Genomic DNA, 56,585 nt, shown 5'->3' with positions numbered 1-56,585 from the left:
TAGTCGCAGGGATTACAGCCAACAATGCGGAATCGAAGCGGCGGACGTACCGTGGAACCATCGGCAGGCGATGATGCTCTGCTTATGCGATGGCCAGGCCGGTAATGGCGCCGAGGCCATACATGACGGAGGCATCCGCTCGAACGATAAGGAGCATCACCATGAAGCGCGTACTGGCACATCGTATAACCGTATTGGCATTGACCGCCGCCATGCTATGCTTCTCCGCCGCATGCGACGGACCGTCTTCGGACACCATCGCCCAGCCGGAAGGCGAGCCCACGTTTTCGGGCCCTTGGGCCGAGGATTTCAGCCGGAGCTACAATCAGGCCCGCGAATCCGGCAATACGTTCGCGCAGGACGTGCTGCGCGACGAGCGGATCACCGAGGCGGAGGCCACGGAGACGGCGAACCGATTCCGATCATGCATGGCGGATGCCGGATTCGTATACGACTATGTGAACCCGGATGGCTCCGCCCAAATGCAGGTCGGCGACATGGGCGACGACGATCAACGGCGGCTCCATGAGCGCAGCGTCGTCTGCGGCAGACAGTCGGGCCAGGATTTCATCACACCCCTGTATAACGCGTTGGTCCAGGATCCGGACGGCGAACTGCGCAACCGTACACCGGAGGAGATACGACGTGATCTGGCGGCGTGCCTCGTGCGCAAGGGCGCGGTCGGCCCGGAGTTCACCGCGGACGACGTCCCGATCGTCGACGAGGACGGCGAGGAGTACCGTCTGCTGGGCGAACAGTTCACCAATCCCGGCGGCAGATACTACAGCGAGCGGAACTCCGAGATCTGGATCCAATGCAACGACGATCCACGCAGGTAGGCCGGCGCGATTGCGGCTGGAACGCCGACATCGCGCTCGTTCATCGCGGTTCCTTCGCCGGCTGTCCGGAGGCTTGGATGCCGGCTAACGGTTCCAGCCATCGGTAGTCGGATTCGGTGCGGCATTGGTCGATGACGGCCGATCGCCGCAGGCCGTCCATCGAACCCCGGACCGGTACGACGCTCTCGCCGATGGGTTCGCCGTCGTCGTCCGTGATCGTCTTGGCCTGCATCCCATAGACGGACAGGCACGCGTTGTAGGCCTTGCGCACTTCGGCGAGTTCGTCCGGCGTCACCACGCCGTCTTCGAGTATGCTTCGCCCGAGTTCGGTGTGCAGGTTGTTCCATGCGTCGAGCGCCTCGTACTTGTGTGGACCGGTGAATTCGGGGTGGTCGCTGCCCGTGGCCAACGTGCGGCTGGTTCCGTCGCGCGCGTCGGCCGCCACGCCGCTCCACGGCTGCGGAAGCGATGCGGCCAGCGGCACGGCTATGGCGATGCATGCGACGAGGAACGTGACGGCCGTCAGCATGCGACGATGCGGACGATCGAGGCCGGCGACGAGGCTGTGAAGCCGTGTCCGATGGGCGCGCCTGCGTGGTCGGTCGTCGCCGTGGGGCCCGGTCATGATGCACGCTCCTGGTGGCGTGCCGGACCTGGGCGCATGGGGATGCGGGCGTACAGTATCCAGTCGCCGTCTTCGGCCGTGGTGTTGAGTTCGCCTCCCATCCCCCGGATGATGCGCCGGTGCAGGGCAAGTCCGCTGCCATGCGGTCTGGGCGCGGCCGGCATGCCGTCACCGGCGCGTCGCGCGGCATCGCCGTGCGAGGCGATCGGATTGGTCTCCATGATCTCGACGGCGTTTCCGCCGAAGGTGATGACGCAGCGGTATTCGCCCGCATCCGGACTCATGTGCCGGGTGATGTTCGCCGCGATCTCGCCGATGAGGTCGGCCGCGGCCGTCAGCGACTCCGCGGAGCAATCGTCGTCCGTTTCGCCGCGCAGGTCGAACCGGCCATGGAAGCCGAGACGCGCGAGTCTGGCTTCGGCCGCCTGCGCGGCGGTCGATACGTCCTCCCGCCGGCGGGAGACGGCGCGAGGCGCCGGAGGGATCCCGCCGTCCGGCGAAGCGTGACGTTCCGGCGCCTCCGATGCCGCCGGAACCTGCCGCCCATCGCCATCGGAGGATGACGGCCGCTCGAGCAGATCGATCACATGGTGAATCTCGTCGAGCACGGACAGCGCCTGGTCGTTGACGAACCGCCAGTCGGCGCGTTCGCCCGCATGCTCCCCGTCATCGCCGATGCGCCGCAGCTCGCGTTGCGCGGTCAACGCGATGTAGGAGAGCCCGCCGGACGCCGAATCGTGGATGCGCGAGGCGAGCCGCGTGTTGCGCTGCAACGTGTCGAGCTCCCATTGCCGGCGTTCCAGGGCCACGGCCCGTTCGCGCATCTCGTCGCGCTGCCGGCGCCATCGGAACGACATGCCGCCCATCGCGGCGAGCGTGAACATGCCGATGTAGTTGACCATGCCGATCCATGTGGCGGACAGCGCGTTGAACGTGTTCAAGGCGACCGGCACGCATTCGGCGATGGTCACCGTGAGCAGCGCGCCGACGGCCACGGGGATGGCGCTGTCGTATCCGATGACCGCGAGCGCCAGATACGCGGCCCACAGCGGGTTCGGCCCGGACAGGTCGAGGACGAACAGCCGCGCCACCACGGTCGCGATGATGAGCCAACCCGAGATCCGCGGGAGGAACGGCGAGAGCACGATGGCGACGACGGAGATCCCGGAGAACAGGAAGTTCAACGGGTAGACCGGCGGGATCGCCGCCCATTCGATCAGCGTGGCGGCGAGGGTGAACGCGGCGATGGCGATGCGGAACCAATGCGCGCGCAGCCAATGGAACGGACGGGACGGCACGCCGCCGGGGTCCGCGTCCCTCTCCGGCACGGCGTTCATCGTTCGTCTTCCGCCGAGCCGGTCCACAGGGCGACGGCCTGGCCGCGTGTGGAGACGCCGAGCTTGTGGATGGCGCGCGTCAGGTAGGTTTTGGCGGTGGAGACGCCCACCTGCATGTCGGCGGCGATCCGGATCGTGTCGAGGCCGCGCGAGCACAGGTTCATGGCTTCGGCCTCCCGGTCCGACAGGAGGAAGCGGCGTGGCATGCGGCTTCCGGCGAGGCGAGCGTGCGCGGCGGCGGCCGTCTCGAACGTGGCGTCCGTCGCGCCGGACGGCCATGTGCCGCCGGCGGCGAGCGTGCGGATCGCCTCGACGATCGGCGTTTCGACGGCTTTGGGCACGATGCCCTGCGCGCCGGCTTCGGCGGCTTTGGACGCGTAGACGGCGAGCGAGAACGAGGTGACGGCGAGGATGGCGACGCGCGCGGTCTTCACGCGGATGGCGCGGCAGACGGCGGGACCGGACAGTTCGTCCATGCTCATGTCCGTCAGGAGCACGTTCGGCGCGGTGTCCGGGGCGAGGCATCGGGCGAGCGCGTCGCGTCCGGATGTGGTCTTCCAGATGACGCGCGCCTCGCCCATGAGTTCGGTGATCGTGCGTTCAAGGAAGGCGAGCGCGAACGGGTCGTTGTCGAGCAGTCCGATGGTGACGATGGGACGCGCGTCGTGCGCGGGTGCGGCTGTCGCCCGGTCGTCGGCGTTCATGGTGCTTCCCTCCCCGGGCTTCTTCCGGTCGCGCGTCGGTGCGCGACGTTCCGGCCCTTGTTTTCACGGTAGCACCGGACGCGCCGCGGCGACGGCATTGTCGTCGTCCGTCGGATGACGGCTGGTCGTGTTTCGTCCTGTCGCGGCCCGACCTCTGCGATGCTTCACCGGCGGCGATGCCTCACCGGCCGTAGACTGGAGGGCATGGGTTCCGTTTCGTTCAATGAGCGCGTGTACGCGGTGGTGCGCCGCATCCCGCGCGGCATGGTCGCCACGTATGGGCAGGTGGCGGCGTTGGCGGGCGCGCCGCGCAACGCGCGCATGGTCGGCTACGCGCTGCACGCCAATCCTGAGCCGGGCGTGATTCCCTGCCATCGCGTCGTGTTCCGCGATGGTTCGCTCGCGCCCGGGTTCGCGTTCGGCGGTCCGGACGAGCAGCGCGCCCTGCTCGAGGATGAGGGCGTCGTGTTCGTCCCGCCGGCGGCGAAGCCGGCGGGAGATCCCGGATGGAGGGTCGATCTCGACCGATGCCAGTGGCGGGAGTAGCCGTCAGGCCGCCGTTCCTCGGACCAGTCGCACCTCCCCCTGTTCGCGGCGGATGAGGCCGAGCGCCTCCAGTTCGCCCAGGTCGGCGAGCAGCCGCGGCATGCCGGCGTCCGGATCATCCTCACGAAGCCGTTCCAGCAGTGCGTCCGGTGTGACGGGCACGTGCCGTCGCCTGCATGAGCGGATGGCCGTCAGTACGGCCTGTTGCGATGCGGCGAGCGCATCCTCCCGTTCCGCGGCCGTGTCGCCGTCGGCTGCGGTTTCCTCTCCCGCATCGCCCGCGGGTCCGGGCGTCCTGTCGTCGTTCCCGTCTCCGTCCGTGCCGTCGTCCCCTGTCGTTCCCGATATCCGCCACGGCTCCTCCCCCAGCTCGGGCTTGTGCGCCGGGTGGACGAGCTCGTCGATCTCCTCGACGGAGGCGAGCAGCATGGCCTGATGGTCGGCGATGATACGGTTGCATCCGGCGTTGTGCGGCATGGTGATGGGGCCGGGCACGGCGATCACCTCCCGGTTGAGGTCGTTCGCCCAGTTGGCGGTGCTGAGCGCCCCCGACCTCAGTCTCGCCTGTGCGACGACGACGGTGGAGGCGAGCGCCGCGATGATCCGGTTGCGCAGCAGGAACCGTCGCGCCTCGGGGATGGTGCCCGGGCAGAGTTCGCTGATGAGCGCACCGCCCTGTCCGACCATCCGTTCGAACAGCGGCAGGTTCGTGGAGGGGCCAATGTGGTTGAGCCCGCCCGCGAACACGGCGACGGTGCGTCCGACGCCGCTCGCGTCGCCGACGCCGTCCATGGCGGCGAGCGCGCCCCAATGGGCGGCCGCGTCGGTGCCGAGCGCCCCGCCGGAGACGATGAGATGGCCGGCCGCCGCGACGCGTGTCGCGGTCTCGCGCGCCACGGTGCGCCCGTAGTCGGTGGCGCCGCGCGAACCGACCACGGCGACCGGTTTCGCGCAGCTGGTGAGCGCGCGCACGTCGCCGACGCCCCACAGGCAGAGGGGCGACGCCCAGTCGCGGCGTGTGGACAGATCCTGCAGCTGGTGCGGCCAGTATGGGCTGGCCGGGCCGATGATCCATTGCGCGCCGTCCATCGTGAACCAACCGGCGAGATGCTCCCAGTCGAGGGTGGGCAGGGTGTCGAGGCGCGCATGCCATCCGGCGAGCGCCTTGTGGAACGCGCGCATGCCCTGCGGCGTGACCCTACCGCCCCATCTGGCCAGGCCGACGGCGAACACGTGGTCGAGTCCGCTCCTCGCCGCCCCCGCCGCCGCGCCGGCGTTGCCGGGTCTCGACCCGATGATGAGCCTCAGCGCCTCCGTCCCGCTGCCCGCCCCTTTGATGGTGGCGTACATGATCGCGTCCGCCCCGTCGAGGCAGTAGGTGAGCGTGGCACGTGCCAGCGTCTCCCGGTCGGGCGGCGGGTAGCGCCGCGTCGTCAAGGAATATGGTGTCTCCATGGCCGTGTCCTTCCATTGATCCCATGGTTTCCATGGAATCCGTGTAATACGTGTGATTCGTCGGTTGTGTTGCGATGCCGTCCATTGCCGGCTCCTTTCCGTAGGCGCCCCGCGCGGGAACGCTCATATCAGCCGCGTGCGCAGCGCGATGCCCTGCAGGGTCTCCTCGCGGCCGGGGGACGTCCGTCCGGCCAGGTCGGCGAGCGTCCAGGCGAGGCGCAGCGCCCGGTCCGCGCCCCTCAGACTCAGCCGTTGCGTCTCCAGCGCGCGGTTGACCGGTTCGAGCGCCTGCGGGGAGACGTGCTCGCGCATCCACGTGCCGGACGCCTGCGCGTTGCAGGTCCACCCGTGGGCCCGGTAGCGTTCGGCGGCGACGCGACGCGCCTGGACGACGCGACGCCGTATCCGCGCGCTGGTCGGCCCGGTCTCGTAGCGTTCCCCGCCGATGATGCGCGGCACGGGCGGCACCTCCACCTGGATGTCGATGCGGTCGAGGATCGGCCCGGAGAGCCTGCCGAAGTAGCGTTGCCGTTCCTTGTGCGTGCACACGCAGCGCTCCCCCGTGCCGTAGCTCATGCCGCACGGGCAGCCGTTCGCCGCCATGACGAGCTGGAACGCGGCGGGATAGTAGGCGGTGCCTTTGGAACGGGACAACGCCACGTACCCGGATTCCAACGGCTCCCTCAACGTCTGCAACGCACGCGCCGAGAATTCGGGCGCCTCGTCCATGAACAGGACGCCGCGGTGGGCGCGCGTGATCGCCCCGGGTTCGGCCAATCCACTGCCGCCGCCCACCAGCGCCGCCGTGGAGGACGTATGGTGCGGAGCCTCGAACGGCGGCACGTCGCTGATGCCATAGGCGTTGAGCGTGCCGCACAGGGAGCGGATGGACGCCACCTCCAACTGTTCGGCGTCGGTCAGCGGGCACATGATGCCGGGCATGCGCGAGGCGAGCATCGTCTTGCCCGACCCGGGCGGCCCGACCATGATCATGTGGTGTCCGCCGGCTGCCGCCACCTCCAACGCCCATTTCGCCTGCTCCTGCCCGACCACGTCGGCCATGTCGCCGATCCTCGCCCACGCCGGCTCGCCGTCCTGCGACGAGCCCGTCTCCCCGGTCCCGCCGCCGACCGCGGTCTCGTCCGGCAGCCGGTAGCGCGCGGTGCCGCCCATGAGTTCGATGAGCTCGCCCACGTGACGCACGCCGAGCACGTCCACCCCGTCGATCAGATGAGCCTCCTCGAGGTTGCCGACAGGCAGGATCACCTGCCTGACGCCGCGCTCGCGCGCGTGCAGGAGGATCGGCAGCACGCCGTTGATCGGCAGCACCGTGCCGTCGAGGTTCACCTCGCCCATGACGACCGAGTCGATGAGGCATTCGTGCGGGATCGCGCCGGCGGCGCCGAGCACGGCGGCCGCGATGGCCAGATCGTGCGACGAGCCGCGTTTCGGCATGCTCGCCGGGCTCAGGTTCACGGTCACGCGCGTCTCCGGCCAATGGAATCCGGTCGCCTGGCAGGCGGATTTGACGCGTTCCCGCGCTTCGGACAGCGATGCGTCCGGTAGTCCGATGATCGAGAAGTACGGCAGGCCCGGGCTGATGAACGCCTGCATGGTGATGATGAACGCCTTCAATCCGATCAGCCCGACCGACAGCGCGTTGCCGATCGCCATCAGAACGCCCCCGGAATATGGTGGACGAGCGGACGGCCGCCGCGCACGACCACGGTGACCACGTCGAAGCGCACGCCCGTGTGACCGATCCGATGCTCCGGCTCGAGCAGCCACTGCACGCCCGCCCGGCGCAGGTTCGCCTGCTTCGTATAGGTGACCGCCTCCTGCGGCAACCCATGCTTCATGTTGCGCCGCGTCTTCACCTCGACGAACACGATCCGCCGTTCCGGCGACAGGGCGACGATGTCGAGCTCGCCGTAACGGCATCGCCAGTTGCGGTCGACGACCGTCCATCCGCGTTCCGCGAGCCATGCCGCGGCGTAGTCCTCGCCGAGCGCGCCCAACGCGCGCGTGGCGAGTGTGCCGTCCTTGAGCCGTTCGGCGATCCGGTCAAGCGGTTCGAGGACGGGAATACCGGACGTCAGGGCCTCCGGCGGCGCCATCTGCAATGCTGTGGTATCCATGCGTCCACTGTGCCCGTCCATGCGGTTCCGCGGCCGTCCCGCCGGGAATTGTGGAAAGAGCCCCCACCACCGGGCGTGTTGTGGACGGCGTGTGGATGGCGGACGGGTTATCCACCATTCGGCAGGAGCCTTGACAAAAAAGGCCGTCTAAGTCCGCCCTTATGGAACAATGGTGTGATATGAGTCCGAAGCAGTTGGAAGAAATGTACGATGCGGTGATCGTCGGCGCGGGCGCGGCCGGCCTGTCCGCCGCGTTGGGAGCGCTCCGCTCCCCCGAGATCGCGCGGATGAGGGAGGACGGCGTCGACCCGAAGATCCTGGTGGTCTCGAAGCTTCAGCCGTTGCGCTCGCACACCGGATCCGCCGAAGGCGGCATCGCCGCCTCGCTCGGCAACATCGAGGCCGACGACTGGCATTGGCACTACTACGACACCATCAAGGGCGGCGACTGGCTGGTCGACCAGGACGCGGCGCGCCTGCTCGCCGAATACGCGCCCGAGACGGTCATCAACCTGGAACGCGGCGGCGTCGCCTTCTCCCGCACCGAAGACGGCCACATCGCGCAGCGCCGCTTCGGCGGGCACACGCGCGAATTCGGCGGCGCCCCGGTCAAGCGCGCCGCCTACGCGGCCGACCGCATCGGCCACCAGATCCTGCACGCCTTGTGGCAGCAGTGCGTGGCCGCCGGCGTCACGTTCGCCGAGGAATGGTACGTGACCGACCTCGTGCTGGCCGATGACGGCGCGAAGGCGGCCGGCGTCGTCGCCCTCGACACGCATACGGGCAAAATCCACGCGGTCAAGGCGCACAACGTGCTGTTCGCGACCGGCGGCGCGGGACGCCTGTTCCACACCACGTCGAACTCATGGGACCTGACCGGCGACGGCATGGCGCTGGCGCTCGCCGCCGGCCTGCAGCTGGAGGACGTCGAGTTCGTGCAGTTCCATCCGACCGGCCTCGCGCATACGGGCATCCTCCTGTCCGAGGCGGCGCGCGCCGAAGGCGGCGTGCTGCGCAACGCGGACGGCGAGGCGTTCATGGAACGCTATGCGCCCGGCCACGCCGATCTGGCCGCGCGCGACGTGGTCTCCCGTTCCATCATGGCGGAGATCGACGCGGGCCGCGGCGTCGCCGACCCGAAGGATCCGGACGGTCCGAAGGACTGCGTCTGGCTGGACATGACGGGCATCGACCCGGAGCATATGCGCGCCGTGCTGCCGCAGGTGGTCGAGACCATCGAGAAGTACGCGGACATCGACCCGTCGAAGTCGTTCGTGCCGATCAAGCCGACCGCCCACTACACGATGGGCGGCATCCCGATCACCGTGGACGGCGAAGTGTATCGCTGGAACGCGGGCGACGCCGACGGCTCTGACGGCACGGACGGCGCGCGCGCCGTGGTCGACGGCCTGTTCGCGGCCGGCGAATGCTCGTGCGTGTCCGTGCACGGCGCGAACCGTCTCGGCGGCAACTCGCTGCTCGACGCCTGCCTGTTCGGCACGCGCGCCGGCCGCACGCTGGCCGCGCGCATCGCCGAACATCCGGTCGACGATCCGATGGCCGCGGACGACCCGGACGTGCAGGAGACGGACGACACGATCGCCGCCGCCGTGGACGCCGCCTCGGCCGCGCGCGAAGGCGAGCTGAAGGACCTGCTCACGCCGCGCACGGACGAAGCCGGCACCGGAGACGGCACGGACGCCTCGGGCGACGCCGACGACAACCCGTACCGTCTCATGGCCGACCTCGGCCAGGTGATGGAACGCGCCGCCGCCGTGCGCTGCGACGCCGCGGGTCTCGAAGCCGCGCTGCGCGCGATCGACGGCGAGCTCGCCCCGCGCGCCGGGGCGCTCGCCGCGCACGACAAGACGGCCGCGTTCAACCAGGAGGTCACCGCCATCTGGGAGGTGCGTCATCTCATCGGACTGGCGCGCGTCGTGCTCGCCGCATCCGACGCCCGCCACGAGTCGCGTGGCTCGCTCAAGCGCAATGATTTCCCCGAACGCGACGACGAACGCTTCCTCGCCCATTCGATGACCGACGTCTCGGGCCGTGTCTCATGGCAGCCGGTGCACATCGTCGACGTGCCGCCGAAGAAACGTGAATACTGAGTCACGGCCTGTCCGGCCACGGCTTATGTCACAATGGAGAGTTGTTTTGAGACCGATTGAGGAGGCGCGCGCATGACGAATTCGAACGTGACGACGGTGACGTTGAAGGTGAACCGTTTCACGCCGCGCCCCGAACGCGAACGCGACCGTGCGCGCGGCGGCAGCCCGTTCGCGCGCACGCGCAAGAGCTCGCCGTTCGGCGGCGGGTCGGCGGCCCCGGCACGGCGTCGCCCCCGTGGCCGCCAGTGGGTGCAGGAGTACACGATCCCCGCCCGCCCCGAGGACACGGTGCTCGACTGCCTGCTGGCCATCAAACGCACCGTCGACCCGACGCTCGCCTTCCGCTACTCGTGCGGCCACGGCATGTGCGGTTCGGACGCGGTGGCGATCAACGGCACGCCGAACCTGCTGTGCACGGCCACGCTCAAGGATTGGGTGAGGCCGGCGAACGGCGTGGCCGTGACGGACGACGATGGATTTCGCCGCACCGGCGACGACGCGGCGGGCACCGGGACGGCGGAAGCTCTTCCCGAATCCGGCAGCCTCGGCGTCATCGAGCTCGGCCCGCTGCCCGGTTTCCCTGTTGAGCGCGACCTCATCGCCGACATCGATCCGATGCTCGACCAAATCAGGAAGCTCAAGCCGTATCTCGAGGCGGACGGCGTGCTCGCCACCACGCATGAGGGCAAGGTGGACGTGTTCGAATACCTGCAGCACCCGGACGAGCTCGCGAAGTACGAGCAGCTGAGCAACTGCATCGCCTGCGGCGTGTGCGAGGGCTCCTGCCCCGTGTTCGCCGGCGGCGACGCGTTCATCGGCCCGGCGGCGCTCATCTGGGCGAGTCGTTTCGTCAACGATTCGCGCGACACGATCACGATGGATCGTCTCGACGCGATCGACACGGCGGACGGCGTGGCCGCGTGCCAGTCGGTGCGCGCCTGCACGCGCCAATGCCCGCGCGGCATCGACGTCGGCGAGGAGATGTGGCAGATCGTCGCCAAGGTGCGCGAGCGCTGACCCCGAGCGGTACGGCCCCGTGGAAGGCGGCCGCCGGCCGGCCCGTCATGGTCCATGATGGTTCATGACGGCGATTCCACACGATGACTTCAGAGGACGATAAAGGACAGGTTCATGGATAGGACGCAGTACACGAATCTCGCGCAGGCGTGGGGGTTCGTGGAGGATCACGCGCTTTCCCGACAGACGCCGGCGATGGCCCAGATCCGGGCCGCCACCGAGAAGGCGGGCATGCCGCAGGGCTCGGCCGCCCAGTCGGAGGCCCTGTCCATGCTGGCCCATCTGACCGGCGCGAAATCCGTGATCGTGGTGGGCACCGGTTCGGTGATGGAGACGTTGGAGCTGGTGCGCGGCCTCGACGGCACGGGCCAGCTCACCGCCGTCGATTCCTCGGCGAAGGGCATCGGCGTGATCCGCAAGGCGTTCGACGTGGTGCAGGATTCCACGGCGACGAAGCTGCGCGCGGTGAACGCGCAGGCGGGCGTGTTCCTGCCCCGTCTCAACGCGGGCGACTACGACATGATCGTCGTGGCCGGCGACGCCGTCAACTACGCGGCGTCGTTCGAGCAGGCGCCGCGACTGCTGCGCGCCCACGGCGTCATCGTGTTCACCGACATGCTCGCCTTCTACGACGGCATGAACTCGGGCGGCGTGCTCGACCCTGCCGATCGCAGCGAGAAGGCGACGGCGATGCGCGCCATGCTCGACACGGTCGAATCCGACGAACGCTTCCGCACCGTCCTCACCCCCACCGGCACCGGCCTGCTCATCGCCTCGAAGCTGTGACGCGGCACGTCCCATGACAGACGGATACGATCATTGGCCCGTGGACTCGGCCGAACGGCTCGACGTCCGCTGGTACAGGATCCGCATGCATGGCAGGGACTGGCTGATGGATTATTCGGATCCGCGTAATCTGCGCCTGTATATGCCGGACCTGTTCCCCGATGCGGCCAACCGGCATCGAATCTGGGATTGGGAGAACCTGCCGGAGAGCATCCGGACGAGGCATGGCGAGCCGGTCGGATCGTCGCCCACATCGATCGGTCTGTCGGCCGGTGTCGTCAGATGGCTGACGATGCTGCTGCTCTTGTACCTATGGTCGGCACCGGCACGCTTCAACCTCGCGTATCTGACCGCGCTCCCGTGGATCGGCGAACACTGGTACATCGTCATCCCCGTGACCATATCGTGTTTCGCGGCCGGCATCCTGATCTTCTCGGCCTGCTGCCGAAGCGGCATCGACCCCGGCCGGCCCGCCGACATCGTCATGACGAGAATCGACGAATCGACCGGGGCGTCATCCGCGCGTCTCGCCTGTGGCCGGCTGATACGGCTTCTCGTCTTCCCCGCCGTGATGGTCCTCGTCGGCGTGTTCGGCGTTCTGGTGCATGGTCCGAACCTGCTGTCGTTCGTCCTCTTCCTCGTCCTGCCGTTGCTGACGCTCGTATCGGACCGTTTCATCGTGTTCTCACCGCTCCTGCTCGGCTGGACGTATCGGATCGGAAGCGACCCGCGCGACGACGTCCGATTCCGCGGATAGCCGGTCGACGGCCTTATCCTCGGATTGCACCGGTGGCCACGCGCACGGCCTCGTCCGGATCGTCGGTGATCGTCACGAGCCGCGAATCGACGCCGGAGATCATGCCGTGCTCCTTGACGGGCCCCTCCAGCCAGTCGAACAGGCCCTGCCAGTAGGCCTTGCCGACCAGGACGACCGGCATGCCGTCCACCTTGTGCGTCTGCACGAGGGTCAGCACCTCGAACATCTCGTCGAGCGTGCCGAAGCCGCCCGGGCAGACGATGATGCCGGACGAGTACTTCACGAACATGAGCTTGCGCACGAAGAAGTAGCGGAAGCTCATGCCGAGGTTCACGTAGTCGTTGATGCCCTGCTCGTGCGGCAGTTCGATGCCGAGGCCCACGGATTTGCCGCCGGCCAGCGCGACGCCCTTGTTCGCCGCCTCCATGATGCCGGGGCCTCCCCCGGTGATCACGGCCACGCCGCCCTGCGCGAGCCGTTCGCCCATGTGGCGGGCCGCCTCGTAGGCGGGGTCGTCGGGACGCGTGCGAGCGGAGCCGAATATGGCGACCGCGGGCCCCAGTTCGGCCAGCGCGCCGAAGCCGTCGACGAATTCGGATTGGATGCGCAGCACGCGCCACGGGTCCATGTGCAGCCAGCCGGTGCCGTCGTCGGGCCTCAGCAGGTTGGCGGTGGTGTTGTCGTCGGGGATCATGTCCCCGCGCATGATGATCGGTCCGCGATGGTAGGTCTGTCCCAGGGGCGCGTCCGCGTCGTTGTCATTGCTCATACCGCACGATTCTAACGCGCCGGCCGCAAGGTCAGACGCGCGACGCAGCCTTGCGCGCATCGTGTTGTTCGTAGCGCTTCGACTGGTGGCTCAGCAGCACGCCTGAGATGGCGGCGGCTATGAGCGAGCCGACGAGCACGCCGAAACGCGCCTCGGCGGACAACTCCGGATTGTCGTAGGCGAGGGAGGCGATGAGGAACGCGACGGTGAAGCCGATGCCGCACGCGCAGGCGGCGGGGAACATGTCGCGCACGCGCAGCCCCTTCGCCATCTTCAGGCCGAACAGGTGGGTGGACAGCCATGCGGTGGTCATGATGCCGAGCGGCTTGCCGACGACGAGCGCGACGATCAGCGCGATGACGATCGGCGAGAGCATGAGCGCGGGCGTGAGCGATTCGAAGTGCACGCCGGTGGCGAACAGGGCGAACACGGGCAGGGCGAGCAGCGCGGAGAACGGTTGGAGCTTGCCTGCGTACCGGTCGGCGCGCGGCGTGGTCTCGCCGTGCACCTCGCGCGCGGGGGTGAGCAGGCCGACGAGCACGCCGGCGAGCGTCGGATGCACGCCCGCCTCGAACATCATCACCCAGGCGAGGACGCCGACGACGGCGACAAGCGGCCACGGCACGCGCCGCATGCGCACGAGCGCCGCCCAGACGGCCGCGCAGGCGGCGATGCCGATGAACCAGTACCACGCGTTGAGCGCGGAGAAGAACACGGCGATGAGGATGATGGCGAGCAGGTCGTCGACGGTGGCGAGCGTCATGAGGAACGCGCGGATCGCGCCGGGCAGCGCTTTGGCGAAGATGGCGAGCACGGCGAGCGAGAACGCGATGTCGGTGGCGGTGGGCACGGCCCAGCCGCGCGCCATCTCCGCGAACGGGATCTCGCTGCCCGTGGTGGTGAGCACGAGGGAACCCGCGGGGCCCGGCCCGTATTGCGCGAGCAGCGCGGTGACGGCGGTGAACAGGATGGGCGGCGTGACCATGCCGCCCACCGCGCACAGCATCGGCACGGCGGCGGCCTTCGGGTTGGCGAGCGAACCGGTGGTGAGCTCCTGTTTCAGGTCGAGGCCGACGGTGAGGAAGAAGATGGTGAGCAGCCCGTCCTGCGCCCAGTGGCCGATCGGCAGGTCGAGGTTGGTGCGCGGCACGGCGATATGCGTTTCGGCGATGATCTCGAACGCGTGGGCGGTGGCCGGCAGGTTCGCGAGGATGAGGCCGAGGAACGCGAAGGACAGCATGATGAGTCCGGAGAGGCGGTCGGATGCGGCGATGTGGCGGATGGTGCCCCACACTCCCCTGCGACCGACTCCCCTGCCGCGGGTGCTGCTGCCGTTCGTCATGCGTCCTCCCCGGATCATGGCCGTTCATGATTCGTCCGGCCGATATTGGAAAAGCCCCTGTCACATGCGTGAGAGGGGCTTTATCGTGCGCCGGACAGGATTCGAACCTGCGACCTGCTGATCCGTAGTCAGCTGCTCTAATCCGCTGGGCTACCGGCGCATACCGCTTGGTTTACCTCGTGCGGTCCGAGGTGGTGCGCCGGACAGGATTCGAACCTGCGACCTGCTGATCCGTAGTCAGCTGCTCTAATCCGCTGGGCTACCGGCGCATACCGAATATTCGGTTATCAATGCCACGGAATCATCCGTGACGAGTGCGCGAGACAGGATTCGAACCTGCGACCTGCTGATCCGTAGTCAGCTGCTCTAATCCGCTGGGCTACTCGCGCATACCGCTTGGTTTACCTCGTGCGGTCCGAGGTGGTGCGCCGGACAGGATTCGAACCTGCGACCTGCTGATCCGTAGTCAGCTGCTCTAATCCGCTGGGCTACCGGCGCATGTTGTCTTGCTCAGGCAACTCGACATATATTACCCATCGTCCGCGGATTCGCAAGGTCGGCGTGTCGCGTCACGCCGCGCGCCGCCTCCGTCCTTGGGAGCGCGCCGTGACGGGGCGCAGCTCCTGCGTGTCCACGCTTTCGCTGGAACGCACCATCTTCGGCACGCCGGCACCGGTGACGGAAGCCTTGTCGACGATCACCTGCGTCACGTCGGGCATGCTCGGCAGCTGGAACATCGTGTCCTGCAGCGTGCGTTCGATGATGGACCTGAGCCCGCGCGCGCCGGTCCCCTGCCGTATCGCCGTAGCGGCGATGGCGCGCACCGCCTCGCGTGTGAACGCGAGGTCCACGCCGTCGGCGGCGAACAGCTTCATGTACTGCTTGACGAGCGCGTTGCCCGGTTTGGTGAGCACGGCGGCCAGATCGTCCTCATCGAGCTCGTCGAGCACGCTGACGACGGGGAGGCGCCCGATGAATTCGGGCAGCAGTCCGAACTCGGCGAGATCGTCGGCACCCACCTGCCTCAGCAGCTCCTCGTCCGGCACCTGATGGTCGTGCCATGCGGCGCCGAAGCCGCTTTCGCGCGCGCCGAGACGCGTCTTGATGATGTCGGCGAGGCCGACGAACGCGCCGCCGCAGATGAACAGGATGCCGCGCGTGTCGATCTGCACGGTCTCCATGTCGCGGTGTTTGCGCGTGCCTTCCGTGGGGACGGAGGCGACAGTGCCTTCGAGGATCTTCAGCAGCGCCTGCTGCACGCCCTCACCGGACACGTCGCGCGTGATGGACGTGTTCTCACCACTTTTGCGCGCGATCTTGTCGATCTCGTCGATGTAGACGATGCCGTGCTCCGCCTTGGACACATCGCCGTCCGCCGCCTGGATGAGCCGCTGCAGCACGGTCTCGACGTCGTCGCCCACGTAGCCGGCTTCGGTGAGCGTGGTCGCGTCGGTGATGACGAACGGCACGTTCATCACGTGGGCGAGCGTCTGCGCGAGATACGTCTTGCCGACGCCCGTGGGACCCAGCAGGAGGATGTTCGATTTGGCGACCTCGACGTCGGCGAGCGGGTCGCGGCGGCGACGGCCGCGCGTCCGCCCGTGCGCCTCGTCGAGTTCGCCGGCGCGTTCCGCCAGCTCCATGTTGACGCGCTTGTAGTGGTTGTACACGGCGACGGACAGGGCGCGCTTGGCGGCCTGCTGGCCGACCACGTACTTGTCGAGGTACGCGTTGATCTGCACGGGCTTGGGCAGCTGCAGCGCGTTGACCTCGGCGTCCTTGTGCCGCTCCTCGGAGATGATGCCAACGCACAGTTCGATGCACTCGTCGCAGATCGCGGCCCCCTGGCCGGTGACGAGCTTGCGCACCTGATGTTCGGTCTTGCCGCAGAACGTGCACTTCGGCACGCCGTCGTCGTAGCTCACCACACGCCCCATCGCATCTCCTTCACCCTCGTACGTCGCATAGGGGCCGCCCGGCCGAATAGACGGCAGGGCGGCCCCGGTTCGTCCGCCTCACTGGCGGTGTTCGAGCACCTCGTCGACGATGCCGTATTCTTTGGCCTCGCCGGCCGTGAGGAACGTGTCGACCTCGATGTCCTTGGCGATCTTCTCCTGGGACTGGCCGGTGTGCTTGGCGAGCGTCTTCTCCAGCCATTCGCGCATGCGCAGCATCTCACGCGCCTGGATCTCGATCTCCGTGGCCTTGCCGAAGCCCTGGTCGATGGCCGGCTGGTGGATGAGCACGCGCGCGTTCGGCAGCATGAGGCGCTTGCCCTTGGCACCGGCGGCGAGCAGGATCGCGGCGGCGGAGGCGGCCTGGCCGAGGCACACGGTCTGCACGTCCGGCTTGATGTACTGCATCGTGTCGTAGATGGCGGTCATGGCCGTCATCGAGCCACCGGGCGAGTTGATGTACATCATCACGTCGCGGTTCGGATCCTGCGATTCGAGCACGAGCAGCTGCGCCATGATGTCGTCGGCGGAGGTGTCGTCCACCTGGACGCCCATGAAGATGATGCGGTCCTCGAACAGGCGCGTGTACGGGTCCTGCCTCTTGAAGCCGTACGGGGTCTTCTCCTCGAACTGCGGCAGGATGTATCGGTTCTGCGGCGCGAACGCGGCTTCGCGGCGCGCGGCCGGCATGAAGCCGACGACGCCGGCGGGACCGGCCAGACGGTCGGCGCGTGCGGCGAACTTCGCTTCCTCGGATGCCATGCTGTTCACTCTCCCTTCGTCATCGAATCGTGCGTGGTGATGATCTTGTCCACGAAACCGTACTCCAGCGCCTCGGTGGCGGTGAACCAGTGGTCGTACTCGTTGTCGCGGTAGATCTCCTCGACCGTGTGGCCGGTCTGTTCGGCGGTCAGCTCGCTCATGGTCTTCTTCATGTCCATGATGAGCTCGGCGTTGATGCGCACGTCGGTGGTGGTGCCGCCGATGCCGCCGGACGGCTGGTGCATGAGCACGCGGGCGTGCGAGGTCAGGAAGCGCTTGCCCTTGGTGCCGGAGCTCAGCAGGAACTGGCCCATCGAGGCGCACATGCCGAGGCCGACGGTCGCCACGTCCGGCTCGATGAGCTGCATCGTGTCGTAGATGGCCATGCCGGCGGTGATGGAGCCGCCCGGCGAGTTGATGTACAGCCAGATGTCCTTCTTCGGATCCTCGGCGGCCAGCATGAGCATCTGCGCGCAGATGCGATTGGCCATGTCGTCCTTGACCTCTTCACCCATCCAGATGATGCGGTCCTTGAGGAGCCTGTTGAAGATCGGGTCGGCGAATCCGGCGGCCGGTGCGTCGTCGGCCATGACCGGGAGGGTTGCAAGAGTGTTGCTCACCTTATTCTCCATTTCGAATACTGTCATAAACAGTATTCAAGCCTACCGCCTTCAAGCGACGGCGCGGCGCATTTGCGCCCGCTTTCGGCTCGACGCGTACAGGTTCGCGGCGGCGTGCGCGGCCGGGCGGACGGTGGCGGGCAGGGACGGGCGGAGCGGCCCCGCTCACCGTTTCCACGCGTCGAGCATCCGCTTCGACGTGAGCGCGGAGGCGGCGACGGCCAATCCGACCGGCACGAAGAGCGCGATGGGCGCCTCGGCGAGCTCCATGACGAGGCACATGGCCATGAGCGGCGCCTGCTGGGAGGCGGAGAGCAACGCGGCGGCCCCGATGAGCGCGCACACGCCGACCGGGTCGCCGGGGAACGCGAACGACCAGAGGAGTCCGAGCGTCGCGCCCAACGTGGCGCCGAGCGCGATGCCGGGCTGGAGCACGCCGCCGGACGCGCCGGACCGGATCGTGGTGAGCGTCGTCACGGCCTTCGCGAGGAACGTGGCAGCCAGCAGGCCGATGAGCGGCCAGACCTGCGCCGAACCGGCCCCGGAGCCGGCGGCGAGACCGTCGAAGCCGAGCTGGGCGGCGGCGCGGCCGTTGCCCATCACCTGCGGCGCGAACACGGCGACGAGACCGGTGGCGAGGCCCGCGAGCGGCATCTGCCACAGCAGCGCCCTGCCGTTCGGCTGGTGCGCGGTCGCCCACGAGGAACCCCGCCGGAACAGCGCGCCCGCCGCGCCGCAGGCCACGCCGCACAGGAGCGCGAACAGCATGAGGCTCGGCGTGTAGTCGGCGGTCATGCCCGCCACGGCGTAGAACGTGTGGCGGCCCTTGACGAGCGAGGCGACGTAGGCGGCCGTCGCGGACATGCCCAACGCGAATCCGACCTTCTCGATCGTCACATCGGCGAGCAGGATCTCGACGGCGAAGAACATGCCGGCGAGCGGCGCGTCGTAGACGCCGCCGAGACCGGCTCCGGCGGCCACGGCGACGATCATGCGCCGGTCGGCGAGCCCCGCCTCGCCGCTTCCCTCCCCGCCGATGCGGAACAGGTCACAGAAGCGTTGGGCGAGCATCGCGCCGAGTTCGCGCGGCGCCACCTCGCGGCCGATGGACGCGCCGGATCCGACGATGAAGATCTGGAGCACGACGTGCACGACGGTCTGCCACCAGGGCATCCGCTCCCCCGCGACCGCCTTCTTGACGGACGGCACCTTCGTGGTCTTCGTACGCAGCAGCCACCAGGCCAGCGCGGCGACGGACAGGCCCACGGTCACGGACACGGCGCGGCGCACGGCCGGCACGTGGAACGGGCCGGGCATGGCACCGCTCTCCACGTAGCCGAGCATCACGTGCTCGACGCCGTACAGCAGCAGCGTGAGCAGTCCGGCCCCCGCGCCGATCAACGCGCCCAGAACGAGCGTCGCGGCGACGAGCCATACCATGCGATCCATGCGGATCCGTTCGTGCATCGTCATCCTCTCTCCCTCACCCGGCCGCGCCGGGATCCCTCGTCGGAAGGAGCCGATCGTCGGCATGACGACCGGCATAACGAAATGGAGGCTTGGAACCCGGATGGTTCCAAGCCTCCATACGTCATATCACGCTAACGCGCGGCTATGCTCACTCGCCGTCCTTGGAGGACAGCTCGTCGGCGACCGCGGCGGCGGCGGAAGCGGCCTCGACGGACTCGGCCTCCTCCTCTTCGGCGGCGTCACCGAGGAACGCGGAGAGGTCGACCTCTTCGCCGTTCGCGGTGAACTTGACGGCGCGCATGCCGGCGAGCAGGCCCTTGGAGCGGCCGACTTCCTGCACGGCGGAGCCGAGCTGGCCGTTCTTGATGATCGCCTGGATGAAGGCGTTCGGGTCCATGCCGTACTGCTGGGCGATGGAGGCGAGGAAGTTGAACACGTCGGCCTGGGAGACCTCGACGTTCATCTTCTCGGCGAGGGTGTCGAGCAGGATCTGGTCCTTGATCTCCTTCTCGGCGCCTTCCTCGGCCTGCTTCTTCTGCTCGTCGGTGGCCTTCTCCGGATCCGGGGTGAGGCCCTTGAGGTGCTCCTCGACCGCGGCGGCCTTGACGCCCTTCGGCACCGGGATCTCGAGGCCTTCGGCCAGCTTCGCGAGGAACGCGTCGCGGGCCTCGGTGGCCTGACGGCCCTTGGCGTCCTCGCCGGCGGCCTTGCGGATGTCGGCCTTGAGCTCCTCGAGCGTGTCGAACTCGGAGGCCTCCTGGGCGAAGTCGTCGTCCAGCTCCGGCAGCTCCTCGGCCTTCACGGAGTTGACCTTGACCTTGACGGTGGCCTTCTCGCCCTCGTGCTCGCCGGCTTCCAGCGTGCCCTCGAAGGTGGTCTCCTCGCCGGCGGACAGGCCGTCGAGCGCCTCGTCGAGGCCGTCGAGCATGGTGTTGGAGCCGAGCTCGTAGCTCACGCCCTCCTGGGAGTCGACGGTCTCGCCGTCGATCTCGGCGGACAGGTCGATGTTGGCGAAGTCGCCCTTGGCGGCCGGGCGATCCACGCCGACCAGGGTGCCGAAGCGCTGGCGCAGGGCCTCGAGGCGCTTGTCGACGTCCTCATCCTTGACCTCCGGGGCGGCGATGGCGATCTCCATGCCGTCGATCTGAGGCAGCTCGATCTCCGGGCGGCGCTCGACGGTGGCGGTGAACTTGAGCTTGGTCTCGTCCTTGGCGGACTGCGGGACCTCGACGACGTCGAACTCCGGCTGGGCCATCGGGTGGATCTTCTTCTCCTCGAGGGCCTTGGAGTAGAGCTCCGGCACGCCATCGTTGACGGCCTCACCGGCGACGGCGCCGAAGCCGAAACGCTGGTCGATGATCTTGCCCGGAACGTGGCCCTTGCGGAAGCCCGGCACGTTCACCTGCTTGGCGATGTCCTTGCGAGCGGCATCGAGGTACGGGTCGAACTCCTCCGGTTCGACGGTGATGGTGAGCTTCACCTTGGTGGGTTCGAGGTTACGAACGCTGATCTTCACGCTAAACGCTCCTGAAAAGTTGTTTTTCCTATATCTGCCCGAAGGCAACCGTCACATTATAACGCGCGACACGGACGCTGCGACGAGTTTCACCTGCCAGTCGCGCGCGCCCTGCGCCGCGAGGAAGGCCGCCACGTCACGCGACGCCGGGTCGTCGGTCCAGCACAGGTTGCGGATGATCTGCGGGCGGATGATCACGTCGGCGGGCGTGCGCGTGTCCTCCGCGATCTGGTTGACGACCTTCCGCACGCGCTTGAGCCGGGCGAGACGTTCCGGACGGCGCTCCCACATGCGCATGCCGCGCGGCGCGTTCGTCTCCTCGCCGTCGTCCCTGCCGCCGCGGGCGTCGCCGTGGCCCGACGGCATGACCGGAAGCTCGTCGTCGGGCAGGTCGAGCGCCTCCTGGATGGCGGCCTTCCATACGGAGGGCTTCACGGCGCGCTGGATCGGCGCGTACCGCTCGAACATCTTGTCCTGTTCGCCTCCCGTGTGCATGCGCACGCGCTCGTTGAGGCAGCGCACGGCACGGAACTCGCGCGCGTTGTGCGGTTTGCGCTTCGCCGCCTCGATGATCGACGAGTCGGCGAGCAGCAGCGTCGGCGCGATGTCGTGGAGCCGGGCGAGCTCGTCCCGCTTCGTCCACAGGGCGCGCGCGACGGCGAGGGCGCGCGGGTCGCGGTTGATCTCGGTGATGTGGGAGATGCGCAGCCACGGCACGGGATGCTCGTGGCGGGGCCTGCCGGACGTGCCTTCGGCGAGGATGTGCGCGAACTCCTCCTCGGCCCACTCCTCCTTGCCGGCGCGTTTCAGGTCGGCGCGCATGAGCGACTCGAGCTCGATGAGGAGCTCGACGTCGAGGGCCGCGTAGTTGCGCCAGTCGTACGGCAGCGGACGGTACGACCAGTCGGCGGCGGAATGCTCCTTGGCGAGCGTGATGCCGAGATACTGCTCGGTGACGGAGGCGAGGCCGAAGCGGTGCAGTCCGAGGAGCCTCGCCGCGACCTCCGTGTCGAAGAGCCCGCGGGGCGTCAGCCCGATGTCGGCGAATCCCGGCAGGTCCATCATCGCGTCGTGGATGATCCACACGGCGTCGCCGACCGCGTCGTTGAACCGGTTCCAGTCGACGCCGGCGCGGGTGAGCGCGACCGGGTCGAGCAGGACGATGCCCGCCCCCTCGCGTTTGAACTGGATGAGCCAGTCCTCGTGCCCGTAGCGGAATCCGGACGCGCGCTCCGCGTCGGCGGCGAGAGGTCCGGACGCCCCGGCCAACGCCTCGCAGGCACGTCGGTAGCCTTCCGGCGTGTCGGTCAGTGGGGGCACGCCCCCACGCGGCTTGGATTGCAGTCTTGGTTCCGCTTTCGGTTCAGTCAACGTCCGTTTCCCCGTCGAAGAGAATGGTGGATTTGAGGAAGCGGGCCCATACGGACACGCTCGCTCCGGCATCATACGGCATGCCGTCGAACGTCGTGGGGGTGAAGGAGACGCGGATCTCGCATCCGGAGGAATCGTCGCGTCCGAGCGAGCCGAACGCGGTGTTGCGCGTGACGGTGACGGTGCCGCCCACGCTGTCCGGATCGACGCCGTCGAGATGGTCGCACATGAGGTCCCAGTAGAGGTCGGGGGCGAGCGCGTCGTCCTCGTCGTTGTCGAGCGGGAGCCGCGCGAACGCGACGCAACGCCAGCGTGATCCCCAGTCGTCGCGCGGCGTCGCGCTGTAGAGGATCATGATCCATCCGGTGGCGACGCCTCCCGGCGTGATGCCGTCGAAGGGGAAGCCCGCGTCGTCGTCGCGCGTGCCCGCCTCGAGTTCGACGCCGATGCCGTAGTCGGCGAGCGTCGAGGGGACGGGGATCTCGCGATAGCGTACGTCCCCGATGCGTCGCATGCCGCGGACCGATTCGACCGCATGCCATACGTCGTCGGGCACGCCGGCCGGCCGGCCCGGCAGTCCCGGACCGGCGTCACGCCCGGTGCGCGATTTCACGCCCGTGGGAAATGCGTAGATGTCGGCCATATCTCCAGCGTAGGTGCCCCCGCGCGCTTTCGGGGCATCGGCACGCGGGGATTTGGGGCGAATCTAGTACACGGTGAAGCCGTGCGCCTCGAACTGCTTGACGACGCGCTCGCGCAGCGCGGCGCTCGGGCCCTTCTGGTTCTCCAGCGGGTACGGGATGCGCAGCTCGTGCCACTTCGGGCGTCCGAGCTGGTGGAAGCCGAGCACGTCGATGTGCTCCACGGCCCCGTCGAAGCTCTCGCAGATGCGCGCCACGTTCTCGACGTTCTCCTCGGAGTCGGTGAGTCCGGGCACGAGCACGAAGCGCACCCAGATCTTCTTGCCGGCCTTGGCGAGACGCTGGCCGAAGTCGATGGTGGGCTGGAGCACGCCGCCGGTCACCTTGTGGTAGGTCTCCTCGTCGCCGGATTTGACGTCGAGCAGGCACAGGTCGATGTCCTCGAGCATCGCGTCGGTGTAGCTCGTGTTGAGGAAGCCGGACGTGTCGAGGCAGGTGTGCACGCCCATCTCCTTGGCGGCGTGGAACACGCGGGAGACGAAGGCGGGCTGCATCATCGACTCGCCGCCGGAGAACGTGATGCCCCCGTGCGTGGCCTTGAACAGGTCCTTGTAGCGGTCGACCTTCTTGATCATCGCCTCGAGCGTGACGGGCTTGCCGTCGCGCATCTTCCAGGTGTCCGGGTTCTGGCAGTACTGGCAGCGCAGCGGGCAGCCGGACATGAACACGGTCATGCGCGTGCCCGGGCCGTCGACGGACGTGTTGATGTCCCACGAGTGGACGAAGCCGATGTCGCCGGACCTGAGCGCGGCGATGCGGTCGCGGCGGTCGAGGCCGATCGGCGATTCGAAGCCGGACAGGCCTCCCATGAGGGTCTGCTTGGCGTAGGTCTTGGATTCGCGCAGCATATGGCGCGTGGTGGTGCGGAACTGGGTTTCGGGCATCGTCGTCCTCCTGTTCCGAGTGATGCACGGAATAATCGTAATCGTATTGGTTGTTGCAGTTGTCGCATAAGGAAGGGGTGGGACGAATCCCACCCCTTCATCGTTCTACCGCTTCACGCGGCCGCTGGTCTCCGACGGGAATCAGTCGGTGACGGCGCCCTGGTGGAAGGTACGGGAGATGACGTCGAGCTGCTGCTCCTTGGTGAGCTTGACGAAGTTCACCGCGTAGCCGGAGACGCGCACGGTCAGGTGCGGGTACTTCTCCGGGTGCTCGACGGCGTCCTCCATGGTCTCCTTGCGCAGGACGTTGATGTTCGCGTGGTAGAGGCCGTGGCCGTTGCCGGCGTCGAGGATGCCGACCAGGTTGCCGATGCGCTCCTCCTCGTCGCGACCGAGGCCATCGGGGGTGATGGTGTTGGTCAGCGAGATGCCGTCAAGCGCGTCGTTGTAGTCGATCTTGCCGACGGAGAACATGGACGGCAGCATGCCGTGGGAGTCCATGCCGTTCTCCGGGTTCGCGCCCGGGGCGTACGGGGTGCCCTTCTTGTGGCCGGACGGGAAGGAACCGGTGTTCTTGCCGTACTCGACGTTGGAGGTGATCGTCAGGATGGACTGGGTCGGGACGGCGCCGCGGTAGACCGGCAGGCGCTTGACCTGGCCCATGACCGTGGAGACGACCCACTTGGCGATGTCGTCGGCGCGGTCGTCGTCGTTGCCGTAGATCGGGAACTCGCCCTCGGTGCGGTAGCCGACGACCAGGTCGTCATCGGCGCCCTCGACGTACTCGTACTCGTGGCCTTCGAGGTTCTTGGCCTCGGCGTTGGTGATCGGGTACACCTTGGCGTACTTGATCGCGGCGAGGGAGTCGGCGGCGATGGACAGACCGGACATGCCGCAACCGAGGGTGCGGTACACCTCCTTGTCGTGCAGGGCCATCTCGATGGACTCGTACGCGTACTTATCGTGCATGTAGTGGATGATGTTCAGCGCCATCACGTAGGTCTCGGACAGCCATTCGAGGGCCTTCTCGTAGTTGTTCTTGACCTTCTCGTAGTCGAGGGTGCCGTCGGCCTCCGGGAGGATCGGGTCGATCACGCCCTTGTCGATGACCTGCATGCCGGTCATCTCGTCGCGGCCTCCGTTGATGGCGTACAGCAGGGCCTTGGCGGAGTTCACGCGGGCGGCGAAGAACTGCATCTGCTTGCCGACGCGCATCGGGGAGACGCAGCACGCGATGGCCGCGTCGTCGCCCCAGTGGCCGCGGATCTCACGGTCGGACTCGTACTGGATGGCCGAGGTGTCGATGGAGATCTTGGCGCAGAAGCGCTTGTAGCCTTCCGGCAGCTTCGGATCCCAGAAGATGGTGATGTTCGGCTCCGGGCCGGGTCCGAGGTGCTCGAGGGTCAGCGTGTTGAGCAGACGGAACGAGGTCTTGGTGACCAGCGGACGACCGTCGTCGCCGAAGCCGGCGTCGGACCAGGTCGCCCAGTACGGATCGCCGGAGAAGATGGCGTCGTAGTCCTTGGTGCGCAGGAAGCGCACGATGCGCAGCTTCATGACGATGTTGTCGATGAGCTCCTGGGCGTCGGTCTCGGTGATCTTGCCGGCCTGGAGGTCGCGCTCGATGTAGCAGTCGAGGAACGCGGAGTTGCGGCCGAAGGACATGGCGGCGCCGTCCTGGGACTTGATGGAGGCGAGGTAGCCCATGTAGGTCCACTGCACGGCCTCCTGCGCGGTCTGCGCCGGGCGGGTCAGGTCGAGGCCGTACTCGTTGCCGAGGTTGATGAGCTGCTTGAGGGCCTTGATCTGCTCGTCGTGCTCCTCGCGGAAGCGGATCCAGTGCTCGATCTCCGGCTCGGTGAAGTCGTTGCGGTACGGCACGGAGTCCTTGTCGCGCTTCTTGAAGGCGATCAGCTTGTTCACGCCGTACAGGGCGACGCGGCGGTAGTCGCCGATGATGCGGCCGCGGCCGTAGGCGTCCGGCAGACCGGTGAGGATCTTGTTGTGGCGGGCGACCTTGATCTGCTTGGTGTACACGCCGAAGACGCCGTCGTTGTGCGTCTTGCGGTACTTGGTGAAGATCTTCTTGATCTCCGGATCCGGCTCCTTGCCGGCCTCCTTGATGGCCTGCTCGACCATGCGCCAGCCGCCGTTCGGCATCATCGCGCGCTTGCAGGGGACGTCGGTCTGCAGGCCGACGATCACGTTGTCGACCTCCGGGGAGTCGATGTAGCCGGCCGGGAAGGCGTCGATGCCCGCCGGGGTGTGGGTGTCCACGTCGTAGACGCGCTGCTTGCGCTCGACGGCCAGGTAGTTGTCGTCGAGGTACTTCCACAGGTGCTTGGTCTTCTCGGTGGCGGGGGCGAGGAAGCTCTCGTCGCCGGTGTACGGGGTGTAGTTCTTCTGGATGAAGTCACGAACGTCGATGTCCTTCTGCCAGTTGCCGCCCTCAAAGCCGTCCCACGCCTTCGCGTCGAGCTCTTCCGCGGTCAGTGCAGCAGATTCAACAGCTGTCATTTCCACTCCTTGGTGTTGTATCTTCCGACGCACCTTCGTCGTCGTTGTCTCCCAGTGTAACCGCCAGAAAATGGGAAAAGGCGCAAAACGGGCGTGACATATCTCACATTGCGTTATCGTTCACACGCCCGTTCCGCGCCGGTTTCCATCGGTTGCCGCAATCGGCGGCGGCCAGGGGGCTCACGCCCCGGAGCCGTCGCCATGGCCGCTACGCCTTATGCGGCCGGTCCCAGTCGAGGTTCCACTGCCGGTCCTGCTCCTTCCAGAGGGTCTCGCGATCCTGGAAGATCTTCCACGCGTCGAGCGCGTCCTCGCGGGACTTGTACGGCCCCATGCGCTGCTCGATCGGGGATTTCGGCCCCTGTTCGGGTTCCCCGGTGACCATGTTGAAATACCATCGCGTGTCCTTCGCCATGATGATCTCCCTTCTGCAATGGCACGACTGGTTATTCGCGGTTACTCGCGGAACGCGTTGGTGATCGGCAGGCGGCGGTCGCGGCCGAACGCGAGCGCGGTGACCTTCGGCCCCAGCGGGTATTGGCGGCGCTTCCATTCGGCGCGGTCGACGAGACGCATCACCGTGTCGACGGTCTTCTCGTCGAAGCCGTCGGCGAGCAGGTCGGCGCGGCCGTGCGCGTGCTCGATGTACGCGGCGAGCACCTGGTCGAGCAGCTCGTATTCGGGCAGCGAATCGGAGTCCTTCTGCCCGGGGCGCAGCTCGGCGGACGGCGCCTTCTCGATGGAGGCGACCGGGATCATCACGCCGTTCTCGAGCGGCGTGCCCGGCTCCCCCGCCTCGTTGCCCACGATCTTCAGGCCGCCTATGCCGACGCCGGCCGCGGCCGCCTTGTTGCGCCAGCGGGACAGCTCCCACACGCGCGTCTTGAGCAGGTCCTTGATCGGCGCGTAGCCACCGACCGCGTCGCCGTAGATCGTGGAGTAGCCGCAGGCGAGCTCCGACTTGTTGCCGGTGGCGACGGCGAGCAGCCCCTTCGAGTTCGAGTAGGCCATGACGATGACGCCGCGGATGCGCGCCTGCAGGTTCTCGGCGGCCACGCCGTCGAGGTCGAGCTGGCCCTGGAACGCCTTGAACAGCGGCTCGATGGGCTGCACGTCGTAGTGGGCGCCGATGTTCGCGGCGAGGTCGGCCGCGTCGTCCTTGGAACCGTCGGAGGAGTACATGGAGGGCATGGAGATGCCGTGCACGTTGTCGCCGCCGACCGCGTCGGCCGCCATGGCGGCGACGAGCGCGGAGTCGATGCCGCCGGACAGGCCGAGAGTGACTCCGTGGAAGCCGTTCTTGGCCATGTAGTCCTTGAGGCCGAGCACGCAGGCGGTGTACACCTCCTCGTCCGGGTCGAGCTTCGGCGCGACCGTGGACTTGGCCTGGTGCACCTTCGCCGTGTCGAGCGTCCAGAAGGCGAGGTCCTCCATGAACATGGGGGCGCGTTCGAGCAGCGTGCCGTCGGCATCGACGACGAAGCTGCCGCCGTCGAAGACGAGGTCGTCCTGGCCGCCGACCTGGTTCACGTAGATGAGCGGCGCCTCCACTTCGGCGGCGCGGCGCTTCGCCAGTTCGAGGCGCACGTCGGTCTTGCCCTCCTCGTACGGGGAGCCGTTGATGGTGACGAGCGCGTCGATGTCGCGGCCGGCGAGTTCGGCGACGGGGCCGCCGTCCTGCCAGATGTCCTCGCAGATGGCGACGCCGAGGCGGGCGCCGTCCACGTCGAGCACGACGGAGCGTTCGCCGGCCTTGAAGATGCGGAACTCGTCGAACACGCCGTAGTTGGGCAGGAAGTGCTTGTCATAGCCGGCCCACACGACGCCGTCGTGCAGCACGACGAGACGGTTGTAGGGCTTGGAGGTCTCATGGTCGGTGCCGACGGTGCCGACCACCACGTACAGGTCGCGCAGTCCCTCCTTCCTGAGGGATTCGGCGAGCCCGTTGGCCTTGTCCCATGCGGCCTGGCGGAACGTGCGGCGCAGGGCGAGGTCCTCGATCGGGTATCCGGTGAGCGTCATCTCCGGGAAGACGACGACCTTGGCGCCGTCGGCGGCGGCGCGGCGGCTGTAGTCGAGCACCTTGTCCGCGTTGGCGTCGAGCGCGCCGACGCAGGTGTCGATCTGGGCGAGTGCGAAGCGAATCTGTGTCATGTCTCCCTATCCTAATCCGTGGTCGTCGTCCGTCCCGTCAACGCCGTCCCGCGGCGTCATCCCGTCCCCGTCGCGTCAGCGCGCGGCGGCGCCGTCGCCGGTACCGGAGGCGCCGAGTTCGGCAAGCACGCGCAGCGCGGCGTTCACGTAGAAGTCGACGAACGTGGGGATCGACGCGTCGAGGCCGACGAACCGGGGGCTGTGCCAGTCGGCGCATCCCTCCGCACCGTTCGAGCCGATGAACGCGAACACGGAGCGGGTCGTGCGCGCGAACTCGCAGAAGTCCTCCCCCGCCATGGACGGGCGGATCGGCTCCAACGCCGCGTAGCCGCGCACGTCGGCGGCGACGGCGCGCGCGAGCGGCGCGTCGGAGACGACCGGATCCTGGAAGTCGTCCCACGTGACGTCCGCCGTGATGCCGAACGCCTCCGCCGTATGCCCGACGACCGCCTTGAAGCGGCGTTCGGCGAGCAGGCTGTCCTCCTTGTGGAAGTAGCGCACGGTGCCCTGGAAGCCGGCTTCGGCGGGCACGACGTTCCACACGCGGCCGCCGTGCACCTCGGTGATGGACAGGACCAGCGGGTGCAGGGCGTTGACGTTGCGGCTGACGATGGTCTGCAGTTCGAGCACCATCGACGCGAGCGCCTCGATCGGACCGGTGCCCTTGTGCGGGTATCCGGCGTGCGTGCCGTCCGCGTGGAGCGTCACCTGGAAGCGCACGCAGCCGGCCATCATCGGCTCGACGCCGACCGCGACCTCGCCGGGCGCGTAGTTCGGGTTGTTGTGCGTGCCGATGATCGCGTCCACGTCGTCGAGAAGCCCCGCGTCGAGCATCGCGAACGCGCCCTGGCCGGTCTCCTCGCTTGGCTGGAAGAGGATCTTCACGCTGCCGGCGAACCGGTCGCGGTGCTCGGCGAGCCAGAACGCGGCGCCGAGCAGTCCGGTCATGTGCAGGTCGTGGCCGCAGCCGTGCATGACGCCCTCGTTGACGGAGGCGAACGGCAGGCCCGTGTCCTCGACGATGGGCAGGCCGTCGATGTCGGCGCGCAGGGCGACGCGCGGCCCGGGTCCGCCCTCGCCGCGGATGAGCCCGACGACACCGGTCTCCAACGGGTTGTCGAGCACCTCCACGCCGTGCGTCTTCAACTGGTCGGCGAGGTAGATGCTGGTGTCGTATTCCTTGAAGCTGCGTTCCGGATGCGCGTGCAGGTAGTGCCGGATCGCGACGAGGTCCGGGTCGGACTCGACGTGCCCGACGACGGCGGAGGCGGTGATGTCGGTTGCGTGGTCTGTGCGGTCTGTTGCGTTGCGTTCGCTCATACGCCCGATTGTAGGTCGTGCCCGCGTGGACGGGACGGATACGTCCGTCGACGGTTCCGACACCCGTTCCGCCCGTCGTCTCCCCTCACCTCCCTAGACTGGGATGCGGAACGATCCGATTCCTGCGATTCCCGCGAGGAGGCACCATGACCACGCCCGACATCCGCGCCGCGTTCTTCGACATCGACGGCACACTCACCAGCTTCGTGACGCACACGATCCCGCAGTCCACGATCGACGCGCTGCACCGGCTGCAGGCGAAGGGCGTGAAGGTGTTCATCTGTTCGGGCCGCGCGCCCAGCCACATGACCGTCGTGCTCGACATGATCCCGGTCACGTTCGACGGCATCGTCGGCCTGAACGGCCAGTACTGCGTCGACCATGACGGCTTCCTGGAGAAGGAGGCGCTCGACCCGCAGGACGTGCGCACGATCGTCGCCTGGCTGGACCGCCACCCGGACGTGGTGGCGAACTTCTGCGAATCCGACTACGTGTACTTCAACCAGGTGACCGAGCCGATGCGCGCCACGTGGAAGCAGCTCGGCAAGACCGCGCCGAAGGTGTTCGTCGACGACCCGCATACGCGCCCCGCGACGCATGAGACGTTCCAGGTGAGCCCGTACATCGGCGACGAACAGGAGAAGGAGATCGTCGGATTGTGCCGCAACGTGGCGGGCGTGCGTTGGCATCCGGACTTCGTCGACCTGATTCCGGCCGACGGCGGCAAGCCGAAGGGCATGGAACGCTTCATGCGCCACTACGGCTGGACGCGCGAACAGGTGATGGCGTTCGGCGACGGCGGCAACGACGTGACGATGCTGGAATTCGCCGGCATCGGCGTGGCGATGGGCAACGCGACCGAAGGCCCGAAGGCCGCCGCCGACTACGTGACCGACGACGTCGACCACGACGGCGTGATGAACGCTCTCAAGCACTTCCACGTGCTGTAAGAGAGGACCCCCTCAGTCGGCCTGCGGCCGACAGCTCCCCCTGAAGGGGGCGCAGAACGGATTGCGCCCCCTTCAGGGGGAGCTGTCCCGCGAAGCGGGACTGAGGGGGTCTATGCCGTCTCTACCGCGATCGTCACTCCGCGACGTCGACGGAAAGGATCACGGCCGGTTCGGTCGGACGGTCCATCGGGTCGGTGGGCAGCGCCTCGAGCTTGTCGACCACGGCCTTGGACTGGTCGTCGGCGACCTCGCCGAAGATCGTGTGGTGGCCGTCGAGCCACGGGGTCGGCACGGTGGTGATGAAGAACTGGGAGCCGTTGGTGCCGTGGATCTTCCCGTCGCGGCCGCGGCGCAGGCCGGCGTTCGCCATGGCGAGCAGGTAGGGGCGGTCGAACTTGAGCGTCGGGTCGATCTCGTCGTCGAAGTCGTAGCCGGGGCCGCCGGTGCCGTTGCCGAGCGGGCAGCCGCCCTGGATCATGAAGTCCTTGATGATGCGGTGGAAGCTCAGGCCGTTGTAGAACTTGCCGTGGGAGGGCTGGCCGGTGTACGGGTCCGCCCACTCCTTCTCGCCGGTGGCGAGGCCGAGGAAGTTCTTCACTGTCTCCGGGGCCTTGTCGTCGAACAGGTTGATGGTGATGTCACCTTCGGAGGTGCGCATGATGATCGTAGTCATGGCGTCAAGTCTGTCATAGTCGCAAGACGACGGGGACGGACCCATGGAACGGCGTCGGCCCGCGTCCGTCCCGATGCGGGGACGGACGCGGACCGACGGCATCGCGGACGATCGCCTGCGCAATCAGCGGACGTGGTGGTCGATGCGCTTGGCGAACCAGTCGCCGAACGACTGGATGACCTGCACGAGGATGACGCTCAGGATCACGGCGACGAGCATCACGTCGTACTCGTAGCGCTGGTAGCCGTAGCGGATGGCGATGTCGCCGAGGCCACCGGCGCCCACGGTGCCGGCCATCGCCGAGTAGCCGAACAGGTTGATGAACGTGATGGCGGCGCCGCGCACGAGCGACGGCAGGCTTTCGAACAGAAGCACCTTGGTGACGATCTGCCAGTTGTTCGCGCCGAAGCTCTGCGCGGCCTCGATGAGGCCGCCGTCCACGTCGGCGAGCGACTGTTCGACGACGCGAGCCACGAACGGCGCGGCGGAGATGACGAGCGGCACCATCGCGCCTTCGACGCCGAGCGACGTGCCGACGATGAGGCGCGTGAACGGGATGATGGCGACAAGCAGGATGATGAACGGGATGGAACGGCCGATGTTCACGATCCAGCCGAGCACGGTGTTGAGCGGGCGGTTCGGCCAGATGGACTTGGCACCGGTGATGGTGAGGAGCACGCCGAGTGGCACGCCGATCACGTAGGCGAGCAGCGTAGAGCCCGCGGTCATGATGAGCGTATCGCGGGTGCCTTCGAGCATGAGCTCGCCGTAGTTCGCGATGAATTCGGTGATGGTCTGTCCCATGGTCAGCGTGCCTCCTCATGCTTCGCGGCGGCCTTGGCCGGCTCGACCGGCTTGCCGTCCTCGTCCTCGTCGCGTCCGTTCTGCTCCTCGGCGCTGGCGATGAGCGCCTTGAGGATGTCGCTCTGCGGGTTCGCGAACAGTTCGGCGGTCTCGCCGGTCTCGACGATGTAGCCGCCGTCGATCATGGCGACGCGGTCGCAGATGTTGCGGGCGACGGACAGCGAGTGCGTGATGATGACGAGCGTGACGCCGAGCTCGCGGTTGATGCGGCGCAGCAGGTCGAGGATCTGCACGGTGGTGGTGGAGTCGAGGGCGCTGGTCGCCTCGTCGCACAGCATGATCTTCGGCTCGTTGGCGAGGGCGCGCGCGATGGCGACGCGCTGCTGCTGACCGCCGGACAGCTGACTCGGATACCGGTCCTCGAACCCTTCGAGGCCGACGAGGCGCAGGAGGCGCTTGCCGCGTTCGATGCGCTGCGCCTTCGGACGGTGCGCGAGCTCGAGCGGGAAAGTGACGTTGCGCAGCACGGTGCGCTGCTGGAACAGGTTGAAGTCCTGGAAGATCATGCCGATCTTCGTGCGCAGCTCGGCGAGGTCGCGCCCGGTGACGTGCGAGACGTCCTTGCCGTCGATGACGACCTTGCCTTCGGTGGGGCGCTCGAGCAGGTTGATGGTGCGCACGAGCGTCGACTTGCCGGCGCCGGAGGAGCCAAGGAAGCCGAACACCTCGCCGTCGTTGATGGTCAGGTTGATGTCGTGGAGCACCTCGTGCGCGTCCGCGCCGGTGCCATAGCTCTTCTTGAGATGGTCGAATTGGATCATGGATCGTTCCTGTCGTATGTGGTCGTGATATGCACGATGCCGCACGATATGGCGGTGATTCGCGTCGGACGCGTCACCCGTATACCGTGCGGCATGCTAGCGGAAGGGCTGGAGACCGATCAGAAGACCGGGACGACCGCGCCCTTGTAGTTCTTGTTGATGTAGTCGCGGACCTCGCTGGAGTTGAGGGCCTTCTTGAGCTCCTTGGTCTTCGCGGTGTTCTCGTTGCCCTTCTTGACGACCAGGATGTTCGCGTAGGTCTTGGCGGCCAGGCCTCCGGCCTTCTCGATCTGCAGGGCGTCCTTGGTGACGTCGAAGCCGGCCTGGATGGCGTAGTTGCCGTTCAGCGCGGCGATGTCCACGTCGTTGATGACGGTCGGCACGACGGCCGCCTCGAGCTCCTTGAACTGGAGGTTCTTCGGGTTGGAGGTGATGTCCTTCGGCGTGGCGTTGATGTCCTCCGGATCCTTGAGCTTGATCAGGCCGGCGTCCTGCAGGAGCAGGAGGGCGCGCGCCTCGTTGGTGGCGTCGTTCGGGACGGCCACGACGGCGCCGTCCTTGAGGTCGGCGATCTTCTTGGTCTTGCCCGGGTACAGGCCGAACGGCTCGAAGTGCACGGTCTCGACGGAGACGAGGTGGGTGCCCTTCTCCTTGTTGAAGTTGTCGAGGTACGGCTTGTGCTGGAAGTAGTTGGCGTCGACCTCGCCGTCCTCGGTGGCGGTGTTCGGCTGCACGTAGTCGGTGAACTCCTTGACCTCGAGTTTGTAGCCGTCCTTCTCGACGATCGGCTTGACGGCCTTGTTGAGGATCTCCGCGTGCGGGGTCGGGCTGGCGGCCACGGTGATGGTCTTGTCGTCCTCCTTGCTGGTGGCGGTGGACGAGCTGCCGCAGCCGGACAGGCCGAGCGCGGCGACGGCGACGACGGCCAGGGCGGCCGCGGCGGACTTGGTGAAGCGCATGATGTCTTCCTCTCTCAATTCATCATCCATATCGGCGGTGAACGGCCTTCGCCGTTCCCAACGCTTCGCCACTATACAAACGTTTGCCGCGCGCAACGCGGTACCGTAATCGACGTTGCTTATAGCGCGCGCCTCACGCGACACGCGAACCGACACGCGCCGCGTATCACGGCCTCGACGCCGGGACGCGCCGCCGCATGCTCACTGCATGCGGCGCAGGCGCGGCTCGGCGGAGTCCTTCGCGCCGGTGATGCGGTACACGTCGAACACGCCTTCGATCTTGCGCACGGCGGCGAGCAGGGTGTTGAGGTGCTGCGGGTCGGCCATCTCGAAGCTGAACTGGCTGGTGGCCACGCGGTCGGAGCCGGTGGAGATCGAGCCGGAGATGATGTTCACGCCGTGGTCGGAGAGCACGCGCGTCACGTCGGAGAGCAGGTTGCGCCGGTCGAGCGCCTCCACCTGGATCTTGACCATGAACACGCCCTTGGTGCTCGTCCATTCGACCTCGACGACGCGTTCGGGCTGGCGGCGCTGCAGGTCGATCATGTTCTGGCAGTCGGTGCGGTGCACGGACACGCCCTGGTTGCGCGTGATGAAGCCGATGATCTTGTCGCCGGGCACGGGCATGCAGCAACGGGCGAGCTTGACCCACACGTCGCCGACGCCCTTGACGGACACGCCGGAGCTGCTGTTCGTCTTCTGACGCGTCTCGACGGGCTTGAGCGGCAGGACCTCCTGTTCGATCTCCTCGTCGACCTCGTCGGCGCCCGCGTCCTTGACGAGATGCGAGATGACGTTCTGCGTGGAGATCTGGCCGTCGCCGATGGCGGCGAACAGGCCGTCCGCGTTCGGGAAGTTGAGTTCGTCGGCCACGCCGATCAGCGCCTCGGGCGTGAGCAGCGTGTTGATGGGCAGGCTGCGCTTGCGCATGGCGCGGGTCAGTTCGTCGCGGCCCTCCTCGATCGCCTCGGAGCGGCGCTCCTTGGAGAACCACTGGCGAATCTTGTTGCGCGCCTTCGGGCTCTTCGCGAAGCTCAGCCAGTCGCGCGACGGGCCGGCCGTGTCCGACTTGGAGGTGAGGATCTCGACGGTGTCGCCGTTCTCGAGCTTCGTGTCGAGCGGGACGAGACGCCCGTTGACGCGCGCGCCCATCGTGCGGTGGCCGACCTCGGTGTGCACCGCGTAGGCGAAGTCGATGGGGGTGGCGGCCGCCGGCAGGGAGATGATCTTGCCCTTCGGCGTGAACACGTACACCTCGGCCGAGCCGAGGTCCTCCTTGAGCGAGCCGAGGAACTCGTTGGAGTCGGGGGTCTCGCTGGTCCAGTCGGCGAGCTGCTGAATCCACTTGAGGTTGTCGGCCTCGCTCAGCTCCTGGTTCTCGGAACCCTCGCGCTTGCGGTCGGACTTGTCGGGCGAGCTCAGCGCGCGGCCGGCCTGGCCGTTCTCCTTGTACTTCCAGTGCGCGGCGATGCCGAATTCGGCGCGCCGGTGCATGTCCCACGTGCGGATCTGGATCTCGACGGGCTTGCCGCCGGGGCCGACCACCGTGGTGTGCAGCGACTGGTACATGTTGAGTTTCGGCATCGCGATGTAGTCCTTGAACCGGCCGGGCACCGGGTTCCACCGCGCGTGCACGGCGCCGAGCGCCGCATAGCAGTCCTGGATCGAGTCAACGATGATGCGCACGCCCACCAGGTCGTAGATGTTGGCGAAATCGTGGCCGCGCACGATCATCTTCTGGTAGATGGAGAAGTAGTCCTTCGGGCGCCCGGTCACGTACGCCTTGATGTGCTGCTCGTCGAGGTCCTCGTTGATCTCGGCGAGAATCTGCTTGAGGTACACATCGCGCTGCCCGGCGCGGCGGGCGACGAGCACGACGATCTCGTTGTAGATCTTCGGATAGATGACCTTGAAGCTCAGCTCCTCAAGCTCGGTCTTGATGGCGTTCATGCCGAGGCGGTTGGCGAGAGGCGCGTACACGTCGAGCGTCTCGTGCGCCTTCTTCACGGCGCTGGAGGTCTTCACGTAGCGCCAGGTGCGCGCGTTGTGCACGCGGTCGGCGAGCTTGACGACGAGCACGCGCACGTCGCGGCTCATCGCGACGACCATCTTGCGGATGGTCTCGGCCTGCGCCGAGTCGCCGTATTCCATCTTCGAAAGCTTGGTGACGCCGTCCACGAGGCCGGTGACGGTGTCACCGAACTCGGCACGGCACTGGTCGAGCGTGTAGTCGGTGTCCTCCACCGTGTCGTGCAGCAGGCCGGCGGCCACGACGAGCGGTCCCATGCCGAGGTCGGCGAGGATCTGCGCGACGGCGAGCGGGTGGATGATGTACGGTTCGCCCGACTTGCGCCGTTGCGCGGAATGCTGGATCACGGCGCGGCGGTACGCGCGTTCGAGGATGGTCAAATCCTCGCCGGGATGGTGCACGCGGCACGCCTGCATGATCGGCAACAGCGGATTGATCGGATCGGTGCTGACCTCGCATCCCAGTTTGCGTGCGGAATCGAATTCCATATCGTCGCCCGCCATGGCGCACCTCCCTCGCTCGTATGGATTTCCATCCTAACGCGTCTTCCACGCGTCCGACGCGTTTATCCTACCGCGTATCAGGCGACTCCCGTGGAGCCGAAGCCCCGTTCCGCGCGGTCGGATCCCGGCAGCGTCTCGGCGGGGACGAACCTCGCCTCGACGTAGCGCTGGATGACGAGCTGCGCGATGCGGTCGCCGACCTCGAAGCGCGCGGTGCGCTCCGGGTCCAGGTTGATGAGCGGCACCTTGATCTCGCCGCGGTAGCCGGCGTCGATGGTGCCGGGCGCGTTGAGCACGGTCACGCCCTGCTTGGCGGCGAGACCGGAGCGCGGATGCACGAGTCCCACGTAGCCTGCGGGCAGCGCGATGGCCACGCCGGTCGGCACGAGGGCCCGCTGGAACGGCTTCAGCTCGAACGCCTCGGCGGCGCGCAGGTCGGCGCCGGCGTCGCCCGCGTGGGCGTAGAACAGTCGGGCGAGTTCGGCCGGTTGGTCCGGATCGACGGCCTTGACGAGAACCTCGGTGTTCTCGGGTTCGTTGTACGCGGGATCGAAGGTCATCAGGCGGCGCACTCCTGGCACACGGGCTGGCCGTCGTCGGTCATGTAGGCGAGCTGGCTGCGGTGCTTGACGAGGAAGCACTCGGAGCAGATGAACTCGTCGCCCTGCATCGGGATGACCGTCACGGAGGAGTCCTCGTTGCTCAGGTCGGCGCCCGGCAGCTCGTAGTCCTCGGCAATGGCGTTCTCGTCGTCGTCGATGTCGCTCGATGAGTTCTGCGAGCCCTTTCCGAGAGCCTGCAGCGATTCCTCGTCCTCATCCTTGTTGCGGGGGGAATCATAATCCTGAGCCATCGCGATCCTTTCGTAGCACGGGGCCCACCGTGCCGGCGGGGCCCGAAGACTGGTTTACTCGCCCATAGAATACACGATTTCAAATACTCGTAAAGTTCGACACGTGGGGCATACTGTATTGTGATACAAGTTTTTGAGGAAAGTGGTGCGCGCATGCCTGACAATTCGCCTCGGGGGGCCCGTCTCGACCATGTCTCCGACGCCGGCGACCTGGTGTTCGAGGCGGGTGGTGAGCGTTTCGTCGTCACCGTGGACGACGCGTTGGAGCGGGCCCTGCTCGAGGCCAAGCAGATCCGTTCGGAGTCGATGAAGCGCCGCCAGCCGCACACGATGGACACGCTGCCGATCTCGCAGATCCAGCAGCTGATCCGCGCCGGCGCCGACCCGGCGAAGGTGGCCGCCCACTACGGTCTGGCCGAGGCGCTGGTGCGCCGTTTCTCCGCCTCGGTGCAGACGGAGAAGCAGTACGCGATCGAGCAGTTCAAGCGCGTGCCCGCGCCGAAGGGCTCCCGTCTGCGCACGATCGAGGAGATCATCGACATGACGCTGCTGGCGGCGCGCGTCGACCGGGACACGCTCACGTGGTCGGCGACCCGCCGCCATCATGAGCCGTGGCACATCGTCGCGCGGTTCATGTCCGCCGGGCGCAAAGTGCATGCCGAATGGACGTGGGACATGCACGACAATTCCATCGTCTGCCTCAACGCCGCGGCACGCAAGCTGATCGGCGAGCAGAGCCTCGGCGTCGGCCCGGAGCCGGCCGCCTCCGCCGCGGCGAGCGGCGTCGCTGGCGCGCCGGCGGTCACGCGGCAGCCCAGTCCGCGGCCGGCCGCGCCGGAAGCGGGCCACGGGGCCGCCGCGCAGCCGGCCGCGGCTCCGGTTCCGGCGACGTCTCCCGACGGTCTTTCCGTCGCACCGCCGTCGCCTTCGCTGCCGGCGGTGCGCCCGGAAGCAGAGGAGTCCCCCGATTCCGCCGCGCAGCAGTCCGATTCCCCGATGGCCACGACCACGGACGACATCCCCGTGTTCCGCACGAACGCGGAACCGGCTCCGGCCCCCGACGCCGGCGCGGCGGACGGCCAGACGTCGCCGGCGGGGGCGTCCGACGATGCGGCGCGTTCCGTCAATGCCGCCGGCGAGGAGCGCCCGCGCACGGAACGCGCGGAGGCGGCGCGACGCCGTTCGGGCCGTTCCGCCGTGCCCAGCTGGGACGAGATCCTCTTCGGCGAGTGACGGCCGGTGGTCTTCGCCGCCGTCCGTCCGCGCGATGCATCCCCTGTCTTGTCGACGGCCGTCAGGCCATGTCGATGAGGCAGGGGATATCCATTTCCAGCATGGTCTGGGAGCCGTGCACGCTGGGCAGTCTGGTCGCCTTGTCCGACTGGGTGCGGCTGTCGACGAGCGTGACTTGGCCGGCGGCCTGCACGATCACGTCGCCGAGCATCGGTGCGACGCGCGCGTCGACCGGCCCGAACAAGCCGTCGGCGACGGCCTCGCGCTTCGTGCGGACCAGCGCCTTCTCCCCCAGTCGGTCGCGCCACCTCGCGGCGATGTCTTCCGGGTTCTCGTCCTGCTCGGCGTAGAGCATGAGGGCGCGCGGCTCGCCGCCCACCAGACGCACGCCCCGCGCGAGCTCCGGTTCGGCGGCGATGTCGATACGTTCGCGCCCGTCCGACATGACCATGCCGTGATCGGCGACGATGACGATGAGCGTGCCCTTCGGCGCCTCGCGGGCGAGCAGGGCGAGCTGCGCGTCGATGCGCTCGAACGCGCCGATCCACTGCTCGGAGTCCCAGCCGTGGTTGTGGCCGACCTTGTCGGCGTCGCGGATGTACAGATAGGACAATCCGGGTTCGCGGGCGGCCCGCGCGGCGGCGCGCACGCGGTCGCGCGGCGTCACGCCCGACACGTAGGTCCCGCCGCGCAGCGCCGCCTCGGTGAGCGGCGACCCCTTGAACTTGGCGAGGCCTGAACTGGTGACGGGCACGCATTCGGCGGCGAGGCGCTCGAACACGGTGGGCTCACGCTGCAGGTCGTGCGGGTCGACGATCGGGTCGGCCGGCTGCGCCGCGAACCGGCCGCCGGGGCCGGCGGGCTTGGGCGCGAGCGCGTCCTTGAACTGGATGAGCTGCATGAGACGCCCCGACGACGGTTCCAGCTGCGTGTAGCCGGCCATGCCGGTCATCCCCGGGCAGGTGCCGGTGCCGAACGTGGCCATCGCGGCGACGGTGGTGCTCGGCGCGCACGTGGAGATGGGCCGCTGGTTGGCGGTGTCGCGCATGAGCGCGCGCAGGTAGGGGGCATGGCCGAGGCGCATGGCGAGGTTCCAATAGCCGAGGCCGTCCACGAGCACGACGATCGCGGAACGCGCGTCGGGCAGGCCGATCGCGGTCTGGAGCGCCTTCGGATCCTGGTGCACGCGGGTGGGCGTCGGATGCCCGATTGCCGCGGAGACGGCCGGCAGCACGGAGGACAGGTGCAGCGCGCCTCCGCGGACGCCGGGCGCGACGGAGGTTCCGTCCTCCGGGTCGCTGGTCGCGCGACGGGTCGTCCGGCCGGACGACCAGTCCCCGTACCGGGCGGTGTCCGTCAACCGCAGCAGCTCTTCCATCTCAGGCGTCTCCACACTCATGCCTCCCCATAGTAGTAGTCCGCTGCGGTCGGCTGGCGTCGGTCCGGCGGCCGGGGCGGCATGATGGCGGCATGATAGTATGTTGCGGGTTTTCAATCGTCTTCAGGGAGTCCGTCACATGGCATCACACCGCAGGTCCGCAGCCGCCGCGTACGATCCGCGCACGGTGAAGGAGCACATCGTCGAAACGCCGTTGAACGAGGAGATGAGCAAGTCGTTCCTCGAATACGCGTATTCGGTGATCTACGCGCGTGCGCTGCCGGACGCGCGTGACGGCCTGAAGCCCGTGCAGCGGCGCATCATCTACCAGATGGGCCAGATGAACCTCACGCCGGACCGTCCGTACATGAAGTCGGCGCGCGTGGTCGGCGAGGTGATGGGCAAGCTGCACCCGCACGGCGACTCCGCGATCTACGAGGCGATGGTGCGCCTCGCCCAGCCGTTCGCGATGAGGCTCCCGCTCGTGGACGGCCACGGCAACTTCGGTTCGCTCGACGACGGCCCGGCCGCCTCGCGTTACACGGAGGCGCGTCTCGGTCCGGCGGCGCTGGCGATGAACGCCGACATCAACGAGGACACGGTCGACTTCACGCCGAACTACGACAACAAGCTCAAGGAGCCGACGGTGCTGCCGTCGGCCATCCCGAACCTGCTGGTCAACGGCGGCTCGGGCATCGCCGTGGGCATGGCGACGAACATGGCCACGCACAACCTCGGCGAGGTGGTCGCCGCGGCGAAGCATCTGATGGCGCATCCGGACGCGACGCTCGAGGAGCTCATGCACTACGTGCCCGGACCGGACTGGCCGGGCGGCGGCATCGTGATCGGCCGCGGCGGCATCCGCGAGGCGTACGAGACGGGCCGCGGCACGCTCACCACCCGTTCGAAGACGCACATCGAGAACGTGACCGCCCGCAAGAAGGCGATCGTCGTGACCGAACTGCCGTTCATGGTGGGCCCGGAGCGCGTGCTCGAGCGCATCTCGGAGGGCGTGAAGAGCCGCAAGCTGGAGGGCATCACCAGCGCCATCGACCTGACCGACCGTCATAACGGCACACGCATCGTCATCGAGATCAAGACCGGCTACGAGCCGAACGCGGTGCTCGCCCAGCTGTTCAAGCACACGCCGCTGCAGGACAACTTCACCATCAACAACGTGGCGCTGGTCGACGGCCGTCCGCACACGATGGGATTGAGGGAGCTGCTTCAGGTGTGGGTGGAGCATCGCCGCGTGGTGGTGCGCCGCCGTAGCGAGTTCCGCCGCAGGAAGGCGTTGGAGCGCCTGCACCTGGTGGAGGGCCTGCTGCTCGCCATGGTGGACATCGACGAGGTGATCCAGGTGATCCGCACCTCCGACGACGCGGACACGGCGAAGAACCGGCTGATGGCCGTGTTCGACCTGGACGAGGTGCAGGCGCAGTACATCCTCGACCTGCGTCTGCGCAGGCTCACGCGCATGAGCCGCATCGAACTGGAGGCGGAGCGCGACGACCTGAAGAAGCGCATCGAGGAGCTGGAGCGCATCCTCGCCTCGGCGACCGAACTGGACCGCGTCGTCGTGCGCGAGATGGACGAGACCGTCGCGAAGTACGGGACGCCGCGCCGCACCGTGCTGCTCGACGAGGGTCCGGACGGCTCGCTCGCGCCGGTCGTCGCGAAGGGCGACGATTCCTCCGTCTCGCGCGAAGCGCTGCAGGCGGCGCGCGACGCGGCCACCGTCTCGTCGGTCGCCGCCGACGTGGCCGCCGCCACGGCCGCCGCGAAGAAGGCGGGCGAGGAGGCCCCGGTCGCCTCGGCGCTGCAGATCGACGACGAGCCGTGCGTGGTGATGCTGAGCGCGACCGGTCTGATTGCGCGCACCACGCCGAGCGCGATGGATGTGTACGCCGCCCGGTCCGCTTCGGACAAGCGCGTGAAGGACGACCAGATCCGCGCGATCTTCCCGACGACCACGCGCTCCACGTTCGCCTTGGTCACGTCCGCGGGCCGTCTCGTGCTCGCGCACGCCGTGGACCTGCCCGCCCTGCCTGCCTCGGAGACGCTGGGCGTGTCCGGCGGCGTGAAGGCGGACGAGCTGATCGGCATGACCGAGAGCACGGACCCGGTGGACGGCGAGCATGTGGTCGCCGCGTTCGCGATGGAACCAGCCGAGGAGGGCGGCACGCTGCCGCCGCTCGCGATCGGCACGCGCGGCGGCGTCGTGAAGCGTTGGAACCGCGAGGCGCCGACCACGATGGACTCGTGGCAGGTCATCGACCTGAAGGACGGCGACGAGGTGCTGGCCGCCGCGCCCGCCGCGGACGAGGACCGCATCGTGTTCGTCGCGTCCGACGCGTCGCTGCTCACGTTCGAGGCGAAGAACGTGCGTCCGCAGGGTCGCACGGCCGGCGGCATGGCCGGCATCCGTCTGGCCGCGGGGGCGCGCGTGCTCGCATTCGCCGTGGTGCCCGCCGGCAAGGTCGCGTGGACGTATGAGGAGGGCGAGAACGGGCTGGCGTCCGCATCCGGTGCGGTGGTGCTCACCGTGGCCGGCGACGAGGAGGCGCTTCCCGGCACGGAGAACGGTTCGGCGAAGGTGACGCCGCTGGAGATGTATCCGACGAAGGGCCGTGCGACGGGCGGCGTGCGTTCGCAACGCTTCCTCAAGGGCCAGAACACGTTGATCGCCGCCTACGTGGGCGCGTATCCGCTCAACGCCTCCACCGATTCGGGTGCTCCGGTCGACCTGCCGAAGCCGGACATGCGCCGCGACGGTTCCGGCACCGACCTCGCCGCCGCCATCGCCTTCGTCGGCTGATTCGGGACGGCATCGCCTCCCTCTGACGAGGGAGGTGGCCGCCAACGGCGGACGGAGGGAGAGAAGACGGCGGCCGTAGGCCATCTCTCCCCCAGTCGGCTACGCCGACAGCCCCCTCGTCAGAGGGGGCCACGTCACGGCGCGCCCCGGGGTTTGCCAAACGTTCATCCGACACACTTCACCCAAACTTGTTTCCGCATTGGAAAGTGATATTGTTTTCCATAACGGAAAGAGGTTTGGGCGTTCGTCATACCCGCTCGGATACGGCGCGCCGCTTCGACCTCCCGTCCCGCATCGCCGTTTGCACGAAGGAGGTCATCATGACGGAACCGAATGGCGAGAAGAACGACCGCATCGACGAAACGGCCATGTCCGGCATAACGCGGACGGAGCACATCGCGGCCACCGGCACGCCGCCGGACGTCATGGATGCGATGGCGTCGCTCGACGCATTGGATCTGGACCGCAACAACGTCGCGAATCGATTGGATGCAGGCACAAGGATTCCGAACACGATGATCGGAGGCATCCTCGGACTGGCGAACGCCGGACTGTACTGGTTCATCGGATGGGCGCTGCTCGCCGGGCACGGCGAGTTCACCATCATCGACGTGTGGATCTACGCCATCGTCGCCATACTGATCGTAGGCGGCTATGCGGCGCTGATGGCCCGCGCGCAACGCGTCACCGGCATCGGCATGTGGAACCGCCGGCAGCTCTCCCCAGCCCCGCATGCGCTGCGGGATGGCGGGTACCGCACGGCGTTCATCGTCTTCACCACATGCAGCTGCGTGGCCGTGCCGGTCGGCATGCTGTTACTCGGCCTGTTCTGCGCACCCTGGTGGCCCGCCCTGATCGGCATCCCCCTGTGCGCGCTGCTGTCCGCCGTGACCTACTTGCGGTATTTCGACGAATACATACGGCTGATGCGTGGGCCGCGCCCCACCGGAACGGGTTCACGCGAATCGGAGGCGCGTCATGACCGCGTCTGAACCGCATGACGCGAACGCCCCGGAACCGGTGTTCAACGAGGTCATCCATGCGCCGGTGCGCCTGCGCATCTGCGGACTGCTCGACACCTACGGCACGGTCCGGTTCGACACGTTGCGCGACACGATCGGCGTGAGCGACGCCACCTGTTCGAAGCATCTGAAGACGCTCGCCGACCACGGTTACGTCACGCTCGACAAGCGCGCCGGAGACGGCGGCAAGGCGTACAAGGTCACGTGGGTGAAGCTCACCACGGAGGGCGAGGCCGCGTTCCATTCCCATGTCGCCGCCCTCCGCGCCATCGTCGCAGGACGATAGCGGCTATTAATCGGCCTCCCTCTGACGCGACGAGGGAGGTGTCCGCCGAAGGCGGCCGGAGGGAGAGAAGACGAATGGCCGTCTCTCCCCCAGTCGGCTACGCCGACAGCCCCCTCGTCAGAGGGGGCCGATTCCCACGTCCTTCATCATCGGGCCCTTGCGTGAGCCTGCCCGAAATCCACTCTCACTTCATCATCGAGGCGCATATGCACGCGGTGTTCTATAGGAATCTCATCCAGTTGCGGCACGATCCGGCGAAACTGCTCGTCATCGGCCTCACCGTCATCGGTTCGGCGACGATCATCGCGCTCATCGCCGGAACGGATCTGACGACGAGACTCGCATCGCCGTTGTACCGGTGCGCGTTCGCCATCATCGGCGTGGGACTCGCACCGTTGACCGTGGACGCGTTCCGTGACGACGCAGCGGAAGGCGTCATCGCGGCGGCGCGTGCGAGCGGCCAAGCGCGGTGGCGGTACCCCGTGGCGCAACTCGTCACCGCGCTGCTGCCGCCCGCCGTACTGTCGCTGCTGCTCGCGACCGTCCCGACGTCGCTCATCCCGTCGCTGCGCCCGCTCGCCGAAGGCGGGCAGGGCATGGCGGCGGCGCTCACGCCGCTGCCGATCGTCGCCGCGACATACCTGTACCAACTCGTCTCCCACGGAAAGGCGATATTCATGACCACGAACACACTCGGCCACGCTATCGCGGACGGCGCATCGGACGCCGCCGTTCCCACCGCTCCCCTCGCCATCCGCGTGCGGGACCTGACGTTCGGATACAAACGCAACAAGCCGGTGCTCGAACACGTCGATCTGGACGTGCCGGAAGGCCAGTCGCTCGGCATCCTCGGCTATAACGGCGCGGGCAAGACCACGCTGTTCTCGCTCGTCACCGGACTGCTGCGCCCATGGCGGGGTTCCGCTGCGATCAACGCGGACGTGTTCCATTCGATGCGCGACGTGTTCCAACTGACCGAATCCGGCAATCTCGCGATGAACATGACCATACGCGAGAACCTCAGGTTCCGCGCGATGCTCTACGCCACGAGCGGCGACCCACATCCGATCGACCTCGGACATCTCGACACGCTGCCGATGGTGCGCGCATTCGAACTGCAGGACCATCTCGACAAGAAAGCGAAGGAGCTGTCCACCGGACTGCGCAAACGCGCGGGGCTCATGGCGGGACTGCTGCTCGACCCGAAACTCATCCTGCTCGACGAGCCGACGAACGCGGTGGACCCGATCACCCGCCAGCTGCTCATCGACCTGATGCGGCAGCTCAAGGCGGACGGCCGCACGATTCTCACCATCACGCACGACCTCGACTACTGCCGCCAGGTGGCCGACCGCGTCGTCGTCCTCGACGACAAGCGGATCGTCAGGGATTGCATGGTCGCCGGTTTCGCCGACGAGGACGCGTTCCGGAATGCGGTGACGCTCGGACGCGAACGCGACCACGTCGACTTCGGACTGCACGCGAATCCGGCGGAGGGAAAGGAGGCACGATGAAGGCGATACTGTGGCGCGATTGGCGGATCTTCCGCACGTCACCATTCTGCTGGGGCACGTTCGCCCTGTTCCTCACGACGATGCTGCTGATGGTCGCGTTCCTGACGTCGACGCCGGGCGGCGGCAACGACGCCGGCATCTCCGACGGGCTGATGTTCGCGATCATATGCGCGCCGATGACCGGCTGGTCCGCCACGTACAGCACGCTGCACACGCTGGACGCCAACCGGTCGATGTTCTCCGAATCGGCCAACGCCGCCGGCGGCGAGCACGCGGGCGACGGCACCATGGAGCTGTTCCGCTGCTCCGGCAGGCCGATGCTCACGTATTGCCTGGCGAAAAGCCTGCTGCCGATGGCGGTCGCCGAAACGATGACGCTGCTGATTATGGCGTACCTCGCATGGTGCGGGCTGATGACGGCGCACGGCACCCTGCCGATCCCCGATGTGCTGTTCACGCTCGTCGCGCCGTTGACGACCGCCTTCGCGCTCGAGGAGATGCTGCTCGTCATCGGCGGCGGTGCCTTGGGGATGACCGTCGGCATGCTGGTGTCGCCGGTGCTGGTGACCGGGTTCGTCGGCCTGTGCCTGCGTCTGCCGCTTGGCGGCGCGCCGGCGTTGGCCGTGGGGTTCGGCCTGGCGATGGCCGCCCTCACCGTGGCGCTGGCACGCAGGCGCTACCCGGACACGCTGCGCCCGGTGCGGGAGTGACGCATCCGCTTGCGCCCCCCTTCAGGGGGAGCTGCGTGACGTTCCGCCATGACGTTCGTGGTATCTCCCGATTGCGCCCCCTTCAGGGGGAGCTGGCCCGCGAAGCGGGACTGAGGGGGCATCGGACAGCCACTCAGCCGCACCGACACCGCACCGACGCTACTACACTTGTGGCGCAGGAGGCGACAATCATGAAACTGCTTGTGGCGGTGGAAGGCGTGGCCCTGTCCCGCGCGATCACGGATACGCTCGAACGCGCCGGTCACGTCGTGACCACGGTGGAGCCGGCGTTGGCCGGCACGTTCGGTTCGGCGGTGACGGACGCGATGCGCGACGACGAGAACGCGCCGTTCGACGCGGTCATCGTCGACACGCCGCAGGCGCTCGCCACGGCGTCCTCCGTGACGCCGCACATCAGATCGTTGCTGCTGGCGACGACCTCATCGCCCGCGCCCGAGCACTCCCCCGACGCGACGCTGCGCATGCCGTTCTCCGACACGGAACTGCTCGCCTACGTGGAGATGCTGTCGCGCGAGTCGAACGGGCTCGGCGCACAATCGATGATCATCCGCGGCGATCTGACGCTGGACCTTGCGAACCGCAAAGCCTATTTCGCGAGCACGCACCGGCCGATGCCGCTCTCCCGTCTCGAATACGACGTGCTGGAGGCGTTGGTGAAGGCGAACGGGCGGTTCGTGGGCTTGGACGATCTGCAGCGCGGTCTCGGCCGGTACTTCGCCGGAGAGGATCTGATCCGCAATGCGCTGTACACGCTGGATAAGAAGCTGCGGCACGCGGGGCTCAACCTGAACCAGCATGGGGATTCGTTCCGCGTGATGTGAGGCGGGCGTGAGGTGGGCGTGACGCGACGCGATGTGCGCGTGACGCGGGGCGGTCCCGTCGCGCCCGCCTCACGTCACGTGAGGCGTCGATCACGCATCATGCGAGATAACGGTCACGCAGCGCGGCGAAGATGGCGGGCGTGCCTGCGAGCACGCCGGTCTCGAGCCGATGGCCGAGGTCATGGCCCTCCCAGTCGCCGACCATGCCGCCCGCCTCGGTGACGAGCAGTCGGCCGGCCGCGTAATCCCACAGCTTGATGTCCATCTCGAAGTAGGCGTCGGCGCGACCGCACGCCACATAGGCGAGGTCGAGCGCGGCGGAGCCGGTGCGGCGAATGTCGGCCGAGTCGACGAACACGCGGCGCATGATCTCGAAATTGCGTGCCGCGAGCTCGTGATGGTAGGGCGACGTGCCCACGTTGACGAGCGATTTCGCCATGTCGGTCTCGCCGGACACGTGGATGGGCCGGCCGTCGAGATAGGCGCCGTGGCCCGCTTCGGCGGTGAACGTCTCGCCGCTGAACGGCTGGTATACCACGGCTTTGATGGTTGCGTCGCCGTCGAGCAGGGCGAGCGAGATGGCGCTGTGACGGAAGTCGTGGATGAGGTTCGTGGTGCCGTCGATCGGGTCGAGCACCCAGGTGAGGCCGATGAAGTCCGTATGCTGTTCGCCGTTCTCCTCGCCGAGGAACGCGACGTGCGGCCAACGGTCGGCGAGCGCGGCCTTGAGGAAGGACTGCACGCCCGTGTCGACCTCGGTGACGAAGTCGGCCACGCCCTTGACCGTGATGCGTTCGCGCGCGTCGGCCGAGGAATCCGCGAGCACGTAGCGGCGCGCGGCCTCGTGTACCAGTTCGGTCATGCCGGCGATGGTGATGGGGGCCGTGGCGGTGGGGTCTGTGATGTCTGGTGACGTGCTGGTGCCGGTGTGCATGTCCGTGTCCATTAGTTCCACTCCTTGACGCTGTCCGCCCGCGGCGGATTCGGTACCGCAGGGTGTGCCTGATTCACAGTGTAGGGCCCTCAGGGCGAACGTGTATGGTGTCGGGGCGAATGTGCATGGTTTGGAGAGGAACGTGTACGGTTACGGAGTGGTTGTGTAGGATTTCGGGGCGAACGTGCATGATTCGGAGGCGAACGTGTACGACGCCCTCGTGAAGACCCGCGAATCATGCCGACGGATGTCCAGCAATAACGGCGGAATTCCAAGGATTTCAAGACAATACCCTGCCGCTCATTCGCCTCTCGACCAGTCTTCTTCAGCGGCATACCATGCAGGTTGCCCGATTCGAGGTACAGGAAGCCCCAGAAACCATACACGTTCATGCCAGAACCATGCACATCCGAGACTGAGCCATACACATTCGATGCCACAGAGCGCCCCGTCTCCAATGCTTCCGCGAATCCGCACCAGCAAAACGTCTGATAATCGCCTTCGACGCGCATGACGACCACGGGGGACGGGATACCACAATAAGCCGTATCGGCTCTTGTGGCGCCCCGTCTTGCGCCTATTGCAACGCCTTGACCTTGTCGAGCAACGTGCTATATGAGTCAGCGTCTTCGTAACGCACGTCGCCGGCGAGTTTCAGCTCGTTGAACAGGGTCTTCGCGCACGCGATTTTTCCGTTCTCCATTCCACGCAGGTCGAGACTGCTCAAATCGCCCTTGGTCTCGACCACGAAGAACAGGTGTTTGAGCCCGCTGTCTTCACGGAAGGCCACGGCCCAGTCGGGAGCGTAGTCGCCGACTGGTGTGGGGATGCGGAATCCGCGCGGTAGTTTCGCGTAGACGGCGACCTCGCCGGCGGTGTCGAGGCTTTCGGCGAATCGGCGTTCGACGCTGTCATGCGCGAACCCGTCTGGGAAGACCCAATCCTGCACGCATTTGCTGGCCCTGTAGGCGTCCTTCTCCTCACGTGCGGTGGTACCGGCGGTGAAGATGCTCGCATCATAGTCACCTTCGATGCGGTCATAGCAGATATGATCCACGATCATCGTGGCCTTCTGCCCGACGATGAGCCTGGCCGTTTTGGCGATGAACTGCTCGGGGTTGTCACGGAACATGCGGAATTTGTCACCGCGGATGCGTTTGAGGATGGCGGCCACGCAACGTCGTGTGATGGATGCGCCGTGTGCGATTTCTCCAAGCAGATCGTAGGTGACGCCGTTGGATGCGTCCACATTCAGGTCGACGGAGTCACTGCGGTCGCGCGTGAAATGCGTGCCGTCGGCGATCGCCTCGCGTGTGGCCTCGTGTTTCTGCATACCTCGCGTGACCGTGTAGGAAAGCTTGGCGACGACGAGTTTGTCGTTGATCTCCTTGACGGATTTCTCGATGAGCTCGTCATCGTCGAAGTGCACGGTGTACGCGTATTTGTGGTTGATGCGCTTCCAAAGCTCTTGGAATTCGCGTTTCTCCCAGTTCGCGTTCAGCGGGTTGCGGGTGATCTTCGCTTGCAGGGCGTTGCCGATGGCGACGGTCGTGGTGCCTTCGAGCACGCCGTCAAGCGTGTATCGGATGGCGTCGGCTTTGCCCCGTAATGTTTCGGGCAGTGTCGCGACGGCGCACTCGTTGAGTCGCACGTTGCGGTAGACGTCGGTGAGTTTGCCATCCCTGTCGATCAGACCGCATTGCACCAGCGTGAAGTAGATGTCGCTTGACTCCTTGGCTGTGAACGTGATGGTCCTCTCCCCCGCGTGCTCCGGTCCGAGTTTTTCGGCGGGCACGGCGACGTGTGTGAAGAACGCGTTGTCGATGCTGATCGTGCGCTCGCGCAGTTCGTTCCTCATGTCGCTCTGGAGGGATTGGGCGAACGTCTCGTAGCTTTCGGAGGCGATGATGGTGAGCAGGTTGACCTCCTGCACCTCGTCCTTACGAAGCACGTTCGAGTCCTGGCGCACGCCTTCCTTGTTGACGCACAGGCGCAGACCACGGCCGACCTCCTGCCGTTTGCCGGTTTCGGAGTCGGAATGTTTGAGCGTGCATATCTGGAACACGTTCGGATTGTCCCAGCCTTCACGCAGTGCGGAATGGCTGAAGATGAACCGGGTGGGTTCGTCGAAGCTCAGCAGGCGCTCTTTTATACGGCCTCCCTTGCGGATGGTGCGCACCAGATCGTCCTTCACCAGCGAGGAACGGTTGTCGATCATTCCATTAGCAGACATTTAGCAGACATAACGTCTCAGTGTAGCCGCCATCGCACGTCCGTCTTGCCCGACACGTGCCGGGTATTCCATCGGTCTCGCACGACGCTCCGGTAAAGTGAGATGAACTGGTTCGGATCGCGATGAGGAGACGAGGACGCCATGGTGGACAGTGCGGTGATGATGGTGCAGACTGCCGCGCCCACACTCGTCACCGCGCAAGACGTGAACGACCGGTTCGGGGACCCGCCCTCCTCCATCCGGTTCAACTGCCCGTACTGCAGGCGTCCACTCATCCCCGGAGCCATGGGCCCCAAGTATGATCACAAACGTCAGTCGGGCGCACGCGGCAAAGGCAACCGTCGCACGAAATCCCCGTATTTCAGTCATCTCAAAAACGACAAATGGGCGCAGCTCTGCGAACAATACCACCCGGATTCGGCCGTCGAGCAGGACGACAGGGTACCGTCACTGCTCATGTTCCTACGTCGTGACAAGCGTGGAGGCAATCGGTTCCACATCGAGTTCTCGCTACGCCGACGCGGGCTGCAACACATGCTGCGCAAGCTGACGGATACGGACGTCGTGACGGTCGACGGCGTCGACTACCCCATGCGCGAACTGCTTACGAAACGTTCGAACACCATCAGACTCCCGAAGCCCGAGCGTGATCCGGAGACGCGCATCGTCATTCCGAAACGGTGGCGACGCCATGTGGGGTGCCCGCAACCGCACGACGACCTGATGGTGTTCTCCAGCGCGTTCGGAGGCAACGGCGGACGCAGGCTGCCGGAACGTTCCGCATTGCAGACCGGCGTCGACTATTACATCATCGGAAGCGAACGACGTCTCAAGAATCTCGGCAGCTACTTCGACTTCACGAACAGCAGGGGCGTCGTCGACGATGGGCCGCTCCTCGTGTATGAGGTGCGCATCGGCGCCTCGTCGGCGCGTCTGGACAAAGCCAACAACTGGCTCGGCGCCTTCGGCTACTTCATATCGGACTACGACTGTTCGGCGCAGCTTTTGTGGCCGCCGTCCCTACGCTCCTGGGGCGTGGACGAACCATTGTTCCGATGGTCGACCCCCACGTATCGCGCGCCGTATCAGACCGGGGACGAACCGATGCCGGACCGTATCGTCTCGCAACGATTCCTGCCGAAGGATCCGCGGGCACGCGCCGTAGGGCTGCTCGGATTCGACAAGCCCGACATCACCGAAGAGAACGACTCCTACTGCGTGTTCTTCAAACCGACCAAGCGCATGCCATGGAGCACGGCGTATATCGGCCCCAACTATCCGGACGATCTGCATCCGTACGACGAATGGAGACAGACCGAAGATAAGAACGGTATCGAAGAAACGTCGGATGATTCCGCTGCGGATACGGGCGCGTCGGACACAATCGGCGCTCCCGACACGCCCGGCACGACCCCATCGAGGAATGACGTTCCCGGCGACGCCACCGGCACCTCTCCCCTGCCTCTGAGCGGCGGCGCCCGAATAGCTCGCCGACGGCTAGGCATCCCACAGCTCGCGCAACCGCACTCGCAAAGCACCGCCATCGCACAACTCAGGGAAAGGATGTAATCATGCCCTGGATCAACGATTCCGAATTCACCCATGCCTCCGTCTGCATGGCAAAACGTGACAAGAGCGGTCATATCATCACCCTGACCCGGCTTCTTGATTATCGGAAGAATCTCAATGGCGATGAATCGTTCACTTGGACATATCGTGATGACCGCAATGCCAAGCGGGCAAAGCAAACAGATCCAAACGACCCCAAAACGTTGTATCACAAGGATACCCTTGACACCCTTTATGACAAGGAAGAAGATTTTCTCTTCGTTCACTGGAAACCGAATGCGGATAAGCCTGAGCTCCCATTAATACGGAATCCGTACACGCACCCATACGATTCCGTTCCAGAATTCTATGAGGTAATCAACAGTCCGGCTAATAGTTTGCAAGAACTCCGCGATAATCTCCAGCATGGGTGGGACTATTCAGGAAAACCCACGAGACATGTCCTTGTCATCTATGCAGAGCAGAATGGCAAGCTCGACACCGTCCTGTTGAACAGAGATGATTTGGATTATTCCGGCAACCGTATCCGGTTGAAATTCACCGCCGCTCTGGGTGCCAACCGATACAGACTGAGCATCAATGACGTCACCCATCTTCCAGAGAATCCGTCGGACATCGGATATAGGCGCGCCATATACACCAATATCTCTCTGCCACGCGTAAAGAACAAAGTACTTGTCCAACCGCTATCAAGGTATGCCTTGCATTACATGCGATGGTATGTGGACAATGTCCGAGCTTTTGCTCCTGGAACCGACGAGCAGCGACTGGTCGAAACCATCAAAGAAGCATTTCAGGCGCCTGAACGTCTCAACGAATTCGATTCCCTGTTGTCGCCCGTGGATATACAACGTTTACGAACAACCATCGCTCGCTTCATATATGACGACAATCAGATGGCCCATCTCGTGAAAGACACTCTCGCCAGCGATGGCGCCTTCAAACGCGCTTGCATAGCGGCATGTCGCCAAGAGGTCCTATCCGAGTGGGAAGAAGAACGAAACAAACGAATCGCAGCTCTTAACGGTGAAATCGCCATGAAGCAGAAGGCGCTCGAACAGCGAATCCAACTCAAGCAGGGTGAGCTCACACAATTGGAAGAAAGCATTCGCTCCCGTTCCGAGTCTTATGAGCGGCTTGGCAATCTCATATCGCCATTGCAGGCTGAAGTCGATGAAGCAAATCGGGAGCTGGAGAATGCTCGTGCAGCGCTTACCGGTATCCACGAACAACAAGAATCCAAGCTGGCCGAACTTGAACAGCAGCGGAAGACCGTGTTAGATCGTCTGGATGAGGATGTCGCGCTGCGGCTCGGTCTGAAGGCCGTGTTGGGATCAGTCACGTCGGAGCATTCCGCCAGCACTCCAGCCGCGGGCGCCAATGCCTCCAGCACCGTCAACAATGAAACTTATCTCCTGTCGGCAATCACCTACCCGAAGATTCCGGCGCAGTATAGTGAGGAACGATTCACACGCGTGTTGTCGAACAATCTGCGTGCCTCCGGCATCGTTGACACAAGCAAGCCCAGGGAGTCTCCGAACGAGTTGGCGAGCGCCTGCGGGATCATGCTGTCGCCGGCACGGCTTCTGGCCGTGGATTCCACGTTCGCGGCGGATCTGGCCAACGCCCTGTCCTATGCGATGCGTGGCGAACCGGCCCGTCATGCGACGGTTCCGGCTGATTGGAACGACGCCCGAGCGTTGGATCGTCTGCTGTCGGATACGGGCGACGGCGTGCTGGTCTTGGACAACGTCTTCGACACGGTGAACGAGAGTCTGCTATTCGCACTGTCACGGCTCCATTCCGAATCGACGATCATCCTGCCGATCGGCGCATACGGCAATCTGCGGCTCGTCGCCGCCGAAGTCTGGGATCACGTGTTCTATCTGCCGACCGAACGGTATGTCAAGCTGCCGGCCACACCGACGACCATGCAGCGGTTCGCGAGCGCTTTCCATCGTTCTGAAACCAAATGGCAGATGGCGTTCGACACCGCCACCGCCATGCGGGAGCACACGTCGCTGCCGTTGTCCTCGTTGATGCTTCCGGCAGCCATCTCCGCCCGGTTCCCGATTCCCGGAGATGGTCGACGGTGGACGTCCGCCCATCTCGCCCTGCAGACCTATGCCGCCTTCGGTATGGAGCAGGCACGAGCCATCCGCATCGACGGCAAGGAACCCCCATTCGTCAAAGAATTGCTGGCACGCATCGAACGGGGCCGCAATGGCCGGTGATCTGTTGAGAACCATGGCAGGCGATCTCGGGATCCCCCGCATGCACGGCGAGGATGATACGCGATTCGTCTGCCGAGTCTCGTATTCCGCGCTCCGGTTCTGGATGCAGGCGTTCTGCCTTGACGACGGTTTCGGCGGCTCCTACGGAATCAGCAGGCCGACCATCGCACGCAAAAGCGAGGCATGGCTGCGTAATCTGGCGGGCCTGTACCCGGGCGTACTCGATTGGTACGACCACGGTGCCGGTATGCGGAGGAATCTGTCGGATATGGTGCGGACGTTGACCGACGTGAGCGACCTCGTCGAAACCGGCGACGGACTGTACCGTTGCACGGCGCGGCATACGGTTCCGCTCGGCGCGCAGTGCTCCATCGTACTGGGATCGGCCGATCCGACGAACCTCAACCCTACCGACGTGCTCCCGATGTCGGGCATGGCTTACCTCGCCGGCAAGGCGCCGTCGCCCTCGACGGCGCCTGTCGACGATGCTCCCCGGCACCGCTCGTCGAAAAGGAAAGCCGCCATCACTCCGACGGAGGATGGACGTTACATCACCATCGACCTGTCGCACCCACCATCCGGTTCCACGCAGGCCGCACGGTTCGACCTGCTGACATGGCCGACGTCCTCCGTCGACGACAGGTCTCGCAGAATCGCACGAGCGGAATACGCCCTTGCGCTCACGAAACTGCTTGAATCCGAAGGCTACGCCATCTCGCAGCGACGATCCTCCCACCCACCGATCAGAACAGGCACCGTTCGATGACCTGCTTGCCGCGCAATGCCGCCATCCAGTCGGCGGGGATTCCGTCCACGCCGTAGACGATGCCGGCAAGACCTCCGGCCACGGCGGCCGTGGTGTCGGTATCCGAACCGAGGTTCACGGCCTTCAGCACGCATGCCGCATACGAGTCCGTGGTGAGCAGGCACCAGATCGCGGCGAGCAGCGTATCCAGCACGTACCCGCCGGAACGGATCTCCGTCTCCGGCAGCGACGCCACGTCGGCGCGCACCGGCTGCACCTCCGCCAACGCCTGGACCGGCTTACGGCCGGCGATCAGCAACCGCGCGAACGCGACCAAACGCACGCAGGCGTCCATGCTCGTCGGATGGGCGTGCGTGATCGCGCTTACCGCACGGATCTCATCGTCGGTCGCGTCGGTGAACACGAGCGGAATCGTGCGCATCAGCGAACCGTTGCCGTTGTCCCACTCGCCGTCGCAGCCGCGGCCCGTCACCAGCGCCTCGACCGTGGTGTTGCCGATGTCGAACAGGCCGTCGACCGTGTACGCGTCATGCCGATACCAGTCCTCGAACCAAGCGCGCATGTCGCCCACGTCGATGCGCCCGTCGTCCGCACGGATCGAATCGCAGACAGCGAGCGCCATGCTCGTGTCGTCGCTCCATGTGCCGGCCGGCTGATCGTGCGTGCCGTGACCGGTCATATCTTCCGCGTGGAAGCTGCCGCGCCTCCTGAACTCGTAGGGCACGCCGAGCGCGTCCCCCACTGCCTGCCCGTACACGGCATCCCGCAACATCGCTGTCATGGCTATCTCCTTGTTCTTGTGAGCATTCAGCTCACGTCGTCAGCGGATTCCACGGTCACGAACAATCCCTGAGACGAGAATAAACCCCGTTCCCGAAATACCGGCACCGTACCATTACACTGGCAAACATGAGCATCCCTAACAACACATCCGGATGGCCGAAGCCGCCGCGGCATGACGGACGGTCCTGGAACGAGCCGAAGCACGCCGACGGCAAAGCCCGGCAGTCCTCCGTCAATGCGAACGCCCGCGGTGTGGCGAAATCCGGCAGGCGCGCGATGCCGTTCAAGGCGACCGGACACAAGGGCGGCATCAGCTTCCGCTGACGCCGCCGCAGGTCTTCCGACCATGACTGGACGCACACAAATAGGCGGCCCAGACGACCGTTCCGGAGTCTCAAGGCGAATGTGCATGGTTCGGATGGCAACGTGCATGGCTCAACCGGCAACGTGTATGGTTCCGGCGGCAACGTGCACAATCAGAGGCCGAACGTGCACGGCCATGCCGTGAAGAACGCGATATCCATGACATTGCCGCGATATTAGTTCGGCGGAATTCCAAGGTTTTCGCAAAACCAAGGATTCGCCCTGCAAATCGCTTTCAAAGGGACACCATGCAGGTTGGTCGTTTCCAACTACAGGTTGCCTCCGAAACCATGCACTTCCACGCTTCGACCATGCATATTGCCCTCTGAACCATGCACATAGCCTGCCGAATCATACGCATTCGTGTATCCCCGCGGCGGGTCCCCGTAGCGCGCTGCCCGCCACGGCACATCGCGATAATGGGACAGCAGCTCAGAAAACCACGGAGAGAACCGGGATAGCTTGCTTCGGAACCGGACGACGGATCCGCGAGCGCCGTTCCTTCACAGGATTGCCGGGAGTCCTTCATCTTCCTCGGAGCATGCGCCAATCCCCCGCCGGCATACTGGGCCCCACCAAGGCAACCACCTTCGGAAAGGAGCCGACCATGTT

49 protein-coding genes, 4 tRNA genes and 1 pseudogene (1 of these 54 running past the window's edge) are annotated in these 56,585 nt (G+C 66.5%); 19 read left to right on the top strand and 35 right to left on the bottom strand.

Annotated features, from left to right (window positions below; translation table 11 throughout):
* The first annotated feature begins 161 nt into the window (after window positions 1-161).
* Window positions 162-839 carry a hypothetical protein gene (locus AC1AYD_RS01440; RefSeq protein ID WP_476501818.1) on the top strand — a complete coding sequence of 226 codons (678 nt, stop codon included), beginning with the start codon at window positions 162-164 and terminating at the stop codon, window positions 837-839.
* 40 nt (window positions 840-879) lie between these two features.
* Here the strand turns inward: AC1AYD_RS01440 and AC1AYD_RS01435 are convergent, their stop codons facing one another.
* Genes AC1AYD_RS01435 through AC1AYD_RS01425 form a run of 3 tightly spaced genes read right to left on the bottom strand, consistent with a single transcriptional unit; the run spans window position 880 to window position 3,505 of the window.
* Complete coding sequence (locus AC1AYD_RS01435) at window positions 880-1,464, bottom strand: hypothetical protein (RefSeq protein WP_476501819.1); 585 nt, start codon at window positions 1,462-1,464, stop codon at window positions 880-882.
* Window positions 1,461-2,792, bottom strand: a complete 1,332-nt coding sequence (locus AC1AYD_RS01430) for a hypothetical protein (protein WP_476544550.1) — start codon at window positions 2,790-2,792, stop codon at window positions 1,461-1,463. Before AC1AYD_RS01430 ends, AC1AYD_RS01435 begins: the two co-directional genes overlap by 4 nt.
* Before the next feature lie 5 nt (window positions 2,793-2,797).
* Entirely contained in the window at window positions 2,798-3,505 is a 708-nt protein-coding gene (locus AC1AYD_RS01425; protein ID WP_476501821.1) for a response regulator transcription factor, read from the bottom strand.
* A 204-nt stretch (window positions 3,506-3,709) separates the two neighbouring features.
* Between AC1AYD_RS01425 and AC1AYD_RS01420 the strand changes: the two genes are divergently transcribed.
* The gene (locus AC1AYD_RS01420) at window positions 3,710-4,051 is read left to right on the top strand and encodes an MGMT family protein (protein ID WP_476501822.1); all 342 of its coding nucleotides are present in this window, start codon (window positions 3,710-3,712) and stop codon (window positions 4,049-4,051) included.
* Between the two features lie 3 nt (window positions 4,052-4,054).
* On the opposite strand, the gene AC1AYD_RS01415 is transcribed toward AC1AYD_RS01420, so the two are convergent.
* The 3 genes from AC1AYD_RS01415 to AC1AYD_RS01405 all read right to left on the bottom strand — a co-directional run bounded on the left by AC1AYD_RS01415 (window position 4,055) and on the right by AC1AYD_RS01405 (window position 7,623).
* Entirely contained in the window at window positions 4,055-5,506 is a 1,452-nt protein-coding gene (locus tag AC1AYD_RS01415; RefSeq protein ID WP_476501823.1) for a DNA-processing protein DprA, read from the bottom strand.
* Window positions 5,507-5,629: 123 nt separating this feature from the next.
* Window positions 5,630-7,180, bottom strand: coding sequence for a YifB family Mg chelatase-like AAA ATPase (locus tag AC1AYD_RS01410; protein ID WP_476501824.1), 1,551 nt, complete (start codon window positions 7,178-7,180; stop codon window positions 5,630-5,632).
* Window positions 7,180-7,623, bottom strand: a complete 444-nt coding sequence (locus AC1AYD_RS01405) for a YraN family protein (protein WP_476502023.1) — start codon at window positions 7,621-7,623, stop codon at window positions 7,180-7,182. The genes AC1AYD_RS01410 and AC1AYD_RS01405 overlap by 1 nt, the downstream gene beginning before the upstream one ends.
* A 200-nt stretch (window positions 7,624-7,823) precedes the next feature.
* On the opposite strand from AC1AYD_RS01405, the gene AC1AYD_RS01400 reads away from it, so the two are divergent.
* The 4 genes from AC1AYD_RS01400 to AC1AYD_RS01385 all read left to right on the top strand — a co-directional run bounded on the left by AC1AYD_RS01400 (window position 7,824) and on the right by AC1AYD_RS01385 (window position 12,315).
* Entirely contained in the window at window positions 7,824-9,755 is a 1,932-nt protein-coding gene (locus tag AC1AYD_RS01400) for an FAD-binding protein (RefSeq protein ID WP_476501825.1), read from the top strand.
* Between the two features lie 72 nt (window positions 9,756-9,827).
* A complete protein-coding gene (locus tag AC1AYD_RS01395) occupies window positions 9,828-10,772 on the top strand; it encodes a succinate dehydrogenase/fumarate reductase iron-sulfur subunit (protein WP_476501826.1) in 945 nt (314 codons plus the stop codon).
* 114 nt (window positions 10,773-10,886) lie between these two features.
* On the top strand, window positions 10,887-11,558 hold the full coding sequence (locus AC1AYD_RS01390) for an O-methyltransferase (protein WP_476501827.1): 672 nt from the start codon (window positions 10,887-10,889) through the stop codon (window positions 11,556-11,558).
* A 13-nt stretch (window positions 11,559-11,571) separates the two neighbouring features.
* A complete protein-coding gene (locus AC1AYD_RS01385) occupies window positions 11,572-12,315 on the top strand; it encodes a hypothetical protein (RefSeq protein WP_476501828.1) in 744 nt (247 codons plus the stop codon).
* A gap of 13 nt (window positions 12,316-12,328) precedes the next feature.
* Here the strand turns inward: AC1AYD_RS01385 and AC1AYD_RS01380 are convergent, their stop codons facing one another.
* The 18 genes and pseudogenes from AC1AYD_RS01380 to AC1AYD_RS01295 form a co-directional block, all read right to left on the bottom strand.
* Complete coding sequence (locus tag AC1AYD_RS01380) at window positions 12,329-13,084, bottom strand: LOG family protein (RefSeq protein ID WP_476501829.1); 756 nt, start codon at window positions 13,082-13,084, stop codon at window positions 12,329-12,331.
* Between the two features lie 49 nt (window positions 13,085-13,133).
* Window positions 13,134-14,426, bottom strand: a pseudogene (locus AC1AYD_RS01375) (Na+/H+ antiporter NhaA); the annotation flags it as partial.
* Between the two features lie 86 nt (window positions 14,427-14,512).
* Window positions 14,513-14,586 (bottom strand) — tRNA-Arg (locus tag AC1AYD_RS01370).
* Window positions 14,587-14,618: 32 nt separating this feature from the next.
* Window positions 14,619-14,695: transfer RNA gene (locus AC1AYD_RS01365), tRNA-Arg, on the bottom strand.
* Between the two features lie 46 nt (window positions 14,696-14,741).
* A tRNA-Arg gene (locus AC1AYD_RS01360) sits at window positions 14,742-14,815 on the bottom strand.
* 32 nt (window positions 14,816-14,847) lie between these two features.
* A tRNA-Arg gene (locus tag AC1AYD_RS01355) sits at window positions 14,848-14,924 on the bottom strand.
* 71 nt (window positions 14,925-14,995) lie between these two features.
* On the bottom strand, window positions 14,996-16,363 hold the full coding sequence (gene clpX / locus AC1AYD_RS01350) for an ATP-dependent Clp protease ATP-binding subunit ClpX (RefSeq protein ID WP_476501830.1): 1,368 nt from the start codon (window positions 16,361-16,363) through the stop codon (window positions 14,996-14,998).
* 78 nt (window positions 16,364-16,441) lie between these two features.
* Window positions 16,442-17,143, bottom strand: coding sequence for an ATP-dependent Clp protease proteolytic subunit (locus AC1AYD_RS01345; RefSeq protein ID WP_476501831.1), 702 nt, complete (start codon window positions 17,141-17,143; stop codon window positions 16,442-16,444).
* Between the two features lie 5 nt (window positions 17,144-17,148).
* A complete protein-coding gene (locus AC1AYD_RS01340; RefSeq protein ID WP_101623121.1) occupies window positions 17,149-17,763 on the bottom strand; it encodes an ATP-dependent Clp protease proteolytic subunit in 615 nt (204 codons plus the stop codon).
* Between the two features lie 165 nt (window positions 17,764-17,928).
* On the bottom strand, window positions 17,929-19,230 hold the full coding sequence (locus tag AC1AYD_RS01335; protein WP_476502024.1) for a chloride channel protein: 1,302 nt from the start codon (window positions 19,228-19,230) through the stop codon (window positions 17,929-17,931).
* 151 nt (window positions 19,231-19,381) lie between these two features.
* Window positions 19,382-20,749 carry a trigger factor gene (gene tig, locus AC1AYD_RS01330; RefSeq protein WP_476501832.1) on the bottom strand — a complete coding sequence of 456 codons (1,368 nt, stop codon included), beginning with the start codon at window positions 20,747-20,749 and terminating at the stop codon, window positions 19,382-19,384.
* 51 nt (window positions 20,750-20,800) lie between these two features.
* The gene (locus AC1AYD_RS01325; RefSeq protein WP_476501833.1) at window positions 20,801-22,069 is read right to left on the bottom strand and encodes an HRDC domain-containing protein; all 1,269 of its coding nucleotides are present in this window, start codon (window positions 22,067-22,069) and stop codon (window positions 20,801-20,803) included.
* A gap of 43 nt (window positions 22,070-22,112) precedes the next feature.
* The gene (locus AC1AYD_RS01320; RefSeq protein ID WP_476501834.1) at window positions 22,113-22,763 is read right to left on the bottom strand and encodes a DUF3000 family protein; all 651 of its coding nucleotides are present in this window, start codon (window positions 22,761-22,763) and stop codon (window positions 22,113-22,115) included.
* A 63-nt stretch (window positions 22,764-22,826) separates the two neighbouring features.
* Window positions 22,827-23,705: a pyruvate formate-lyase-activating protein gene (gene pflA / locus AC1AYD_RS01315; protein ID WP_476501835.1), complete on the bottom strand. Its 879-nt coding sequence runs from the start codon at window positions 23,703-23,705 to the stop codon at window positions 22,827-22,829.
* A 141-nt stretch (window positions 23,706-23,846) separates the two neighbouring features.
* Window positions 23,847-26,222, bottom strand: a complete 2,376-nt coding sequence (gene pflB, locus AC1AYD_RS01310; protein ID WP_476501836.1) for a formate C-acetyltransferase — start codon at window positions 26,220-26,222, stop codon at window positions 23,847-23,849.
* Between the two features lie 208 nt (window positions 26,223-26,430).
* Complete coding sequence (locus tag AC1AYD_RS01305) at window positions 26,431-26,637, bottom strand: hypothetical protein (protein ID WP_476501837.1); 207 nt, start codon at window positions 26,635-26,637, stop codon at window positions 26,431-26,433.
* Between the two features lie 41 nt (window positions 26,638-26,678).
* Window positions 26,679-28,376 (bottom strand): NAD+ synthase, encoded by a 1,698-nt coding sequence (locus AC1AYD_RS01300; protein ID WP_476501838.1) that lies wholly within the window; start codon window positions 28,374-28,376, stop codon window positions 26,679-26,681.
* 75 nt (window positions 28,377-28,451) lie between these two features.
* Window positions 28,452-29,696 carry a M20 metallopeptidase family protein gene (locus tag AC1AYD_RS01295; protein ID WP_476501839.1) on the bottom strand — a complete coding sequence of 415 codons (1,245 nt, stop codon included), beginning with the start codon at window positions 29,694-29,696 and terminating at the stop codon, window positions 28,452-28,454.
* A 146-nt stretch (window positions 29,697-29,842) separates the two neighbouring features.
* Here AC1AYD_RS01295 and AC1AYD_RS01290 point away from each other — a divergent pair, with 146 nt between their 5' ends.
* Complete coding sequence (locus AC1AYD_RS01290; protein WP_476501840.1) at window positions 29,843-30,646, top strand: Cof-type HAD-IIB family hydrolase; 804 nt, start codon at window positions 29,843-29,845, stop codon at window positions 30,644-30,646.
* Window positions 30,647-30,779: 133 nt separating this feature from the next.
* Here the strand turns inward: AC1AYD_RS01290 and AC1AYD_RS01285 are convergent, their stop codons facing one another.
* The 7 genes from AC1AYD_RS01285 to AC1AYD_RS01255 form a co-directional block, all read right to left on the bottom strand.
* Window positions 30,780-31,319, bottom strand: a complete 540-nt coding sequence (locus tag AC1AYD_RS01285; protein ID WP_101622857.1) for a peptidylprolyl isomerase — start codon at window positions 31,317-31,319, stop codon at window positions 30,780-30,782.
* A gap of 123 nt (window positions 31,320-31,442) precedes the next feature.
* On the bottom strand, window positions 31,443-32,123 hold the full coding sequence (locus AC1AYD_RS01280) for a methionine ABC transporter permease (protein WP_476501841.1): 681 nt from the start codon (window positions 32,121-32,123) through the stop codon (window positions 31,443-31,445).
* 2 nt (window positions 32,124-32,125) lie between these two features.
* The gene (locus tag AC1AYD_RS01275; protein ID WP_476501842.1) at window positions 32,126-32,944 is read right to left on the bottom strand and encodes a methionine ABC transporter ATP-binding protein; all 819 of its coding nucleotides are present in this window, start codon (window positions 32,942-32,944) and stop codon (window positions 32,126-32,128) included.
* Between the two features lie 119 nt (window positions 32,945-33,063).
* Window positions 33,064-33,903: a MetQ/NlpA family ABC transporter substrate-binding protein gene (locus tag AC1AYD_RS01270; RefSeq protein WP_476501843.1), complete on the bottom strand. Its 840-nt coding sequence runs from the start codon at window positions 33,901-33,903 to the stop codon at window positions 33,064-33,066.
* 201 nt (window positions 33,904-34,104) lie between these two features.
* Complete coding sequence (locus AC1AYD_RS01265; protein ID WP_476531926.1) at window positions 34,105-36,435, bottom strand: RelA/SpoT family protein; 2,331 nt, start codon at window positions 36,433-36,435, stop codon at window positions 34,105-34,107.
* A gap of 77 nt (window positions 36,436-36,512) precedes the next feature.
* Window positions 36,513-36,995, bottom strand: coding sequence for a dUTP diphosphatase (dut, locus tag AC1AYD_RS01260; protein WP_476501845.1), 483 nt, complete (start codon window positions 36,993-36,995; stop codon window positions 36,513-36,515).
* Window positions 36,995-37,288 carry a DUF4193 domain-containing protein gene (locus AC1AYD_RS01255; RefSeq protein ID WP_034530006.1) on the bottom strand — a complete coding sequence of 98 codons (294 nt, stop codon included), beginning with the start codon at window positions 37,286-37,288 and terminating at the stop codon, window positions 36,995-36,997. The genes dut and AC1AYD_RS01255 overlap by 1 nt, the downstream gene beginning before the upstream one ends.
* Window positions 37,289-37,441: 153 nt before the next feature.
* On the opposite strand from AC1AYD_RS01255, the gene sepH reads away from it, so the two are divergent.
* The gene (gene sepH / locus AC1AYD_RS01250; protein WP_476501846.1) at window positions 37,442-38,521 is read left to right on the top strand and encodes a septation protein SepH; all 1,080 of its coding nucleotides are present in this window, start codon (window positions 37,442-37,444) and stop codon (window positions 38,519-38,521) included.
* Between the two features lie 61 nt (window positions 38,522-38,582).
* Here sepH and AC1AYD_RS01245 read toward each other — a convergent pair whose 3' ends face one another.
* The gene (locus AC1AYD_RS01245; RefSeq protein WP_476501847.1) at window positions 38,583-39,920 is read right to left on the bottom strand and encodes an alkaline phosphatase family protein; all 1,338 of its coding nucleotides are present in this window, start codon (window positions 39,918-39,920) and stop codon (window positions 38,583-38,585) included.
* 118 nt (window positions 39,921-40,038) lie between these two features.
* Here AC1AYD_RS01245 and AC1AYD_RS01240 point away from each other — a divergent pair, with 118 nt between their 5' ends.
* The 6 genes from AC1AYD_RS01240 (at window position 40,039) to AC1AYD_RS01215 (ending at window position 47,091) form a co-directional block, all read left to right on the top strand.
* Complete coding sequence (locus tag AC1AYD_RS01240; protein ID WP_476501848.1) at window positions 40,039-42,717, top strand: DNA gyrase/topoisomerase IV subunit A; 2,679 nt, start codon at window positions 40,039-40,041, stop codon at window positions 42,715-42,717.
* A gap of 320 nt (window positions 42,718-43,037) precedes the next feature.
* Window positions 43,038-43,709 (top strand): hypothetical protein, encoded by a 672-nt coding sequence (locus AC1AYD_RS01235; protein ID WP_476501849.1) that lies wholly within the window; start codon window positions 43,038-43,040, stop codon window positions 43,707-43,709.
* Complete coding sequence (locus AC1AYD_RS01230; RefSeq protein ID WP_476501850.1) at window positions 43,696-44,025, top strand: transcriptional regulator; 330 nt, start codon at window positions 43,696-43,698, stop codon at window positions 44,023-44,025. Before AC1AYD_RS01235 ends, AC1AYD_RS01230 begins: the two co-directional genes overlap by 14 nt.
* 161 nt (window positions 44,026-44,186) lie before the next feature.
* On the top strand, window positions 44,187-45,539 hold the full coding sequence (locus AC1AYD_RS01225; protein WP_476501851.1) for an ATP-binding cassette domain-containing protein: 1,353 nt from the start codon (window positions 44,187-44,189) through the stop codon (window positions 45,537-45,539).
* On the top strand, window positions 45,536-46,249 hold the full coding sequence (locus tag AC1AYD_RS01220; RefSeq protein ID WP_476501852.1) for a hypothetical protein: 714 nt from the start codon (window positions 45,536-45,538) through the stop codon (window positions 46,247-46,249). Before AC1AYD_RS01225 ends, AC1AYD_RS01220 begins: the two co-directional genes overlap by 4 nt.
* A 191-nt stretch (window positions 46,250-46,440) precedes the next feature.
* Entirely contained in the window at window positions 46,441-47,091 is a 651-nt protein-coding gene (locus AC1AYD_RS01215) for a response regulator transcription factor (RefSeq protein WP_476501853.1), read from the top strand.
* Between the two features lie 97 nt (window positions 47,092-47,188).
* Here AC1AYD_RS01215 and AC1AYD_RS01210 read toward each other — a convergent pair whose 3' ends face one another.
* Window positions 47,189-48,037, bottom strand: a complete 849-nt coding sequence (locus AC1AYD_RS01210; RefSeq protein ID WP_476501854.1) for an inositol monophosphatase family protein — start codon at window positions 48,035-48,037, stop codon at window positions 47,189-47,191.
* Between the two features lie 565 nt (window positions 48,038-48,602).
* Window positions 48,603-50,258 carry a restriction endonuclease gene (locus AC1AYD_RS01205; protein ID WP_476501855.1) on the bottom strand — a complete coding sequence of 552 codons (1,656 nt, stop codon included), beginning with the start codon at window positions 50,256-50,258 and terminating at the stop codon, window positions 48,603-48,605.
* Between the two features lie 141 nt (window positions 50,259-50,399).
* Between AC1AYD_RS01205 and AC1AYD_RS01200 the strand changes: the two genes are divergently transcribed.
* From AC1AYD_RS01200 to AC1AYD_RS01190, 3 genes are read left to right on the top strand one after another with little or no spacing between them, the layout of a single operon-like run.
* A complete protein-coding gene (locus AC1AYD_RS01200; RefSeq protein WP_476501856.1) occupies window positions 50,400-51,827 on the top strand; it encodes a hypothetical protein in 1,428 nt (475 codons plus the stop codon).
* 2 nt (window positions 51,828-51,829) lie between these two features.
* Window positions 51,830-54,061 (top strand): hypothetical protein, encoded by a 2,232-nt coding sequence (locus AC1AYD_RS01195; protein ID WP_476501857.1) that lies wholly within the window; start codon window positions 51,830-51,832, stop codon window positions 54,059-54,061.
* On the top strand, window positions 54,051-54,827 hold the full coding sequence (locus tag AC1AYD_RS01190) for a hypothetical protein (protein ID WP_476501858.1): 777 nt from the start codon (window positions 54,051-54,053) through the stop codon (window positions 54,825-54,827). Before AC1AYD_RS01195 ends, AC1AYD_RS01190 begins: the two co-directional genes overlap by 11 nt.
* On the opposite strand, the gene AC1AYD_RS01185 is transcribed toward AC1AYD_RS01190, so the two are convergent.
* Entirely contained in the window at window positions 54,805-55,608 is an 804-nt protein-coding gene (locus AC1AYD_RS01185; protein ID WP_476501859.1) for an ADP-ribosylglycohydrolase family protein, read from the bottom strand. The genes AC1AYD_RS01190 and AC1AYD_RS01185 overlap by 23 nt on opposite strands.
* Window positions 55,609-55,736: 128 nt before the next feature.
* Here AC1AYD_RS01185 and AC1AYD_RS01180 point away from each other — a divergent pair, with 128 nt between their 5' ends.
* Both AC1AYD_RS01180 and AC1AYD_RS01175 read left to right on the top strand, forming a co-directional pair.
* On the top strand, window positions 55,737-55,934 hold the full coding sequence (locus AC1AYD_RS01180; protein WP_476501860.1) for a hypothetical protein: 198 nt from the start codon (window positions 55,737-55,739) through the stop codon (window positions 55,932-55,934).
* A 646-nt stretch (window positions 55,935-56,580) separates the two neighbouring features.
* On the top strand, window positions 56,581-56,585 hold the start of the coding sequence (locus AC1AYD_RS01175) for a hypothetical protein (protein WP_476501861.1). The gene runs 124 nt beyond the window's last position; the window shows 5 of its 129 coding nt (coding positions 1-5); the start codon lies at window positions 56,581-56,583; its stop codon lies off the right edge, out of view.

The sequence above is a fragment of the Bifidobacterium sp. LH_426 genome, from assembly GCF_056356875.1.
This window is presented reverse-complemented; position numbering and strand designations above follow the sequence as displayed.

Excerpts from the sequence above, each read along its gene's own strand:
- AC1AYD_RS01440 (WP_476501818.1), top strand. The coding sequence starts at position 162 with ATGAAGCGCGTACTGGCACATCGTATAACCGTATTGGCATTGACCGCC.
- AC1AYD_RS01435 (WP_476501819.1), bottom strand. The coding sequence starts at position 1,464 with ATGACCGGGCCCCACGGCGACGACCGACCACGCAGGCGCGCCCATCGG.
- AC1AYD_RS01425 (WP_476501821.1), bottom strand. The coding sequence starts at position 3,505 with ATGAACGCCGACGACCGGGCGACAGCCGCACCCGCGCACGACGCGCGT.
- AC1AYD_RS01420 (WP_476501822.1), top strand. The coding sequence starts at position 3,710 with ATGGGTTCCGTTTCGTTCAATGAGCGCGTGTACGCGGTGGTGCGCCGC.
- AC1AYD_RS01415 (WP_476501823.1), bottom strand. The coding sequence starts at position 5,506 with ATGGAGACACCATATTCCTTGACGACGCGGCGCTACCCGCCGCCCGAC.
- AC1AYD_RS01410 (WP_476501824.1), bottom strand. The coding sequence starts at position 7,180 with ATGGCGATCGGCAACGCGCTGTCGGTCGGGCTGATCGGATTGAAGGCG.
- AC1AYD_RS01405 (WP_476502023.1), bottom strand. The coding sequence starts at position 7,623 with ATGGCGCCGCCGGAGGCCCTGACGTCCGGTATTCCCGTCCTCGAACCG.
- AC1AYD_RS01400 (WP_476501825.1), top strand. The coding sequence starts at position 7,824 with ATGAGTCCGAAGCAGTTGGAAGAAATGTACGATGCGGTGATCGTCGGC.
- AC1AYD_RS01395 (WP_476501826.1), top strand. The coding sequence starts at position 9,828 with ATGACGAATTCGAACGTGACGACGGTGACGTTGAAGGTGAACCGTTTC.
- AC1AYD_RS01390 (WP_476501827.1), top strand. The coding sequence starts at position 10,887 with ATGGATAGGACGCAGTACACGAATCTCGCGCAGGCGTGGGGGTTCGTG.
- AC1AYD_RS01385 (WP_476501828.1), top strand. The coding sequence starts at position 11,572 with ATGACAGACGGATACGATCATTGGCCCGTGGACTCGGCCGAACGGCTC.
- AC1AYD_RS01380 (WP_476501829.1), bottom strand. The coding sequence starts at position 13,084 with ATGAGCAATGACAACGACGCGGACGCGCCCCTGGGACAGACCTACCAT.
- clpX (WP_476501830.1), bottom strand. The coding sequence starts at position 16,363 with ATGGGGCGTGTGGTGAGCTACGACGACGGCGTGCCGAAGTGCACGTTC.
- AC1AYD_RS01345 (WP_476501831.1), bottom strand. The coding sequence starts at position 17,143 with ATGGCATCCGAGGAAGCGAAGTTCGCCGCACGCGCCGACCGTCTGGCC.
- AC1AYD_RS01335 (WP_476502024.1), bottom strand. The coding sequence starts at position 19,230 with ATGCACGAACGGATCCGCATGGATCGCATGGTATGGCTCGTCGCCGCG.
- AC1AYD_RS01320 (WP_476501834.1), bottom strand. The coding sequence starts at position 22,763 with ATGGCCGACATCTACGCATTTCCCACGGGCGTGAAATCGCGCACCGGG.
- pflA (WP_476501835.1), bottom strand. The coding sequence starts at position 23,705 with ATGCCCGAAACCCAGTTCCGCACCACCACGCGCCATATGCTGCGCGAA.
- pflB (WP_476501836.1), bottom strand. The coding sequence starts at position 26,222 with ATGACAGCTGTTGAATCTGCTGCACTGACCGCGGAAGAGCTCGACGCG.
- AC1AYD_RS01305 (WP_476501837.1), bottom strand. The coding sequence starts at position 26,637 with ATGGCGAAGGACACGCGATGGTATTTCAACATGGTCACCGGGGAACCC.
- AC1AYD_RS01300 (WP_476501838.1), bottom strand. The coding sequence starts at position 28,376 with ATGACACAGATTCGCTTCGCACTCGCCCAGATCGACACCTGCGTCGGC.
- AC1AYD_RS01295 (WP_476501839.1), bottom strand. The coding sequence starts at position 29,696 with ATGAGCGAACGCAACGCAACAGACCGCACAGACCACGCAACCGACATC.
- AC1AYD_RS01290 (WP_476501840.1), top strand. The coding sequence starts at position 29,843 with ATGACCACGCCCGACATCCGCGCCGCGTTCTTCGACATCGACGGCACA.
- AC1AYD_RS01285 (WP_101622857.1), bottom strand. The coding sequence starts at position 31,319 with ATGACTACGATCATCATGCGCACCTCCGAAGGTGACATCACCATCAAC.
- AC1AYD_RS01280 (WP_476501841.1), bottom strand. The coding sequence starts at position 32,123 with ATGGGACAGACCATCACCGAATTCATCGCGAACTACGGCGAGCTCATG.
- AC1AYD_RS01275 (WP_476501842.1), bottom strand. The coding sequence starts at position 32,944 with ATGATCCAATTCGACCATCTCAAGAAGAGCTATGGCACCGGCGCGGAC.
- AC1AYD_RS01270 (WP_476501843.1), bottom strand. The coding sequence starts at position 33,903 with ATGCGCTTCACCAAGTCCGCCGCGGCCGCCCTGGCCGTCGTCGCCGTC.
- AC1AYD_RS01265 (WP_476531926.1), bottom strand. The coding sequence starts at position 36,435 with ATGGCGGGCGACGATATGGAATTCGATTCCGCACGCAAACTGGGATGC.
- dut (WP_476501845.1), bottom strand. The coding sequence starts at position 36,995 with ATGACCTTCGATCCCGCGTACAACGAACCCGAGAACACCGAGGTTCTC.
- AC1AYD_RS01255 (WP_034530006.1), bottom strand. The coding sequence starts at position 37,288 with ATGGCTCAGGATTATGATTCCCCCCGCAACAAGGATGAGGACGAGGAA.
- sepH (WP_476501846.1), top strand. The coding sequence starts at position 37,442 with ATGCCTGACAATTCGCCTCGGGGGGCCCGTCTCGACCATGTCTCCGAC.
- AC1AYD_RS01245 (WP_476501847.1), bottom strand. The coding sequence starts at position 39,920 with ATGAGTGTGGAGACGCCTGAGATGGAAGAGCTGCTGCGGTTGACGGAC.
- AC1AYD_RS01240 (WP_476501848.1), top strand. The coding sequence starts at position 40,039 with ATGGCATCACACCGCAGGTCCGCAGCCGCCGCGTACGATCCGCGCACG.
- AC1AYD_RS01235 (WP_476501849.1), top strand. The coding sequence starts at position 43,038 with ATGACGGAACCGAATGGCGAGAAGAACGACCGCATCGACGAAACGGCC.
- AC1AYD_RS01230 (WP_476501850.1), top strand. The coding sequence starts at position 43,696 with ATGACCGCGTCTGAACCGCATGACGCGAACGCCCCGGAACCGGTGTTC.
- AC1AYD_RS01220 (WP_476501852.1), top strand. The coding sequence starts at position 45,536 with ATGAAGGCGATACTGTGGCGCGATTGGCGGATCTTCCGCACGTCACCA.
- AC1AYD_RS01215 (WP_476501853.1), top strand. The coding sequence starts at position 46,441 with ATGAAACTGCTTGTGGCGGTGGAAGGCGTGGCCCTGTCCCGCGCGATC.
- AC1AYD_RS01210 (WP_476501854.1), bottom strand. The coding sequence starts at position 48,037 with ATGGACACGGACATGCACACCGGCACCAGCACGTCACCAGACATCACA.
- AC1AYD_RS01205 (WP_476501855.1), bottom strand. The coding sequence starts at position 50,258 with ATGTCTGCTAATGGAATGATCGACAACCGTTCCTCGCTGGTGAAGGAC.
- AC1AYD_RS01200 (WP_476501856.1), top strand. The coding sequence starts at position 50,400 with ATGGTGGACAGTGCGGTGATGATGGTGCAGACTGCCGCGCCCACACTC.
- AC1AYD_RS01195 (WP_476501857.1), top strand. The coding sequence starts at position 51,830 with ATGCCCTGGATCAACGATTCCGAATTCACCCATGCCTCCGTCTGCATG.
- AC1AYD_RS01190 (WP_476501858.1), top strand. The coding sequence starts at position 54,051 with ATGGCCGGTGATCTGTTGAGAACCATGGCAGGCGATCTCGGGATCCCC.
- AC1AYD_RS01185 (WP_476501859.1), bottom strand. The coding sequence starts at position 55,608 with ATGACAGCGATGTTGCGGGATGCCGTGTACGGGCAGGCAGTGGGGGAC.
- AC1AYD_RS01180 (WP_476501860.1), top strand. The coding sequence starts at position 55,737 with ATGAGCATCCCTAACAACACATCCGGATGGCCGAAGCCGCCGCGGCAT.